The sequence below is a fragment of the Nonomuraea spiralis genome (genome assembly GCF_014648435.1).
Taxonomy (GTDB): Bacteria; Actinomycetota; Actinomycetes; order Streptosporangiales; family Streptosporangiaceae; genus Nonomuraea; species Nonomuraea spiralis.
Genome location: NZ_BMRC01000003.1, coordinates 1 through 54,842, shown reverse-complemented (window position 1 = coordinate 54,842; position 54,842 = coordinate 1). Strand labels below are relative to the sequence as shown.

General features: G+C 69.6%; 57 protein-coding genes and 1 rRNA gene (1 of these 58 running past the window's edge). 35 read left to right on the top strand and 23 right to left on the bottom strand.

Going from position 1 to position 54,842, the window contains the following annotated elements; genetic code table 11:
* Nucleotides 1-54, bottom strand: the 5' end (the start) of a protein-coding gene (locus tag IEZ27_RS07590; RefSeq protein ID WP_189646578.1) for a GntR family transcriptional regulator. It extends 198 nt beyond the left edge of the window; 54 of the gene's 252 nt are visible here — the first part of the coding sequence; it begins with the start codon at nt 52-54; the stop codon falls past the left edge of the window.
* Between the two features lie 120 nt (nt 55-174).
* Here IEZ27_RS07590 and IEZ27_RS07585 point away from each other — a divergent pair, with 120 nt between their 5' ends.
* From IEZ27_RS07585 to IEZ27_RS07560, 6 genes are all read left to right on the top strand, one after another.
* Nucleotides 175-390 (top strand): DUF397 domain-containing protein, encoded by a 216-nt coding sequence (locus tag IEZ27_RS07585; RefSeq protein ID WP_189646577.1) that lies wholly within the window; start codon nt 175-177, stop codon nt 388-390.
* A gap of 75 nt (nt 391-465) precedes the next feature.
* A complete protein-coding gene (locus IEZ27_RS07580) occupies nt 466-870 on the top strand; it encodes a hypothetical protein (protein WP_189646576.1) in 405 nt (134 codons plus the stop codon).
* A 45-nt stretch (nt 871-915) separates the two neighbouring features.
* Nucleotides 916-1,710 carry an inositol monophosphatase family protein gene (locus IEZ27_RS07575; RefSeq protein ID WP_189646575.1) on the top strand — a complete coding sequence of 265 codons (795 nt, stop codon included), beginning with the start codon at nt 916-918 and terminating at the stop codon, nt 1,708-1,710.
* A 494-nt stretch (nt 1,711-2,204) separates the two neighbouring features.
* Entirely contained in the window at nt 2,205-3,821 is a 1,617-nt protein-coding gene (locus tag IEZ27_RS07570) for a trypsin-like serine peptidase (protein ID WP_189646574.1), read from the top strand.
* 438 nt (nt 3,822-4,259) lie between these two features.
* Complete coding sequence (locus tag IEZ27_RS07565; protein ID WP_189646573.1) at nt 4,260-5,885, top strand: trypsin-like serine peptidase; 1,626 nt, start codon at nt 4,260-4,262, stop codon at nt 5,883-5,885.
* 181 nt (nt 5,886-6,066) lie between these two features.
* Nucleotides 6,067-7,611, top strand: a complete 1,545-nt coding sequence (locus IEZ27_RS07560) for a trypsin-like serine peptidase (RefSeq protein ID WP_189646572.1) — start codon at nt 6,067-6,069, stop codon at nt 7,609-7,611.
* A 149-nt stretch (nt 7,612-7,760) separates the two neighbouring features.
* Here IEZ27_RS07560 and IEZ27_RS07555 read toward each other — a convergent pair whose 3' ends face one another.
* Nucleotides 7,761-9,119, bottom strand: coding sequence for a hypothetical protein (locus IEZ27_RS07555; protein ID WP_189646571.1), 1,359 nt, complete (start codon nt 9,117-9,119; stop codon nt 7,761-7,763).
* 275 nt (nt 9,120-9,394) lie between these two features.
* On the bottom strand, nt 9,395-10,585 hold the full coding sequence (locus IEZ27_RS07550; RefSeq protein ID WP_189646570.1) for an NAD(P)-dependent malic enzyme: 1,191 nt from the start codon (nt 10,583-10,585) through the stop codon (nt 9,395-9,397).
* 289 nt (nt 10,586-10,874) lie between these two features.
* Here IEZ27_RS07550 and IEZ27_RS07545 point away from each other — a divergent pair, with 289 nt between their 5' ends.
* The 4 genes from IEZ27_RS07545 to IEZ27_RS07530 are packed head-to-tail and all read left to right on the top strand — an operon-like array spanning nt 10,875 to nt 13,788.
* Complete coding sequence (locus tag IEZ27_RS07545) at nt 10,875-11,732, top strand: ABC transporter substrate-binding protein (RefSeq protein ID WP_125648144.1); 858 nt, start codon at nt 10,875-10,877, stop codon at nt 11,730-11,732.
* Between the two features lie 3 nt (nt 11,733-11,735).
* Nucleotides 11,736-12,563, top strand: coding sequence for an amino acid ABC transporter permease (locus IEZ27_RS07540; protein ID WP_189646569.1), 828 nt, complete (start codon nt 11,736-11,738; stop codon nt 12,561-12,563).
* Nucleotides 12,560-13,303 (top strand): amino acid ABC transporter ATP-binding protein, encoded by a 744-nt coding sequence (locus IEZ27_RS07535; RefSeq protein WP_189646568.1) that lies wholly within the window; start codon nt 12,560-12,562, stop codon nt 13,301-13,303. Before IEZ27_RS07540 ends, IEZ27_RS07535 begins: the two co-directional genes overlap by 4 nt.
* Before the next feature lie 56 nt (nt 13,304-13,359).
* Entirely contained in the window at nt 13,360-13,788 is a 429-nt protein-coding gene (locus IEZ27_RS07530) for a CGNR zinc finger domain-containing protein (protein ID WP_125648136.1), read from the top strand.
* Between the two features lie 34 nt (nt 13,789-13,822).
* Here the strand turns inward: IEZ27_RS07530 and IEZ27_RS07525 are convergent, their stop codons facing one another.
* Nucleotides 13,823-14,116 (bottom strand): S24 family peptidase, encoded by a 294-nt coding sequence (locus IEZ27_RS07525; RefSeq protein WP_189646567.1) that lies wholly within the window; start codon nt 14,114-14,116, stop codon nt 13,823-13,825.
* A gap of 89 nt (nt 14,117-14,205) precedes the next feature.
* Between IEZ27_RS07525 and sodN the strand changes: the two genes are divergently transcribed.
* The 3 genes from sodN (at nt 14,206) to IEZ27_RS07510 (ending at nt 15,958) form a co-directional block, all read left to right on the top strand.
* The gene (sodN, locus tag IEZ27_RS07520; RefSeq protein WP_125648129.1) at nt 14,206-14,607 is read left to right on the top strand and encodes a superoxide dismutase, Ni; all 402 of its coding nucleotides are present in this window, start codon (nt 14,206-14,208) and stop codon (nt 14,605-14,607) included.
* Nucleotides 14,608-14,735: 128 nt separating this feature from the next.
* The gene (locus IEZ27_RS07515) at nt 14,736-15,161 is read left to right on the top strand and encodes an ATP-binding protein (protein ID WP_189646566.1); all 426 of its coding nucleotides are present in this window, start codon (nt 14,736-14,738) and stop codon (nt 15,159-15,161) included.
* A 17-nt stretch (nt 15,162-15,178) separates the two neighbouring features.
* Nucleotides 15,179-15,958, top strand: a complete 780-nt coding sequence (locus tag IEZ27_RS07510) for an RNA polymerase sigma factor SigF (RefSeq protein ID WP_189646565.1) — start codon at nt 15,179-15,181, stop codon at nt 15,956-15,958.
* Here the strand turns inward: IEZ27_RS07510 and IEZ27_RS07505 are convergent.
* Nucleotides 15,955-16,338 (bottom strand): hypothetical protein, encoded by a 384-nt coding sequence (locus IEZ27_RS07505; RefSeq protein ID WP_125648123.1) that lies wholly within the window; start codon nt 16,336-16,338, stop codon nt 15,955-15,957. The genes IEZ27_RS07510 and IEZ27_RS07505 overlap by 4 nt on opposite strands.
* A gap of 89 nt (nt 16,339-16,427) precedes the next feature.
* On the opposite strand from IEZ27_RS07505, the gene IEZ27_RS07500 reads away from it, so the two are divergent.
* Together IEZ27_RS07500 and IEZ27_RS07495 are read left to right on the top strand one after the other, a co-directional pair.
* Complete coding sequence (locus tag IEZ27_RS07500; RefSeq protein ID WP_189646564.1) at nt 16,428-17,393, top strand: diacylglycerol/lipid kinase family protein; 966 nt, start codon at nt 16,428-16,430, stop codon at nt 17,391-17,393.
* A gap of 274 nt (nt 17,394-17,667) precedes the next feature.
* Nucleotides 17,668-17,922 carry a WhiB family transcriptional regulator gene (locus IEZ27_RS07495; protein ID WP_125648118.1) on the top strand — a complete coding sequence of 85 codons (255 nt, stop codon included), beginning with the start codon at nt 17,668-17,670 and terminating at the stop codon, nt 17,920-17,922.
* Between the two features lie 155 nt (nt 17,923-18,077).
* Here IEZ27_RS07495 and IEZ27_RS07490 read toward each other — a convergent pair whose 3' ends face one another.
* A complete protein-coding gene (locus IEZ27_RS07490) occupies nt 18,078-19,547 on the bottom strand; it encodes a PAS domain-containing sensor histidine kinase (protein WP_189646563.1) in 1,470 nt (489 codons plus the stop codon).
* Between the two features lie 474 nt (nt 19,548-20,021).
* Here IEZ27_RS07490 and IEZ27_RS07485 point away from each other — a divergent pair, with 474 nt between their 5' ends.
* Together IEZ27_RS07485 and bioD are read left to right on the top strand one after the other, a co-directional pair.
* Nucleotides 20,022-20,741: a GntR family transcriptional regulator gene (locus tag IEZ27_RS07485; RefSeq protein WP_125648113.1), complete on the top strand. Its 720-nt coding sequence runs from the start codon at nt 20,022-20,024 to the stop codon at nt 20,739-20,741.
* Between the two features lie 35 nt (nt 20,742-20,776).
* Nucleotides 20,777-21,484, top strand: a complete 708-nt coding sequence (gene bioD, locus IEZ27_RS07480) for a dethiobiotin synthase (RefSeq protein ID WP_189646562.1) — start codon at nt 20,777-20,779, stop codon at nt 21,482-21,484.
* A gap of 2 nt (nt 21,485-21,486) precedes the next feature.
* Here the strand turns inward: bioD and IEZ27_RS07475 are convergent, their stop codons facing one another.
* Complete coding sequence (locus IEZ27_RS07475) at nt 21,487-22,062, bottom strand: hypothetical protein (RefSeq protein ID WP_189646561.1); 576 nt, start codon at nt 22,060-22,062, stop codon at nt 21,487-21,489.
* 140 nt (nt 22,063-22,202) lie between these two features.
* Here IEZ27_RS07475 and IEZ27_RS07470 point away from each other — a divergent pair, with 140 nt between their 5' ends.
* Genes IEZ27_RS07470 through IEZ27_RS07450 form a run of 5 tightly spaced genes read left to right on the top strand, consistent with a single transcriptional unit; the run spans nt 22,203 to nt 27,290 of the window.
* A complete protein-coding gene (locus tag IEZ27_RS07470) occupies nt 22,203-23,363 on the top strand; it encodes a sensor histidine kinase (protein ID WP_125648103.1) in 1,161 nt (386 codons plus the stop codon).
* Nucleotides 23,354-24,007 (top strand): response regulator, encoded by a 654-nt coding sequence (locus tag IEZ27_RS07465; protein ID WP_189646560.1) that lies wholly within the window; start codon nt 23,354-23,356, stop codon nt 24,005-24,007. The genes IEZ27_RS07470 and IEZ27_RS07465 overlap by 10 nt, the downstream gene beginning before the upstream one ends.
* Nucleotides 24,004-24,777: a DUF4097 family beta strand repeat-containing protein gene (locus tag IEZ27_RS07460; RefSeq protein ID WP_189646559.1), complete on the top strand. Its 774-nt coding sequence runs from the start codon at nt 24,004-24,006 to the stop codon at nt 24,775-24,777. The genes IEZ27_RS07465 and IEZ27_RS07460 overlap by 4 nt, the downstream gene beginning before the upstream one ends.
* A 50-nt stretch (nt 24,778-24,827) precedes the next feature.
* A complete protein-coding gene (locus tag IEZ27_RS07455) occupies nt 24,828-25,604 on the top strand; it encodes an SAM-dependent methyltransferase (protein WP_189646558.1) in 777 nt (258 codons plus the stop codon).
* 39 nt (nt 25,605-25,643) lie between these two features.
* Nucleotides 25,644-27,290: an acetolactate synthase gene (locus tag IEZ27_RS07450; RefSeq protein ID WP_189646557.1), complete on the top strand. Its 1,647-nt coding sequence runs from the start codon at nt 25,644-25,646 to the stop codon at nt 27,288-27,290.
* Nucleotides 27,291-27,299: 9 nt separating this feature from the next.
* Here IEZ27_RS07450 and IEZ27_RS07445 read toward each other — a convergent pair whose 3' ends face one another.
* Nucleotides 27,300-29,036, bottom strand: a complete 1,737-nt coding sequence (locus IEZ27_RS07445; RefSeq protein WP_189646556.1) for a serine/threonine-protein kinase — start codon at nt 29,034-29,036, stop codon at nt 27,300-27,302.
* Nucleotides 29,037-29,275: 239 nt separating this feature from the next.
* Between IEZ27_RS07445 and IEZ27_RS07440 the strand changes: the two genes are divergently transcribed.
* Nucleotides 29,276-29,659 carry a thioesterase family protein gene (locus IEZ27_RS07440; RefSeq protein WP_189646555.1) on the top strand — a complete coding sequence of 128 codons (384 nt, stop codon included), beginning with the start codon at nt 29,276-29,278 and terminating at the stop codon, nt 29,657-29,659.
* Here IEZ27_RS07440 and IEZ27_RS07435 read toward each other — a convergent pair.
* From IEZ27_RS07435 to IEZ27_RS07405, 7 genes are all read right to left on the bottom strand, one after another.
* On the bottom strand, nt 29,649-29,861 hold the full coding sequence (locus tag IEZ27_RS07435; protein WP_189646554.1) for a biotin/lipoyl-binding carrier protein: 213 nt from the start codon (nt 29,859-29,861) through the stop codon (nt 29,649-29,651). The two genes, IEZ27_RS07440 and IEZ27_RS07435, sit on opposite strands and share 11 nt — an antisense overlap.
* Nucleotides 29,862-29,902: 41 nt before the next feature.
* Nucleotides 29,903-31,282: an acetyl-CoA carboxylase biotin carboxylase subunit gene (locus IEZ27_RS07430; protein WP_229823592.1), complete on the bottom strand. Its 1,380-nt coding sequence runs from the start codon at nt 31,280-31,282 to the stop codon at nt 29,903-29,905.
* A 100-nt stretch (nt 31,283-31,382) separates the two neighbouring features.
* A complete protein-coding gene (locus IEZ27_RS07425; RefSeq protein WP_189646553.1) occupies nt 31,383-32,681 on the bottom strand; it encodes an HD-GYP domain-containing protein in 1,299 nt (432 codons plus the stop codon).
* Nucleotides 32,678-34,033 (bottom strand): HD-GYP domain-containing protein, encoded by a 1,356-nt coding sequence (locus IEZ27_RS07420; RefSeq protein WP_125648078.1) that lies wholly within the window; start codon nt 34,031-34,033, stop codon nt 32,678-32,680. The genes IEZ27_RS07425 and IEZ27_RS07420 overlap by 4 nt, the downstream gene beginning before the upstream one ends.
* Before the next feature lie 225 nt (nt 34,034-34,258).
* On the bottom strand, nt 34,259-35,197 hold the full coding sequence (locus IEZ27_RS07415) for an NAD-dependent epimerase/dehydratase family protein (RefSeq protein WP_189646552.1): 939 nt from the start codon (nt 35,195-35,197) through the stop codon (nt 34,259-34,261).
* A gap of 10 nt (nt 35,198-35,207) precedes the next feature.
* Nucleotides 35,208-35,474 carry a mycothiol system anti-sigma-R factor gene (gene rsrA, locus IEZ27_RS07410; RefSeq protein ID WP_125648073.1) on the bottom strand — a complete coding sequence of 89 codons (267 nt, stop codon included), beginning with the start codon at nt 35,472-35,474 and terminating at the stop codon, nt 35,208-35,210.
* Nucleotides 35,471-36,076, bottom strand: a complete 606-nt coding sequence (locus tag IEZ27_RS07405; RefSeq protein WP_125648071.1) for a sigma-70 family RNA polymerase sigma factor — start codon at nt 36,074-36,076, stop codon at nt 35,471-35,473. The genes rsrA and IEZ27_RS07405 overlap by 4 nt, the downstream gene beginning before the upstream one ends.
* A 233-nt stretch (nt 36,077-36,309) precedes the next feature.
* On the opposite strand from IEZ27_RS07405, the gene IEZ27_RS07400 reads away from it, so the two are divergent.
* On the top strand, nt 36,310-37,050 hold the full coding sequence (locus IEZ27_RS07400) for a class I SAM-dependent methyltransferase (RefSeq protein ID WP_189646551.1): 741 nt from the start codon (nt 36,310-36,312) through the stop codon (nt 37,048-37,050).
* Between the two features lie 67 nt (nt 37,051-37,117).
* Here IEZ27_RS07400 and IEZ27_RS07395 read toward each other — a convergent pair whose 3' ends face one another.
* Entirely contained in the window at nt 37,118-37,450 is a 333-nt protein-coding gene (locus tag IEZ27_RS07395; protein WP_189646550.1) for a TraR/DksA family transcriptional regulator, read from the bottom strand.
* 159 nt (nt 37,451-37,609) lie between these two features.
* Complete coding sequence (locus tag IEZ27_RS07390) at nt 37,610-38,353, bottom strand: SOS response-associated peptidase (RefSeq protein WP_189646549.1); 744 nt, start codon at nt 38,351-38,353, stop codon at nt 37,610-37,612.
* 77 nt (nt 38,354-38,430) lie between these two features.
* Here IEZ27_RS07390 and IEZ27_RS07385 point away from each other — a divergent pair, with 77 nt between their 5' ends.
* The 3 genes from IEZ27_RS07385 to rsgA all read left to right on the top strand — a co-directional run bounded on the left by IEZ27_RS07385 (nt 38,431) and on the right by rsgA (nt 42,014).
* Nucleotides 38,431-39,459, top strand: a complete 1,029-nt coding sequence (locus tag IEZ27_RS07385; protein ID WP_189646548.1) for an NAD(P)-dependent alcohol dehydrogenase — start codon at nt 38,431-38,433, stop codon at nt 39,457-39,459.
* An 85-nt stretch (nt 39,460-39,544) separates the two neighbouring features.
* Nucleotides 39,545-40,819, top strand: a complete 1,275-nt coding sequence (aroA, locus tag IEZ27_RS07380) for a 3-phosphoshikimate 1-carboxyvinyltransferase (protein ID WP_189646547.1) — start codon at nt 39,545-39,547, stop codon at nt 40,817-40,819.
* A 160-nt stretch (nt 40,820-40,979) separates the two neighbouring features.
* The gene (gene rsgA, locus IEZ27_RS07375) at nt 40,980-42,014 is read left to right on the top strand and encodes a ribosome small subunit-dependent GTPase A (protein ID WP_189646939.1); all 1,035 of its coding nucleotides are present in this window, start codon (nt 40,980-40,982) and stop codon (nt 42,012-42,014) included.
* A gap of 9 nt (nt 42,015-42,023) precedes the next feature.
* Here the strand turns inward: rsgA and IEZ27_RS07370 are convergent, their stop codons facing one another.
* Nucleotides 42,024-42,488 carry a DUF4442 domain-containing protein gene (locus tag IEZ27_RS07370; protein WP_379478552.1) on the bottom strand — a complete coding sequence of 155 codons (465 nt, stop codon included), beginning with the start codon at nt 42,486-42,488 and terminating at the stop codon, nt 42,024-42,026.
* A 45-nt stretch (nt 42,489-42,533) separates the two neighbouring features.
* On the opposite strand from IEZ27_RS07370, the gene hisN reads away from it, so the two are divergent.
* On the top strand, nt 42,534-43,367 hold the full coding sequence (hisN, locus tag IEZ27_RS07365; protein ID WP_379478551.1) for a histidinol-phosphatase: 834 nt from the start codon (nt 42,534-42,536) through the stop codon (nt 43,365-43,367).
* 7 nt (nt 43,368-43,374) lie between these two features.
* Here the strand turns inward: hisN and IEZ27_RS07360 are convergent, their stop codons facing one another.
* The 3 genes from IEZ27_RS07360 to IEZ27_RS07350 form a co-directional block, all read right to left on the bottom strand.
* Nucleotides 43,375-43,746 carry an Rv3235 family protein gene (locus IEZ27_RS07360; protein WP_189646544.1) on the bottom strand — a complete coding sequence of 124 codons (372 nt, stop codon included), beginning with the start codon at nt 43,744-43,746 and terminating at the stop codon, nt 43,375-43,377.
* 164 nt (nt 43,747-43,910) lie between these two features.
* Nucleotides 43,911-44,696: a fructosamine kinase family protein gene (locus IEZ27_RS07355; RefSeq protein ID WP_189646543.1), complete on the bottom strand. Its 786-nt coding sequence runs from the start codon at nt 44,694-44,696 to the stop codon at nt 43,911-43,913.
* On the bottom strand, nt 44,683-45,156 hold the full coding sequence (locus IEZ27_RS07350; RefSeq protein ID WP_189646542.1) for a low molecular weight protein-tyrosine-phosphatase: 474 nt from the start codon (nt 45,154-45,156) through the stop codon (nt 44,683-44,685). Before IEZ27_RS07350 ends, IEZ27_RS07355 begins: the two co-directional genes overlap by 14 nt.
* Nucleotides 45,157-45,293: 137 nt before the next feature.
* On the opposite strand from IEZ27_RS07350, the gene pstS reads away from it, so the two are divergent.
* From pstS to IEZ27_RS07325, 5 genes are read left to right on the top strand one after another with little or no spacing between them, the layout of a single operon-like run.
* Entirely contained in the window at nt 45,294-46,409 is a 1,116-nt protein-coding gene (pstS, locus tag IEZ27_RS07345) for a phosphate ABC transporter substrate-binding protein PstS (RefSeq protein ID WP_125648035.1), read from the top strand.
* 6 nt (nt 46,410-46,415) lie between these two features.
* On the top strand, nt 46,416-47,396 hold the full coding sequence (pstC, locus tag IEZ27_RS07340; RefSeq protein WP_125648032.1) for a phosphate ABC transporter permease subunit PstC: 981 nt from the start codon (nt 46,416-46,418) through the stop codon (nt 47,394-47,396).
* Complete coding sequence (gene pstA / locus IEZ27_RS07335; RefSeq protein WP_125648028.1) at nt 47,393-48,265, top strand: phosphate ABC transporter permease PstA; 873 nt, start codon at nt 47,393-47,395, stop codon at nt 48,263-48,265. The genes pstC and pstA overlap by 4 nt, the downstream gene beginning before the upstream one ends.
* A gap of 15 nt (nt 48,266-48,280) precedes the next feature.
* Nucleotides 48,281-49,057, top strand: coding sequence for a phosphate ABC transporter ATP-binding protein PstB (gene pstB / locus IEZ27_RS07330; protein WP_125648025.1), 777 nt, complete (start codon nt 48,281-48,283; stop codon nt 49,055-49,057).
* The gene (locus tag IEZ27_RS07325) at nt 49,057-49,782 is read left to right on the top strand and encodes a winged helix-turn-helix transcriptional regulator (protein ID WP_125648023.1); all 726 of its coding nucleotides are present in this window, start codon (nt 49,057-49,059) and stop codon (nt 49,780-49,782) included. The genes pstB and IEZ27_RS07325 overlap by 1 nt, the downstream gene beginning before the upstream one ends.
* Here IEZ27_RS07325 and IEZ27_RS07320 read toward each other — a convergent pair.
* Nucleotides 49,751-50,680, bottom strand: coding sequence for a serine hydrolase (locus tag IEZ27_RS07320; RefSeq protein WP_229823589.1), 930 nt, complete (start codon nt 50,678-50,680; stop codon nt 49,751-49,753). The genes IEZ27_RS07325 and IEZ27_RS07320 overlap by 32 nt on opposite strands.
* Nucleotides 50,681-51,017: 337 nt before the next feature.
* Between IEZ27_RS07320 and IEZ27_RS07315 the strand changes: the two genes are divergently transcribed.
* The gene (locus IEZ27_RS07315; RefSeq protein WP_189646541.1) at nt 51,018-52,367 is read left to right on the top strand and encodes a hypothetical protein; all 1,350 of its coding nucleotides are present in this window, start codon (nt 51,018-51,020) and stop codon (nt 52,365-52,367) included.
* A gap of 14 nt (nt 52,368-52,381) precedes the next feature.
* Nucleotides 52,382-54,220 (top strand): outer membrane protein assembly factor BamB family protein, encoded by a 1,839-nt coding sequence (locus tag IEZ27_RS07310; protein WP_189646540.1) that lies wholly within the window; start codon nt 52,382-52,384, stop codon nt 54,218-54,220.
* Between the two features lie 525 nt (nt 54,221-54,745).
* On the opposite strand, the gene rrf is transcribed toward IEZ27_RS07310, so the two are convergent.
* Nucleotides 54,746-54,842 (bottom strand): 5S ribosomal RNA (gene rrf, locus IEZ27_RS07305); the annotation flags it as partial.

Below are 54,842 nucleotides of genomic sequence, written 5' to 3'. Positions count from 1 at the left end.
CACCAGGTCCGGCCCGACGTGATCGATGCGGTCACTCCTGTCCTGCAAGGCCATACGTAAACGGTATTGGAACAAGGACCTACGAGGACGAGCGTCTACCTCTTCATAGGTATGGAGAGGTCCTATCATGTCTACTACTTGTACCTTGCCCGGCCCGGACGGAAGGAAACGCTCATGACTGACCTGTACGGCTGCAACCTCGACGAGGTGCCCTTCACGAAGTTGTGCGGCGGCGACCGGCCGGAAGAGCACTCGGACAGCTATGTCCTGATCGCCCGGATTCCCGGCATCGAGGACGCCTACGCGCTCCGTGACTCGAAGAACCCGGACGCCGGGACTCTCCGCTTCACCGGTACCGAGCTTCGCGCCGCCGGAATCGCCACCATCTAGGCAGGAGCCGAGACGGCCCGCCCCTGCCGGGTCCGACCGGGCAGGGGCCGCCCCGCCGACCATAGGGGAGCATCCATGCACTGGCACGCCTACCTGTGGACCGGCGCCGGCACCGACCGGGCGAACGAGGCGGAACGCCGTCCCAACTCCCCCGATTTCGCCACCTCGCCGCTGCCGCCCATGCGGACGGGCGACTGGCTGGCCAAACCGGCGGCCCGCGTCGCGGCCACGTTCGAGGAAGCCGGCCAGGCGACAACGTGGATGGCGGCCGAGTACACGAAGACCCGCGACCAGCTCCACCCGCCCGAGGAGCTCCCCCTTGAAGGCCGCCTGGACAGCGCCCTCGACCTGCTTCCCCGGGGCGTCGACGTCCAGTGGGGCGAATGGCTGCAGAGCGGCCGTTTCCTCACCATCGGCGTCATCTGCTGCCCGAACCGGCACGTCACCCATCCGTGCCCGATCCGCCGCCCCTCCGGCTGAACACCCCTTCCGGCGACGTACGGCCCGGTGTCTAGCATGAACACCATGCTGATCGACGCGGTCACCGACATCCTTCGCGAGGCCGCCGAGGTCGCGATCCTCCCCCGGTTCCGCGCCCTCGCCGCCGGCGACGTCTGCGAGAAGACACCGGGCGAAGTGGTCACCGTGGCCGACCGCGAGGCCGAGGAACTGATCAGCCGCCGCCTGCGCGACCTCCTCGACGCCCCCGTCGTCGGCGAGGAGGCGACCGCCGCCGACCCCACGCTCCTCTCGGCGCTGCGGGACGCCCCCACGGCATGGCTCGTCGATCCGCTGGACGGCACGGCCAACTTCGTCGCGGGCCGCCCCGAATACGCTGTGATGGCAGCTCTGGTCCAGTCGGGCCGGGCTGTCGCGTCCTGGGTCGTACGCCCGGCCGAGGACGACGTCCACGTCGCCGAGCTCGGCTCCGGCACCTGGCGGAACGGCGTCCGCGTGGACCGCGCCCCCGCCCCCGCCGACCCGTCCCGGCTCCGCGGCGCCGTACTCACCCGATTCCTGGACGACGACACCAAGGCCCACATCGCGACCGCCGCACCCCACTTCGCCGCCCTCACACCGGGCACGAAATGCGCGGGCGTGGACTATCCCCGCCTCCTGAACGGTGACCAGGACTTCCTTCTCTTCCACCGGACGCTCCCCTGGGACCACGCGCCGGGCGTCCTGCTCCTGACGGAAGCGGGCGGAACCGCCCATCACCTCGACGGCACCCCGTACAGCCCGTCCGTTCCCAAGCAGGGCCTGCTGGGCGCCGCCGACAGCGCCTGCTGGCGCACGGTGCGCTCCCTCCTGCTCCCCTGAAGCCCTCCTCGCCGACGCCCAGGGCCACCTGCGGCGTACTCCGTCATGCCCAAAAACAGACAAACAGCACAAACGGTAACCCCTCACGCCGCCTCCAGTCGCACCCGAACTCGCCCAGATTCTCGAATCCTGAGGGGTTCTGACGCGAACCTGAAGATCACCTGTGAACAGGGGACGGATTTAGACGGATGGGGGCCAATTCTGGTTCCTGTGATCTGAATCACATTCAACTGACCACGGAGGGTGACGAGTCACTAACGGAACTTTCCTCCCATCCGTCAAACCTCCTACCTACCCAGGAAAAACGCCTCCTTCCGATAACATCACGCTCAAGCCTCTGACAGATAACAGGATGGTAACGGCGAAACAGGGGCTTACCGACCCCCTCAGAACGGCTTCCACCTGCGGAGATCACCGCGCTATGTTCCTTGCAATCCCTTTACTGACGCATGGGACGCATGTTGCGACCCACGACAGACCAAGGAGCAGTTCCCTTGAAGCGCATCCTCATCCCCGCCGGTGGCGCCATCCTGGCTACCGGCCTCCTGGCCGCCGGCCTCGCCGGTACGGCCTCGGCCGACAGCGACATCTCCACCGACGCGATGGCGGCGAGCGCGGCCAACGCGAAGGCGATCTCCCAGTTCTGGGCCGAGAACAACGGTGCCGCCCTCAAGGCCGCCACCGAGTCCAACGTCTGGGACAAGACCGACGTCGCCAAGCTGCAGAGCAAGGGCGGCTACAGCGCCGACACCAAGCCGGGGACCACCGCCCCGATTGGTGAGGAGAAGAAGACCACCGCCAAGACGCAGAACGTCAACATGCCGAAGACCATCGGCAAGGTGTTCTTCGTCAACGGCAAGGGCGAGAAGAAGTGGTGCTCCGCCACCTCGCTCCAGTCGAAGTACCGCAACCTGGTCGCCACGGCCGGCCACTGCGTCTACGACGTCGGCGCCAACGCCGATGTCATGTCCAAGTGGGTCTTCGTCCCCGGTTACTACCAGGGCAAGTCCCCGTGGGGCATCTACGTGGGCAAGCAGGCCTTCACCCACTACGACTTCGACGTGTACGAGGACTACGACCGCGACTACGCGTTCGTGACCGTGTACAACGGCGTCCAGCTCACGGGCAGCGGACCTGCGGTCAAGCAGGTCAACAAGAGCGAGTACGAGGCCTACAAGGGCGAGAAGAAGGTAAAGGTCGAGGAGATCTCGAAGGACGAGTACGAGGCCGGCGTGGCCAAGTACGGTCCCGAGGGCCCTTACGCCTTCGACGTCGTCAAGGGCAGCGTGAGCAACGTCGGCCAGGACTACAAGCCCGCGGCCGGCGAGACCAAGATCCTCACGGGTCGCGAGGTCACCGAGTACGACTACAACAAGGCCCCCAAGGGCACGGACGCTCTCGTCAACGGCGAGCAGTGCCCGACGATCTGCCAGATCTCGCTCTCGGACCCGACGAAGGCCAAGGGTCAGAGTGGCGTGACGGTCGCGATCTCCGAGGCCGAGTACAAGGACCTGGCCGCCAAGAAGGCCAAGGGCGAGTACCTCGGCAAGATCGAGACCAAGAACGGCGGCTGGTACAAGACCCAGTACTGGGTCAAGCAGTGGGTCAAGACCGACGCCGACCAGATCAAGTACTACAAGGTCGTCGGCTACTTCGTCGTCGAGGGCCCCTCGGTCGCGGTGAAGGACGCCGGTCGCCTCGGTGACAACGTCGGTGGCCAGGGCTTCGCGTGGAACCAGCCCACCGGCAAGGACGTCCGCGTCTTCGGCTACCCGGCCTCGGCGCACCCTGACGGCCACAAGAACTACACCGGCATCACGCCGAAGTGGTGCTACGGCAAGACCACCAAGAAGCTGGTCGGTTCGGCCGCCAAGAAGATCGAGGAGCACGTGGCGCTCAAGTGCGCCATGACCGAGGGCGCCGACGGTGGTCCTTGGCTCCTCAAGTACAGCAACGCCAAGCGCCTGGGCTACCTGAACGGTGTCACCAGCACCTTCAACGACCAGGACGGCAACAACCGCGTGGACTACATCTCCTCGCCGTACTTCGACGGTGAGACGAACGTCGTCTACAAGGCCGCTGCCAACGTTTGGTCCGGCAAGATCGTCTGATGACGGCTCGGGACGACCGGTCCTGACCGTTCGTACGAACCGTTAGTCACTGAAGGGCTCGGCATCCGCCGGGCCCTTCAGCCTTTCCGGGCCGGAAAGTGAAGGCGTTTGGACGCACGCGGCGCCGAATCGGTGCCATCAACCCAATGTGATCTGCGTCACACCTCTCTGGCGAACCGGATCAAGCGCGCATGACACTCACCGTTGTACCACTGACATCTTCTTTATGTTGATCAGGGCAAACAGCGTCAAGCCCGGCTTCACCGAACTCCTGCGCACTGGGCGCCTAAACATCACAGAACGATAACGCCCGACATGCCGCATCTTTTCCTTTCAAAGCGGCTACCGGATTTCAAGATCGACACTGTATGTTCCTGGCTATCCCTTTACTGACGCATGGGACGCAAGAGGCGTTCCACGACAGCGCAAGGAGTTACCTTGAAGCGCATCCTCCTCCCCGCCGGTGGTGCCCTGCTGGCCACCGGTCTGCTGGCTGCCGGTCTCGCCGGTGCCGCCCAGGCCGACCCGGACGTCGACGCCGCCGCTCTCGCTGCCAGCGAGCAGAAGGCCGCTGAGGTCCTCAACTTCTGGATGAAGTCCGACAACGCTGCCCTGAAGCAGGCCACGGCCTACTACTGGGACAACAAGGACGTCAAGAAGATCGTGCAGAAGGGCGGGTACGTCGCTGACGGCAAGCCCGGCTCCACCCCGCCGATCGGCGCCGAGAAGACCACCACGGTCAAGTCGCAGAACGTGAACCTGCCGAAGTCCATCGGCAAGGTGTTCTTCGAGGGCCGCGACGGCAAGCTGTACTGGTGCTCCGGCACCTCGATCCAGTCGAACTACCGCAACCTGGTTGCGACGGCTGGTCACTGCGTGTACGACATCGCCGCCAACGACGAGGTCGTCTCCCGCTGGGTGTTCGTCCCGGGTTACTACCAGGGCAAGGCTCCGTGGGGCGTCTACGTCGGCAAGCAGGCCTTCACGCACTACGACTTCTCGAACTACGAGGACTTCGACCGCGACTACGCGTTCGTCACCGTCTACAACGGTGTGAACCTCAAGGGCAACGGCCCGTCGACCAAGCAGGTTGACAAGGCCGAGTTCGAGGCCTACAAGGGCGAGAAGGACGTCAAGCTCGAGAAGATCACGAAGGACGAGTACGACGCCGGTGTGGCGAAGTACGGTCCCGAGGGTCCCTTCACCTCCAAGACCGTCAAGGGCGCGGCCAAGAAGGTTGCCAAGGACTACACCCCCGCCGCCGGCGAGGTCAAGGCCCTTGGTGGCATCGAGGTGACCGAGTTCGACTACAACAAGGCTGCGAACGGCTCCAACGCGCAGCTGAACGGCGAGAAGTGCCTCGTCATCAGCAACTGCAAGGACCTGCAGGGCGACGGCAAGCCGGTCAACCTCTCCAAGGTTGCCATCTCCGAGTCCGAGTACAAGGACCTCGTGGCCAAGAAGGCCAAGGGCGAGTTCCTCGGCAAGGTGACCACCGAGAACGGTGGCTGGTACAAGCAGCAGTACTACGTCAAGCAGTGGTTCGCGACCCCGGCTGACTCGCTCGAGTACTTCAAGATCGTTGGCTACTTCATCATCGACGGCCCGTCGGTGACGGTGACCGACGCCGGTCGCCTCGGTGACAACGTCGGCGGCCAGGGCTTCGCCTGGAACCAGGCCACCGGCAAGTACGTCCGTACCTTCGGCTACCCCTACGCCAAGCACCCCGACGGTTCGAAGCCCTACTCCGGCGTTACGCCGAAGTGGTGCTACGGCAAGACCGGTGCGAAGGCCACCAAGGTTCCGAGCCTGAAGATCGAAGAGCACATCTCGCTGAAGTGCGCCGTCACCGGCGGCTACAACGGCGCCCCGTGGCTCCTCAAGTACAGCAACGCCAAGCGCATGGGCTACGTCAACGGCGTGACCAGCGTTCTGTACGACACGGACAACAACGACCGCTGGGACTACATGTCCTCGCCGTACTTCGACGGTGAGACCAACTCGGTCTACGCCGCCGCGGCGAACGTGTGGTCGGGCAGCATCATCCCGAAGGCCGACAGCTGATCTTCGGAATGATCCTGGGCTGAGGGTCCAAACCTCCGCTCGACTTAGCTTTACCCGAAGGGCTCGGCATCTGCCGGGCCCTTCGGCCATTTCTGGCGAAAACTGAGACGAACCCTTACCAGAGTGACAAGAGGGTCGATAGGGTTTTGACACCCTTCTTGACAACTTCGTGGAGCCTCCCTTGAAGCGCCTGCTCATCCCCCTCGCCGCCGCCGGCTTGAGCGCCGCCCTGCTTGCCCACCCCTCCAGCGCCGTCCCCAGCTGGGTCAGCGACAACCTCATGCCGAAGCCCGCCGACGCGTACAGCGCCGCCAAGTTCTGGCTGGGCGCGAACGGCGCGGCCCTGCGCAAGGCGACGCAGTACCACTGGGACGCCAAGAATGTCTCCAAGCTGGTCGCCACGCAGAGCAAGGACGGCGCCCCCGACGGCAAGCCCGGCCTGACCGCCCCCACGGGCACGCCGAAGCCCTCCGCCAGCAAGAACGTCAACCTGCCCAAGACGATCGGCAAGGTCTTCTTCGTCGACAGCGCGGGCCGCTACCGCTGGTGCTCGGCCACCTCCATCCAGGCCCGCTACCGCAACCTCGTCGCCACCGCCGGCCACTGCGTCTACGAGACCGGCAAGGACGTCTACTCCAAGTGGGTCTTCGTGCCCGGCTACTACCAGGGCAAGGCTCCCTGGGGTGTCTACGCCGGCGCCTACGCCTTCACGGCCTACGACCTCGACACCTACGACGACTACGACGGCGACTTCGCGTTCGTGGCGGTGCACAACGGCTTCTCGTTGGCCGGCCGCAAGGAAGTCGACAAGGGAGCCTTCTCCGACTGGGCCGGAGACAAGTGGGTCGACCACGAAGAGATCAAGAAGGAGGAGTTCGAGCCGCTGTTCGCCAAGTACGGGCCTGAGGGGCCGTACTGGTCGAAGGAGTTCGATCTCACTCCGGAGAAGGTCAATCACGACTACGCGGGCGCCAAGACCCTGACCAAGGTCGAAGTGACCAAGACGGCGTACGAGGCCGCGCCCAAGAGCACGGAGACCAACAAGAACGGCGAGCAGTACGAGCAGGTCGGCCCCACCGCCATCAGCCAGGAGGCCTACAAGAAGCTGGTGGCCGACAAGGCCGAGGGCAAGGTGCTCGCCTGGATCGAAGCGGTCAAGGACAAGAACGGCAACGAGATCGCCTGGTACGAGACCCACTACTACCTCAAGCAGTGGGTCAAGGAGAGCAAGACGATCCGCTACTTCCGCGACCACTACTTCATCGGCATGGCCAAGGACACCGGCCGGCTCGGGGACGTGGTCGGCGGCCAGGGGTTCGCGTGGAACCAGCCGCGTGGCCAGAAGGTCACCGTCTTCGGCTACCCCGGTGACCCGCACCCCGACGGCGACAAGCCCTACACCGGCGTGACCCCCAAGTGGTGCATCGGCAAGACCGGCACCAAGACCTACCAGGTCAACACCTTCCGGGTGGAAGAGCACCAGGTGCTCAAGTGCTCCATGACCGGCGGCGCCGACGGCGGCCCCTGGCTCATGAAGTACGACAACGGCAAGCGCACCGGTTACGTCAACGGCGTGACGAGCATGTTCCACGACCAGGACGGCAACGACCGGATCGACTTCATCAGCTCGGCCTACTTCGACGGCGAGGTCGCCGACGTCTACAACAAGGCCAACTACGCCGAGACCAAGAGCATCGTCGGCCCGAACGGCGAACTGCTCAACTAGTACAGCTCAAGCAGCGGAGACGACGAGGCCCCGGCCCGCCCGAAGCGGCCCGGGGCCCGCCACCCGGCCTCAGGACGGCACGACGCCCCTGAGGTCGTTCACCTTCCGGTGCCGGAGCCCTGCGTCACGCGGCTCAACTCAGGGAGCCGTCACACCGACGTGAGTTCCCGCGTACGCTCCCGCAGTGCCATGACGGCCCGCTCGTTCTTGTAGGGCTCCAGCCGCCGCCGCAGGTCCGCCGCGTACGACCGGGACCGCGCCGACTGCAGCTCCCCCGCCAGCGCCAGCGCGTTGCCCGCCGCCTGGCACGCCTCCTCCAGCTCGCCGCACTCCAGCAGCCCGGCCGCCAGCAGGGACAGGTTGAACATGCGCCCCCGTACGTACCGGGTGTCCATGTCGAGGGAGCGGCGCGCCAGCCGTACGGTGCGCTCGCCCTCGCCCAGGTCGCGGAAGCAGTGGGCGAACTTGGCCGACAGGTAGGCCTCGTCGAAGTAGCTGAGCCAGCGAGGCTCCTCGGTGGGCCTGCGGGCGTCGAAGGCGAGCTCGGCCTGGTGCAGGGAGCCGCCGCAGGACTTCGGGTCGCCGAGCCCCGCGTGGGCGTGGGCCTCCAGGACGTGCGCGGAGGCGAGCAGCGTCGCGACGCCGGCCCGCCGGGCCGCGAGCTGGGCGGCCCTGGCCAGGTCGAGGGCGTGGGCGGGCTGGCCCATGTAGATGGCCTGGTGGGCCATGCCGGCCAGGATCTCGCCGCCCAGGGTGTGGTCGTCGGCGCCCCTGGCCAGGCGGAGCGCCTGGATGAGGTAACGCTGGGCGAGGCCGTGCTGCTCCATGTCGTAGGCCATCCAGCCGGCCAGGCGGGTCAGCTCGGCGGCCGCGGCGGCGAGCTGCCTGCCGGTGGACTCGCCGTAGCCGCCGTCCTTGAGCAGGGGGGAGACGGCCGTGTCGAGGTACTTCACGACCGACGAACGCACCCGGCCGCTGCCGAAGCGGTTGTCGAGCTCGCCGAAGGACCGCGTCACCTCGTGGATGGCGGCGATGTCGGCCCTGCCCACCCGGCGCGCGCCGGTGCCGCTGGGACGCCCCTCCGGGGGCGCCGTCAGCCAGCGAATGGCTCCTACGGAGCCGGCTCCGATCGCGAAGGTGGAGTCGATCAGAAACCTCCGTCTCTCCACGTCGGCCCGCCACAACGCCGTCACGGTCGCGACCCCCTCCTGCCACGTGTGCGTGAACTCCTGACCGAGATCGAGGGGCGTGATGTTGGTCGGCATGCCCAGGTCCTCCGAGCTCACCGGGCGGCCGAGCCGCAGCGCGAAGATCTCCGTGAGCAGGCACGGGACGGGATCCCGTGGCTTCTGGCCCCCGATCCACCGCAGCACAGAGCTGTGGTCGTACTTGAGACCCGGCGTGCCACGCGCGGCTCCCAGATCGTTGAGGCGCCTGGCCAGTCCCTTGTGGGAGAAGCCCGCCTCTGCGATGAGCTGCTGCAGCAGTCGATTAGGCTCGCGTTCCATCGCTCTCCTCGTCACAGGAGTCGGCGCCCACAACCTTACAGAGAGCTCTTGTTATAGCACGTTGTGTAAAGGCTTTTTGGCGGTTCCCAAAGGTCACGCGAACTCCATCGCAATCCCTTCGCAGGCCCTGCTCGGGATCAGGACCTGGATCCGTTTCTCCTGGACGGGGAACTCAACTACCCACGACGTGGCGGGAAAACGGAAATGTTCGCCGACCTGCGACGTAGCGCGAAAACAGCTGAGCGGGGGCCGGTCGGCCCCCGCTCATGAAATGGTCAGGCGCGGGCCACGCCGTCGGCACGGGCCTGGGCGGCCACGGCGGCGGTCACCGCGGGGGCCACCCGCCGGTCGAACGGGCTCGGGATCACGTACGTGGCCGAGAGGTCGTCGCCGACGACGGCGGCCAGCGCCTCGGCGGCGGCCACCTTCATGTTCTCGGTGATGGTCGTGGCCCGCACGTCGAGCGCGCCGCGGAAGACGCCGGGGAAGGCCAGGACGTTGTTGATCTGGTTGGGGAAGTCGGAGCGCCCGGTGGCGACCACCCTGGCGTGCCTGGCGGCCACCTCGGGATGGACCTCGGGTGTGGGGTTGGACAGGGCGAAGACGATGGAGTCGGCGGCCATGGAGGCGATGGCCGCCTCGGAGACGGTCGATCCGGACAGGCCGAGGAAGACGTCGGCGCCGGCCAGGGCGTCCTCGGTGGAGCCGGTGTGGCCGGCCCGGTTGGTCTCGCGGGCCAGAGCCTCCTTGACCGGGTTGAGCCCTTCGCGGCCCTCGTAGATCATGCCCTTGGAGTCGGCGACCGCGATGTCACCGATGCCCGCGCCCAGCAGGATGCGGGTGACGGCGACGCCGGAGGCGCCCGCGCCGGCCACGACGGCGCGCAGGTCGCCGAGCGTGCGGCCGGTCAGGCGGGCCGCGTTCTGCAGGGCGGCCAGCGCGACGATGGCGGTGCCGTGCTGGTCGTCGTGGAAGACGGGGATGTCGAGCAGTTCGCGCAGCCGGTCCTCGACCTCGAAGCAGCGCGGGGCGCTGATGTCCTCCAGGTTGACGCCGCCGAACGACGGCGCGAGGCGCACCACGGTCTCGACGAGCGCGTCGACGTCGGTGCAGTCGAGGCAGATCGGTACGGCGTCGACGTTGCCGAACTCCTTGAACAGCAGCGCCTTGCCCTCCATGACGGGCATGGCGGCCGACGGCCCGATGTCGCCCAGGCCGAGCACGGCGGTGCCGTCGGTGACGACGGCGACCACGTTGGAGACCCAGGTGTAGTCGTTGACCAGCGACGGATTGTCGGCGATGGCGGTGCAGACCCGGGCGACGCCGGGCGTGTAGGCGAGCGACAGGTCGTCGGCGTCGCGGACGGGAATGGTCGACCGGACCTCCAGCTTGCCCCCGCGGTGCAGGGCGAAGGCCGGGTCGAGGTCGAGCGGTTCGGCGGATGCAGAAGCGGGCGTGGCAGCCACGGCGACCCCTGTAAGTCAATCGGAGCGGAAGAAACCTTCGGCGTACGAGCGCGAGTGGGCTGGCTTCGGTAGTCGCCAAGCTCCCCTCGTCGGTCGTCTCTGAGGGGTTACGGGGGTCACCCGTCTCCCCATAGTGCCACATGGTGAGATGGGCAGATGGCCGATGGTGTCGGAGCCGACGCCGTTCCGTTGACGCATTGTTAAACGCGGGATGACGGACCGCAGCTAAACCCCCTTTAAACTGCACAAAACGCAAGTTACGTGGCATAACTCTTCGAGGAGGCCGTACATGGCCCTCAGCCCCAAGGGCCGCCGTGGCTACGCTGTCGGCGCGCTCGCCCTGACCGCCGCTCTCGCCCTCAGCGCCTGTGGCAGCGAGTCCGGAGGCTCCTCCTCCGGCACCACCGGCGCGAGCGCGTCCGCGGCCGGCGGCGTGAAGCTCGTCCAGCCCGGCAAGCTCACGGTCTGCACGAACATCCCGTACGAGCCGTTCCAGTTCAAGGACGACAGCGGCAAGATCGTCGGGTTCGACGTGGACATCGTCGACCTCGCCGCGAAGAAGCTGGGCGTGACCCAGAACATCGTGGACATCGACTTCGCGGTGATCAAGAGTGGTGCCGCCATGGCCGCGGGCAAGTGCGACGTGGCCGCCGCCGGCATGACGATCACCGACGAGCGCAAGCAGAACATCGACTTCTCCGAGCCCTACTTCGACGCCACCCAGGCGCTGCTCGCCAAGAAGGGCACGGGCGCGAAGTCGCTCGAGGACATCAAGGCCAAGAACCTCAAGCTGGGCGCCCAGGCCAGCACGACCGGCCTCGACTACGTCAAGAAGCAGGGCTTCAACCCCACCGAGTACGCCGACTCGGCCAAGGAGCTCCTGGCCCTCCAGGCCGGGCAGGCCGACGCGATCGTCCAGGACCTCCCCGTGGTCCTGACCTGGCTGAAGAAGCCGGAGATCGCCGAGAAGTTCGAGCTGATCGCCAGCCTGGACACCGGCGAGCAGTACGGCATCGGCCTGAAGAAGGGCGCCGACCCCACCCTCCTCAAGACGATCAACGAGGAGATCACCAAGGCCAAGCAGGACGGCAACTACGAGAAGATCTACGTGAAGTGGTTCGGCAAGAAGCCCGGCGAGCTGGGCTGATCCATGGCCGAACAGCCGAAGACCGCTGAGCCTGGCCGAGCCGGGCTCAGCCCTCGGAAGAAGCAGCGGATCACGCGCGCCGTCCAGTACGTCGTGCTGGCGGCCGCGCTGGTCGCCGTGGCCCTGTACGCGGACTGGGCGAGCCTCGCGCAGAACTTCGCCAAGGTCGACGTGGCCGAGCAGGCGCTGCCCGACCTGTTCACGGTCGCGTTGCGGAACACGATCATCTACACGGTGGGCGGCTTCCTCGTCTCGTTCGTGTTCGGGTTGCTGCTCGCGCTCATGCGGTTGTCGCAGGTGCGGCCGTACCGGTGGATCGCGGTCATCTACATCGAGATCTTCCGTGGCCTGCCCGCGCTGCTGATCTTCCTGATGATCACCTTCCTGCCGCTGGCGTTGCCCGGGTTCCAGGTGCCGTTCGGCACGTACGGACAGGGCATCCTGGGCCTCGGCCTGGTCGGCGCCGCCTACCAGGCGGAGGTCTTCCGGGCCGGTCTCCAGGCGGTCCCGAGGGGCCAGACGGAGGCGGCCAGGTCGCTCGGCATGTCGGCGACCAGGGCGCAGGTGACGGTGGTCATCCCGCAGGCCATCCGCATGGTGATCCCGCCGACGACCAACCAGTTCGTGTCCCTGCTCAAGGACTCCTCGCTGGTGCTGTTCCTGGGCGTCTCCGGCGAGTACGTCGAGCTGGCCAAGTTCGGCAACGACCTGGCCTCCCAGTACGCCAACGCCACGCCCATCATGGTCGCCGGCGTGACGTACCTGATCGTCACGATCCCGCTGGGGTACCTCGCGTCCCGGCTTGAGGGGCGTAAGCGGAGGAGCCAATGACGCACGCCATCGAGCTACGAGACCTGCACAAGTACTTCGGCGGGAACCAGGTGCTCAAGGGCATCGACATGACGGTCGAGCCGGGCCAGGTGGTCTGCGTCATCGGGCCGTCCGGCTCGGGCAAGTCCACGCTGCTGCGCTGCGTGAACCTGCTGGAGCAGCCCACGAGGGGCCAGGTGTGCGTGCAGGGTGTGGAGGTGACCGATCCCGACGCCGACATCGACGCCGTACGACGCCGCATCGGGATGGTCTTCCAGCAGTTCAACCTGTTCCCGCACATGACCGCGCTGCAGAACGTCATGATCGCCCAGCAGCGCGTGCTGAAGCGCGGCAAGCGGGAGGCCGAGGTCGTGGCCCGGGAGAACCTGGAGAAGGTGGGCGTCGGCGCCAAGTGCGACTCCTACCCCGCCCAGCTCTCCGGCGGGCAGCAGCAGCGGGTGGCCATCGCCAGGGCCCTGGCGATGAACCCCGACCTGATGTTGTTCGACGAGCCCACCTCGGCGCTCGACCCCGAACTGGTCGGGGACGTGCTCACGGTCATGCGCAAGCTGGCCGAGGAGGGCATGACCATGCTCGTCGTCACGCACGAGATGGGATTCGCCCGCCAGGTGGCCGACCGGGTGGTGTTCATGGACGGCGGCGTCATCGTCGAGGACGGCGACCCCGCCCAGGTGATCGGCGACCCGCAGCACGAGCGCACCCGCACGTTCCTGCACCGGGTGCTGCACCCGGAGGAGTGACCCGCCCGGGCCCCCGGGGAGTCCCGGGGGCCCGGCAACTCGTGTAATACTCCCGCATGGACCTGACCTCTTACGCCGAGTGGGCGGTCCGCCTGATCAACGACCCCGCCCCGCCCCCGGAGCTGACCGGCCTGCGCGCCGAGCTGGCCTCCGTGTTCGACGTCGCGGGAGACGCGCGGGCGGTGGCCGAACGCCTCAACGCCCTGCTCGTACGCTATCCCGTGCACCCGCGGCTGTCCGACCACGACGGCCAGGGCTGGCACCTCCACCTGGCCGAGGACTCCGCGGCGAGCGCGGTGATGGGCCTGGCCGCCGTCGTCGCCGAGCTGGGCGCCGACCGGCTGGGCCGCTGCCACGAGCCGCGCTGCGCCCGCGCCTTCCTCGACACCTCCTCCAACCGCTCCCGCCGCTACTGCTCCCCCCGCTGCGCCACGCGCGCCAACGTGGCCGCCTACCGGCGCCGCAGGAGCGCCCAAGAGAGCTGAACGGTCACGTACGGGCGCCGAAGGGGCCGGAGGGTCATCCGCGGCGCATCAGCGGCCAGTAGCGCAGCACGACACGCCCGACGATCTCCTCGACCGGCCCGAAGTCCCAGCTGTCACGCCGGCCGCTCGCCTGCTGGTTGTCGCTCTCCAGCCACCAGCCGTCCGCGCCGTGCCATTGGGCGCGCTTCACGATGAGCCGATCGGGATCACCGGGCAGCCTGGCCACGACGAGGTCACCCGGGTGGACGGCCGCTCCCCTGCGTACGAGAAGCCAGTCTCCGGGGACCAGCGCGGGACGCATCGAATCGCCCTCGACACGCACTCTCATGGGCAGAGACCCCCTACTCCACGGGCCTTGGGACCCGAGTAAGGTCGGTTGTGGACCAAGCTGATTCAGCATCAAGGAAGGACTTTCTGATGCTCGCACGACTGCTACGACCCAAGCATGTCGCTTCCGCCCACTGCGACCTGCCCTGTGGGGTCTACGACCCCGCCCAGGCCCGGATCGAGGCCGAGTCGGTCAAGGCGATCATGGAGAAGTACGAGGCCAGCGACGACCCGGTCTTCCGTACCCGCGCGCTCATCATCAAGGAGCAGCGCGCCGAGCTGGTCAAGCACCACCTGTGGGTGCTCTGGACCGACTACTTCAAGCCCCCGCACCTGGAGCAGTACCCTCAGCTGCACCAGCTCTTCTGGGAGGCCACGAAGCTCGCGGGCGCCGCGGCCGCCAAGGGCACGGTCGACGGCGGCAAGGCCGACGAGCTCCTGGGCAAGATCGACGAGATCTCCAAGATCTTCTGGGAGACCAAGGCCGCCTAAAACGGCATATAAGGCTCTGTGTGGTTCCAGACCGCACAGAGCCTTTTCCGTTGATGGCGAGTCTGAATCCGCCAAGGACCTCTCAGGGGCGGTAAGTTGCAGTTGGCGTCGGAAACGCGAGGAGGAACGTGACCGAGGAAACCGAGACGCGTACGGAGGGCGTGGCCGGCATCCGTGACGTGGTGAGCATCAGGCTCCCGGCCGCGAGTGCCTACCTGTCTGTGCTGCGTACGGCTACCGCCGGACTGGCCGCCCGGCTTGACTTCACCCTGGACGAGATCGAAGATCTGCGCATCGCGGTCGACGAGGCGTGCGCCATGTTGCTGAGCGAGGCGGTCCCGGGCACCGACCTGACCGCCGAGTTCGAGCTGACCGGCGACGAGATGAAGGTCAGCGTCGAGGTGGCCACGGTCGGCAGCTCGGCCCCCAAGCGCGACGACTTCGCCTGGATGGTGCTGACCGCCCTGGCCGACGACGTCGACGCCGTGACCGACTCCCCCGACCGCATGGCGATCGTCCTGCGTAAGCGCCGAGGCGCAGCGAGGCCGGCGTGACGGAAAGGACTGGAGCCATGGCCACCAGCGAACACGCCGTGCCCGACAGGGTTCGCGCCCGCATGCTCTTCGCCGAGCTGGCCGAGCTGGGTCCCGAGGAACCGCGCCGCCAGCGCATCAGGGACGAGCTGGTCGAGCTTCACCTTCCACTGGTCGAGTACCTGGCCCGTCGTTTCCGCAACAGGGGCGAGTGGCTCGACGACCTCACCCAGGTCGCCACGATCGGCCTGATCAAGTCGATCGACCGGTTCGATCTCAAGCGCGGGGTGGAGTTCTCCACCTACGCCACGCCGACCATCGTCGGCGAGATCAAGCGGCACTTCCGCGACAAGGGCTGGGCGGTCCGCGTGCCGCGCCGCCTGCAGGAGTTGAAGCTCTCGCTGACCAAGGCCATCAGCGACCTGTCGCAGCGCGAGGGCCGCGCGCCCACCGTCGCCGAGCTGGCCGCCTACCTCAAGATGACCGAGGAGGAGGTGCTGGAGGGCCTTGAGTCGGCCAACGCCTACTCCACGGTCTCCCTCGACGCGCCCGACTCCGGCGACGACGACGCCCCCGCGGTGTCCGACTCGCTGGGCATCGTGGACGAGTCGCTGGAGGGCGTCGAATACCGCGAGTCGCTCAAGCCGCTGCTCGAACGGCTGCCGCCGCGCGAGAAGCGCATCCTGCTGCTGCGGTTCTTCGGCAACATGACGCAGTCGCAGATCGCGACCGAGCTCGGCATCTCGCAGATGCACGTGTCCCGGTTGCTGGCCCGTACCCTCGCCCAGTTGCGTGAGGGGCTGACCGCGGAGGACTAACCGTCCCCGTAGAGAGCATGGGTGGTGGGGGGCGCGAGCAGCGCCACCAGCCCGGTCAGGGCGACCACGATCAGCGGTACGCCGATCTGTGGCTGGTCCGACTGGATGAGCGTGACCCCGACGGGCAGCAGGAAGATCTGCGCCAGCACGCCGGGCGACCTCCCCCACCGCTCCGCCCGCAGCAGCCCGCCCCAGGCGACCCAGAGCAGCCCGGCCCCGACCAGCAACCCGAACGCCGACTCGGCGAGGGCCGTCGTGACGTTGTCAGGCGTGCTCACCACTGTCTCCACCGCGACGTAGACCCCGAGGCCGAGGGCGATGAGCCCTTCCACGGCCACGACGACGGCGGCGACGAGCAAACTCCACGGACGCTTCGACACAGCCAAACCCTACTCGCCCCACGGCCCGGTCCCGCCGGGGATGTTCCCCCACCCCGAGCAGGGCGGCGATCAGCGGCTACGCTGGCGATATGCGCGCAATGTTGCTGGTCAATCCCAAGGCCACCACCACCAACGCCCGCACGAGGGACGTGTTGATCCGCGCGCTCGGCGCGGCCGTGGAGCTGTCGGTGGAGGAGACCGGCTACCGGGGGCACGCGGCGGCGCTGGCGGCCACGGCCCACGCCAAGGGCTTCGACGTGGTGGCGGTGCTCGGCGGCGACGGCACCATCAACGAGACCGTCAACGGCCTGCTCAACCCGGTGGACAGCCACGACGGCCCGGTGGGCGACGATCCCAGCGCCGGCCGCCCCGGCCTCATCGTGATCCCCGGCGGCAGCGCGAACGTGTTCGCCCGCGGCCTGGGCCTGCCGAACGACCCGGTCGAGGCCACCGGCGCCGTCCTGGAGGCGCTCAGGGAGGGCCGGCGCAGGACCGTGGGGCTGGGTCAGGCCCTTTGGGAGGGGCACAGCAGGTATTTCACGTTCTGCGCGGGCATGGGGTACGACGCCGAGGTCGTACGGGCCGTGGAGGGCCTGCGGGGGACCGGGCGGAAGGCTACCCCGACCCGGTATGTGAACACGGCTCTGCGGCACTATCTGGCCACGGACAAGCGGCATCCCGCCATGACGCTGACCGGCCCGGGCATCCCGGCGGTCGAGGGCGTGTTCATGGCGATCATCTCCAACACCTCGCCGTGGACGTACGTGGGCGTCAAGCCGGTGACGCCGACGCCGTGGGCGAGCTTCGAGACCGGCCTCGACCTGCTCGGGCTGAAGCGGATGGGCCCCCTCCCGATCGCCGCGCTGATCCGGCGTATCCTCACGGAGAGTGACGCCCTCCCGTCCGGCAAACACCTGGTCCAGTTGCACGACGAGGCCGAGTTCACCCTCACGGCCGACCGTCCCGTGGCCTTCCAGCTGGACGGGGACTACCTGGGCGAACGCGAAACCGTAACGTTCCGGTCTACCCCGAACGCGTTACAAGTTCTGGTCTAGCCGGTTACATTCGGTCATTGTGTGACGCATCCGACATCCATAACCGCCAAAACTTCGCCTCAACCCTCTTGCGTGCACTCTGCGTGGCTGGAAGGCTCAAGACTGACGTCGGAACGTAGGACCTTTAACAACCCCGAGGCCCTCCGGCGGTCAGGCGGACAACCCCGGCCCAATACCTGGTCCCGGGTAATGTTCGCGCGAGTTAGTGAAACTCTTCACAAAGTAGTAGCCGCACGGAGCCGACCAAAGGTTCCATCTACTAAGGAGTGGACGCATGGACTGGCGCCACCGAGCTGCCTGCCGTGACGTGGACCCCGAGCTGTTCTTCCCGATCGGCAACACCGGCCCCGCCCTGTCGCAGATCGACGAGGCCAAGCAGGTCTGCCGGTCCTGCCCGGCCATGGACGCCTGCCTGAAGTGGGCGCTGGAGTCCGGACAGGACGCCGGCGTCTGGGGCGGCCTGAGCGAGGACGAGCGCCGCGCCCTCAAGCGCCGCACCGCCCGCGCGCGTGCCCGCGCCTCCGCCTGACCCGACCTTCTCCACCAGCCTTTCTCCACCAGAGCCGCCCAGCTTGGCGTGATCGACGTTTCCGCCAAGACCCCGCCGCGTCGAGCACGCGGCGGACAGGTTCGCAACCGGCCGGGCGCGCCGCCCCCAGGCGGATCGCCCGGCCGAACCACGTATCAGGCGGCCGGCAGCGGGATCGACAACCCGACGTGCGTGCCGCCGCCCTCACGCGGCTCGATCGTGAGCTTGCCCGACAACTCCCCCTCCACCAGCGTGCGGACGATCTGCAGCCCCAGACTGGTGGACTTGTCCAGGTCGAAGTCCTCAGGAAGGCCGCGCCCGTCGTCCCAGACGGTGACGTTCAGCCGGTCGAGGGCGGGCTCGACCAGCACCTCCAGCCGCCTCGGGCGTCCGTGTTGCAACGCGTTCTGCAGCAGCTCGGTCAGCGCCATGGCCAGCGGCGTGGCGATGAGCGAGGGCAGCACGCCGAACGCGCCGACCCGGCGGGGCATGACCGCCGCCTCGGCCGCCGACACCTCGCCGGCCATCGCGATCACCCGGTCGGCGATCTCGTCGAAGTCGACGAACTCCTCCGGCGCGTGCGACAACGTCTCGTGCACGATGGCGATCGAGCCGACGCGACGTACGGCCTCCTCCAGCGCCTCGCGGCCTTCGGGCACCTGAAGGCGCCGGGCCTGGAGGCGCAGGAGCGCGGCGACGGTCTGCAGGTTGTTCTTCACGCGGTGATGGATCTCGCGGATGGTCGCGTCCTTGGTCATCAGCTCGCGCTCGCGCCGCCGCAGCTCTGTGACGTCCCTGATCAGTACGAGCGCGCCGATGCGGCCGCCGCCCACGATCAGCGGGATCGCCCTGAGCTGCACGATCGTGCCGCCCGACTCGACCTCGGTCTCCTTGGCCGCCCGTCCGCTGGCCACGATCATCAGGTCTTCGTTGATCGGCTCGTCGGAGTAGCACAACGTCGCCGTCACCCGGCCCAGCTCGGCGCCGACCAGGTCTGCGTGCAGGCCCAGCCTGCGGTAGGCCGACAGGGCGTTGGGCGAGGCGTACGTGACGCGCCCGGCCCGGTCGAGCCTGAGCAGGCCGTCGCCGACGCGGGGCGAGCGGACCAGGATCGGCTCCTCCCCCGAGAACGGGAAACGCCCCTCGGCGACCATCTGCGCCAGGTCGGACGCGCTCTGGAGGTAGGTCAGCTCCAGCCTGGACGGGGTGCGGGCCGAGGACAGGTTCGTGGAGCGCTGGATCACGCCGAGGAAGCGGCCCTCGCCGTTGTCGACCGCGCGGCGCACCGGGATCGTCTCCTCGCGGACCGGGACGCCGGTGGACCAGTCGGGGTCGCCCTCGCGGCAGATGCGGCGTTCGTTCCAGGCGGTGTCGATGAGGTGGCGTTCGCCTCTGGCGGCCACGCTGCCGACGATGTCGTCGTGGTAGACGGTGGGGCCGGTGGTGGGGCGCATCTGGGCGATGGCGATCCAGCCGTTCTCACCGAGCAGCGGCGCCCACAGGATGAGGTCGGCGAAGGACAGGTCGGCCAGCAGCTGCCAGTCGGAGACCAGCGAGTGGAGCCAGTCGAGGTCCGCCTCGTCGAGTGCGGTGTGGCGGGCGACGAGGTCGCTGAGAGTCGGCACGAGTGCATCATGCGTGCTTTTCCCGCCAACAGCCAAACCGACCCCCTGATCGAATGCGCAGCTCCTGGCCGGGGAAGGACTCCGCACGGCGGGACACGGGTGCGGCACGGGTGCGGCACCGTGCACCCGGCGCGACTTTCGGGGAATCTCATACTGTGAGAACCGTCACACGGCGGGATCGCTCGATCCCCATGACGGGGCTTCACGGGCATTGCCGGAGGTGATCGACACGGGCGGGTGGCTCCTCGACGACGCGGGCCGCGTACCGGCCTCGGTTGCGATCGCGCACGCTGCTGTGGATATCCTTCACAATCAGTCTGAGCTGCCCGGATTCGCGCGTACTTGGCGGTTTGCGCGCTCCGTGCGGATATGCCGTCCTCCCAGGTGGTTGACCGCTCGGGCCGATATGAGTTCCGATGATCTCGCGGTGATCAGACACGCCCTCACCGCCGTGCCAGAAGTGAAGGTGAGAGCGTGACCGACGACGGCCCCCGCGTTCCCAAGTACTACGACGTGAAGCGCAGTCTTCTGGAGCTCACCAAGAGCCTGCCCGCGGGCACCGCCCTGCCCCCCGAGCGCACGCTCGCCGTGCGGTTCGAGACCTCGCGCACCACCGTCCGGCAGGCGCTGACCGAGCTGGTCGTGGAGGGCAGGCTGCTGCGCATCCAGGGCAAGGGCACGTTCGTGGCCCAGCCGAAGGTGGCGCAGGTGCTCCAGCTCACGTCCTACATCGGCGACCTGCGCACAGCGGGCCTGGAGCCGGACACCAAGATCCTGGAGATCGGCTACATCACGGCCGACGAGGCGCTGGCGCGGCGGCTGGCCATCAACCCCGGCGGCCGGGTGCTGCGCATCCACCGGCTCCGCCTGGCCAACGGCGAGCCGGTCTCGATCGACACCACCCACCTGTCGGCCCGGCGTTTCCCCCGCCTGCGCCGCGAGCTGGAGGTGCACGCCTCCCTGTACGAGACGCTGCACAACGCCTACAACGTACGGCTCACGGACGCCGAGGAGATCATCGAGACCGTGCTCGCCACCCCGTACGACGCCAAGGCCCTCGGCGTCGACGTGGGCCTGCCGATGCTCCTGCTGACCCGCCACGCCTTCGACGCCGACGGCCACCCGGTGGAGTGGGCGCAGTCCCTCTACCGCGGCGACCGGTACAAGTTCGTCACGCGCCTGCGGCGTCCCTGACCGGCCTGGCGGGCGGCGGCTTCTAGGCTGTGACGATGAGCGTTCTCGTCGTGGCCGGCACCGACTCCGGCGTGGGCAAGACCGTCGTGTCCGCCGCGCTGGCCGTACTGGCGAAAGAGCGCGGGTCGTCCGTCGCGGTGGTGAAGCCGGCGCAGACCGGCGGCGGCCACGACCTCGACGAGGTGATCCGGCTCTCCGGGGTGGGCACCACGTTCGAGCTGACGCGCTTCGAGGAGCCGCTGTCGCCCGCCGCCGCCGCGCGGCTGGCCGGGGTGCCGCCGTTGTCGGTGCCGGCGGCCGCCCGGTTCGTCGAGGAGCTGGCCGAGAGCAACCGGCTGGTCGTCGTCGAGGGCACGGGCGGGCTGCTGGTGCGCTTCGACGAGGACGGCGCGACGATCGCCGACCTGGCCCGGCTGGTGGGCGCGCAGGTGCTCGTGGTGGCGGGGGCCGGGCTCGGGGCGCTCAACCACACCGCGCTGACTTTGGAGGCGCTGGCGCACCGGGGGCTCGACCTGGCGGGGGTGGTGATCGGGCGGTGGCCGCGGGAGGCCGGGATCACCGAGCGGAGCGACGTCGGCGATCTGGAGATGCTGGCCGCGCGGCCGCTGGCGGGAGTGCTGCCCGAGGGAGCCGGACGACTCGGCCGCGAGGCGTTCGCTCAGGTGGCGCGCGAGGGGCTGAGCGCCGTACTGGGCGGTTCGTTCGATCCGGCCGCCTTCAAGCGGCGGCTCGGGGTGCCGTAGCTTCAGCAGGCGGCTTCGGGGAGGCGGCAGACCTTGACGGTCATCGCGCGGGCCTTGCCCAGCAGCCCCTTGAAGCCCTTGAGCGGCAGGCTCCTGGTCGGCCAGGCCGACTCGCCCACGATGTAGAGCGCCGCGCCGCGCCTGACCGCCACCGCGTGCTCGCCGCTCTCGAAGAAGCGCCCGCCGGCGCGCAGGCCGTCGTCGCCCACGTCCAGGGGCTTGGTGAAGTAGCGGTAGCGGTTGTGGCCCTTGCCCACGTCGGCGCAGCGCCTCAGGTCCGCGCGCAGCAGGCTCATGGCGGCCTCGGCGTGCCGGACGTCCCGGTAGACGACGAGCTGCTCGTACTTCATCTCGTCCTCGTTGGAGTAGAGCACGGCGCGCGTCTCCAGGCGCCCGCCGTCGCGCTGACGGCGGGACAGGCACGGGTTGAGCTGGAGCGGCAGCGTCTTGGAGTTCTCGACCGTGTACGTCTCCCACCGCTCGGCGGGCGGGTGCTTCTCCAGGAACAACATGCCGTGCGGTAACCCGCCGGCGATCGTGGACGCGGCCGCCAGCGCGGCGACCCCTGCTGCGAACATGCGAACCTCCCGTTGGCGATCCCGTTCTGGAGGTGAGATGTCCGCTGTGCGGGAAAGGTTCGAGGGTGGGGCTAGCCCTACCGTCCACCGACACACCAGGCCCATTTCGTGGTGGTCCATCCGGTCAATACCTTTGACCCATGAAAGTCCCCCGTCCCTGGTCGGCGCGCACCTGGCTCGACACGTCCCATGTGATGATCGGGCTGCCGGTCGCCGTGGTGCTCGGCGGGCTGACGCTGATGCTGGCCGTGGCCCCGCCGGTGCTGCGGCGCGGCGTGCCGGTGTTCACCCGGGTGCAGCGGTCCAGGTTCGCGGCCTTCCTCGGCGTACGCATCCCGCCGGTGCCGGCGCCGGTCGACTGGCGCGGCGCGTCCACGTGGCGGCAGATCGCCTACCACCTGCTGTCGCCGTTCGTGGGCGCGGTGGCGGCCGTCCTGGTCGCGCTGGCGTGGGGCGGGGCCGTGGTGGGGCTGTTGTCGTTCATCCCGCCGCGGGTGCAGGGGCCGCCGCTGGTGTTCCTCGTCGATCTGCGTAATCCGGTGATCGTGGGGATCTCCATGGCCGTCGGGCTGGTGTTACTGCTGCTCGCCCCGGTCCTGGCCAGGGGCATGGCGACGCTCGACCTGTCGGTGGCCCGTACGCTGCTCGGCCCCAGCCGTACGGAGCTGGGGCAGCGCATCGAGACGCTGACCGAGAGCCGGGCCGGCGTGATCGACGCGGCCGACGCCGAGCGCCGCAGGATCGAGCGCGACCTGCACGACGGCGCCCAGCAGCGCCTGGTCTCCCTCGCCATGAACCTCGGCCTGGCCAGGGCCACCCTCACCGACCTGCCCGAGCCGGCCCGCGAGGCGATCGCACAGGCCCACGAGGAGGCCAAGCAGGCGCTCAAGGAACTGCGCGACTTCGTCCGCGGCCTGCATCCGGCCGTGCTCAACGACCAGGGGCTCGACGCGGCGCTCTCCGGCGTCGCGGCCCGCGCCCCCCTGCCCGTACGCCTGCGCGTCGACATCGACCGGCGCGCATCCCCGACCATCGAGGCGGTGGCCTTCTTCATCGTGTCCGAAGCACTGACCAACATCGCCAAACACGCCGCGGCCACCAGGGCCGAGGTGACCGTCCGGCGCGAGGGCGACCGCCTGCACGTGCTCGTCCACGACGACGGCTGCGGCGGCGCCCGGCTGGACGGCGGCACCGGGCTGCGCGGCCTGGCCCAGCGCATCGACTCCGTGGACGGCACACTGCGCCTGTCCAGCCCGTTCGGCGGGCCGACCGCGATCGAGGTGGATCTTCCGTGCGAGTAGTGCTGGCCGAGGACTCGGTCCTGCTGCGCGAGGGCCTGATCAGGCTGCTCGACGCGTCCGGCTTGCGGGTGGTGGCGGCCGTGGACGAGGCCGAGAGCCTGCTGCGGGCCGTCGAGGAGCACCGGCCGGAGCTGGTGATCACCGACGTGCGGATGCCGCCCACGCACACCGACGAGGGGCTGCGCGCCGCTCTCGTGCTGCGTCGCCAGCACCCCGGCCTGGCCGTGCTGGTGCTCTCCCAGTACGTCGAGGAACGCTACGCCGCCCGCCTGCTGGCCTCGGCGACCGGCGGCGTCGGCTACCTGCTGAAGGACCGGGTGGCCGACGTGACGGAGTTCATCGACGCCCTGCGCCGGGTCGCGGGCGGCGGCACCGCGCTCGACCCCGAGGTGGTGGCCCAGCTCCTGCTGCGCGGCAACAGCGACCCCCTGGAACGGCTGACGCCCCGCGAGCACGAGGTGCTCAAGCTCATGGCCGAGGGCCGCTCGAACGCCGGCATCGGCCAGTCGCTCGTGCTCAGCGAGGGGGCCGTGGGCAAGCACATCGGCAACATCTTCACCAAGCTCGACCTGCCCCCCGCGGAGGGGGATCACCGCCGGGTGCTCGCCGTCCTGCAGTTCCTCAAGATCAGGAGCATGCCGTGAGAGCCGTCTGGCTGACGGCGGGGGCCCTGGCGACCGTGGCCGCGCTGCTGCTGTCCACCATCCTGGTCTGGAACGGGTTCGCGCGGGCCACCGCGCCGCAGGAGAGGCGTCTCAGGTCGATCCCGTTCGCGCTGGACAAGCTGAAGGTCACGACGGGCAGCGGCGAGGTGAACCTGGAGATCGTGCCGGGCCCGGCGGGAGAGCTCACGCTCGACCGGTCCGTGGGCTGGACCTCGATCGACCGGCCGGTGATCACCGAGGACTGGAACGGCGACACCCTGCGGCTCGACATCCGGTGCCGGGGCTCGCGCCAGCCGGACGGTCCCGTGTGCCGGGCCGACTACACCCTCCTGGTGCCGTTCGAGACCGAGGTCGAGGCCCGTACGACCGTCGGCGACCTCATGGTCGGCCAGGTGATCGGCGCCGTACGGCTGACGACCGTGTCGGGGGACGTGCTCGCCGACGGGGTCACCGGCGAGGTCTGGGCCAGGTCGGGTTCGGGGTCCATCCGCGGCAACTCGCTGCTCGGCGGCCGGGCCGACGTGGAGACCGGCTCGGGCGACGTACGGCTCGACTTCGCCAATCCGCCTCTTTCGGTCAGGGCCGTCGCGCGGGCCACGGGCGACATCGAGCTGCGGATGCCGGCGGAGACCTACGACGTGACGGCCGAGGGCCGGCGTACCGAGGTGGAGGTCGACGCGGCGAAGGGCGCGCCCCGGAAGATCGAGGCGCGGGCGCCACTGGGCACGGTTCGCGTCTGCTGCGGATAGCGAAGATCGTCTAAGTTTGTAACCCGGCGACATGACCTGAAGGAGGCTCCATGGCCGGGATTGACACGACCGTCCCCCACTCCGCCCGCATCTGGAACTACTGGCTCGGCGGCAAGGACAACTACGAGGTCGACAGGATCGCGGGCGACGAGTTCCTGAAGATCTTCCCGGGCATGCGCGAGGGCGCCCGCGAGTCCAGGGCGTTCCTCGGGCGCACGATCACGTACCTGACGGCCGAGGCCGGGATCCGGCAGTTCCTCGACATCGGCACCGGCCTGCCCACGGCCGACAACACCCACGAGATCGCCCAGCGGCTCGCGCCGGAGTCCAGGGTCGTCTACGCGGACAACGACCCGCTCGTGCTGGCCCACGCCCGCGCCCTGCTGGTCGGCACGCCCGAGGGCGCGACCGACTACATCGACGCCGACGTACGGGAGCCCGGCGCGATCCTCGCCGCGGCCGGGAAGACGCTCGACTTCGGCCGGCCGATCGCGCTCAACCTGAGCGGCATCATGGGCCACGTGACCGACGACGACACCGCCCTCGCGATCGTGGGCGAGCTCATGGACGCCCTGCCCGCCGGCAGCTACTTGGCCCTCAACGACGGCACGAACGTGCACAGCCAGGCCAACAGGGACGCCCACGACCAGTACAACCAGAGCGGCGCGCTGCCCTACGTCCAGCGCAGCCCCGAGCAGATCGCCCGCTTCTTCGACGGCCTGGAGCTCGTCGAGCCCGGTCTGGTGTCGGTGTCGCGCTGGCGTCCGGCCACCGTGGGCCTGCCCGAGGAGGTCGAGGGCTACGGCGCGGTCGCACGCAAGCCTTAAGGTCTGTTTACTCTTGTGACTGGTTGGTAAGTTCCCGGCATGGAGTCTGCGAAGCACGCCGGTGACGTCGCCGTCGCCGTGTCCAAGGCCTATGGCGTCGAGACCATGTTCACGCTCTCGGGAGGACACGTCTTCCCGCTGTACGACGGCGCGGTGCACGAGGGCATGCGCATCCTCGACGTACGCCACGAGCAGAGCGCCGTCTTCGCCGCCGAGGCGACGGCCAGGCTGACCAGGAATCCCGGTCTGGCCGTGCTGACCGCGGGCCCGGGCATCACCAACGGCGTCAGCGGCATCGCGACCGCGCACTTCAACGGCTCGCCCGTGGTCGTCATGGGCGGCCGGGCGCCCCAGTCGCGCTGGGGCAGCGGCGCACTGCAGGAGATGGACCACCCGCCGCTGCTCGGCCCGATCACCAAGCTGTCGTTCACCGCCTCCGGCGCCGACTCCGTCGGCCAGGACGTCGAGTCGGCCTTCCGCACCGCCGTCGCGCCCCACCGCGGCCCGGTCTTCGTCGACTTCTACATGGACCACCTGTTCGCCCCCTCGCCCGCCCACGAGGTGCACACTCAGTCGCCCTCGCCGCTGGAGCCCGACCCCGGCGACCTGGCCGCCATCGCCCGGCTGCTGGCCGAGGCCGAGCGCCCGGTGCTGGTCTACGGCTCCGACGTGTGGATGGACCGGGCCGAGGAGGCCGCGCGCGACTTCGCCGAGACCTGGCGGCTGCCGGTCATCCCCAACGGCCAGGGCCGCGGCATCCTGCCCGCCGGGCACGAACTGCTCGTCACCCGCGCCCGCGGCGCCGCGTTCGCCCAGGCCGACCTGGTCATCGTGATCGGCACCCCGCTCGACTTCCGCCTCGGCTACGGCTGGTTCGGCGGCAAGGACGGCGCGCCGCTGGCCCGCGTCGTGCACATCGCCGACGCGCCCTCGCAGCTCGCCACCCACATGCAGCCCGCCGCCAAGGCCGCGGGCGACCTGTCGGTGGTGTTGTGGAGCCTCGACGCGGCCTGTGGCGACGCGGGCGTCAAACCCAGCTCATACGCCTCCTGGTTGTCGAAGTTGTCCGACACCGCCGCTGCGGCGATCGCGGGCGACGCCGAACTCCTGGCCGCCGACTCCGACCCGATCCACCCCATGCGCATCTACGGCGAGCTGGGCAAGGTCCTGGCCGAGGACGCCGTGGTGATCGGCGACGGCGGCGACTTCGTCTCCTACGCCGGCAAGTACGTCGAGCCCAGGCAGCCGGGCAACTGGCTCGACCCCGGCCCGTACGGATGCCTCGGCACCGGGCTCGGTTACTCCATCGCCGCCCGCCTGGCCCGCCCGTCCTCGCAGGTCGTGCTCCTGCTCGGCGACGGCGCCGCCGGCTTCTCCCTGATGGACGTCGACACCCTCGTACGCCACCGCCTGCCGGTCGTCATGATCTGCGGCAACAACGGCATCTGGGGCCTGGAGAAGCACCCCATGCAACTCCTGTACGGCTACGACGTGGCCGCCGAGCTGCAACCCCAGTGCCGCTACGACCAGGTCGTGACCGCGCTGGGCGGCGGCGGCGAGCTGGTCACCAAGCCGTCGGAGATCGGGCCCGCGCTGCGCAGGGCGTTCGACTCCGGCGTCCCGTACATGGTCAACATCGCCACCGACCCGCAGGTCGCCTACCCCCGCAACACGACCGGGATCTGACCCCCACGACTACTTCGACGTGGCCGAGGGGGTCGAAGACGGGGTCGGCGTCGTGCAGACCCCGTCGATCACGTAGAGCGTGACCACCTTCGTCTCCGGGACCACCGTTCCACCGGCCGGCACCGTCTTGGTGATCCGGCGGCAGGCGGGGTCGTCGGTGGTCACCGAGGTGTCGCGGACGCGCACCATCAGCCCCGCAGCCTCGACCATCTCCTGCCCCTTGAGGAAGGGCAGCCCGGCGACCTTGGGCACCGTGATGTTCTTGACCGTCGGCGTCGGCGTGCTCGTCGGCGTCTTGGTCGAGCCCTTCGTGGTGGTCGGGGTGGCGGTGGGCGTGGACGTCGGCTCCGGCTCCTCCGTCGGCTCCTCGGTCGGGACGTGCGTGGGCGGCCTGGTGGTGATCTGCACGGGCGACTTCGTGGCCGGCGTCGGCGTGGGCTTGGGAGGCTTTTTGCCGCCGGTCTTCGTCGGATCGGGCTCGTCGTCGACGTTGCCCTTGTGCGTGGCCGTAACCGTCGGCGTCGGTTCGCCCGGCACCATGCCCGTCAGCGCGACCGCGCCCGCGCCGACCCCCAGCACCACCGCGACGGCCAAGCCCACGACCAGCCCGGTCCTGCGCGGCGCCTTGGCGGCGCGGCGGCCGCCCGGGCGGCGCTCGCCCACGGCCGCGGTAGTCTCCTCCGCCGACGCCGGCAGGTGCGCCCCCGTCTGGAACGCCCCCTGCCCGCCCGCCGGCTGCCCGCCCTGGTAGCCGGGAGCTTGCCCGGTCTGGTACGCGCCGGTCTGCGGCTGCTGGTACGCGCCGGTCGGGCCGCTCTGTCCCTGCTGGTAGGACCCGGCCTGGTACGCACCCGTCTGGAAGGACTCGGCGGGCGGCGGCATCGTGGCGCCGGTGGCCGGCGGCGCGATCTCGGCCACCGGCGTGATCGCCTGGCCCGACCCGGCCGCGCGGGCCGCCTCACTCATCGCCTTCGCCGTCGGGAACCGCCGGACGGGATCCTTCGACAGCGCCACCTCGACCAGCGTCCGGATCGGCGGCGGGATGTCGGCGGGCAGCGGCGGCGGAGCCTCGCGGATGTGCTTGAGCGCGATGGTGACCGCGCTGTCACCGTCGAACGGCCGCTGTCCCACCAGGCATTCGTAGGCGACCACGCCGAGCGCGTAGATGTCCACGGCCGGCGTGACGGGAGCGCCCTCGGCCTGCTCGGGCGCACAGTACGCGGCCGTGCCCAGCACCATGCCGGCGTCGGTGAGCCGGTTGGCCAGATCGGAACGCGCGATGCCGAAGTCGGTGAGCACCAGCGTGCCGTCGCGCTGTACCAGCAGGTTGCCCGGCTTCACGTCACGGTGCACGATCCCCTGGTCGTGCACCGCCTGAAGCGCCGAGGCGGCCTGCGCGATGAGCTCCATGGCCGCCTGAGGCGGGATCCGGCCCAGCCGGGCCAGCAGCCGGTCGAGCGGCTCGCCGTCCACGAACTTCATGACGAGGTAGACGGTGTCCCCGCTCACCCCGTAGTCGTAGACATCGACCACGCCGGGATGGTTGATCGTGGCCATCGCCCGCGCTTCCCCCTGGAAGCGGGCGACGAATCCACGGTCATCCATGCGGCCTGGGAGCAGCACCTTGACGGCGACGGTGCGGGCGAGCACGATGTCCTCGCCTCTCCACACCTCGCCCATGCCGCCGGCGCCGATGCGGGTATCCAGTCGATACCGCCCGGCCAGCGTCGTCCCTTGGGCCACCATGACTCCCCCGCTACCCCCCTACATCGGTAACCTCGCCCACCCCGCGGTTCTCCAACAAAGCGAACTTTTGTCGCGGTGAGGTAACACAGTGGTCACGGAAACTCCGAGAGTGTACCGGTCTCAGCAGTCCCACATGCCACTCATATGCCGCAAGCCGTACAAACCCTATCCTGGGGCCTTATAGGCGCGGTTGTCCGCGTTTCCTGGAGATCAGAATTGCCCTGGGTACGCTGGTCCTCATGACGCTCGCACCAGGACTCCGCTCCCAACTCCTCACCATGGTCGAAAGGTCCGACACGGCGGAGAAGATCGGCAGCGGCGACGTGCCCGTGCTGGCGACTCCCCGGCTGCTCGCCCTGGCCGAACGGGCCACGGTCGAGGCCATACGCCCCCACCTGGCCGAGGGCGAGACCTCGGTCGGCACCCGGGTCGAGCTCGAACACCTGGCCGCCAGCCCCCTCGGCGCCCACGTCGAGCTCGCCGCCGAACTCACCGAGGTCGACGGACGACGCCTGGTCTTCGCCTTCGAGGCCCGCGACACATGCGGCACGGTCGTCGGCAGGGGCACGGTCGAGCGGGTGGTCGTCGACCGCGCCAAGTTCGTGGAGCGCGCTACTCGATGACGGCGATCAGGTCGCCTTCCTGGATCACGTCGCCCTCGGCCACCTTGATCTGGGTCACCACGCCCTCGTCCTCTGCGAGCACCGGGATCTCCATCTTCATGGACTCCAGGATGACCAGCGTGTCGCCCTCGGAGACCGGGTCGCCCTCGCGGACGACCACCTTCCACACGTTCGACACCATCTCGGCGCGTACCTCAGCCACCGGGACTCCCCTCTTCCGACCGACCGACAATGTCACGCGGCTCAGGCCCGCATCCGGCCGACCAGACCCGTGTCGTAGTCTCCCGCGACAAACTCGGCGTTCTCCAGCAACTCGGCACAGAATGCCAGATTGCTCCTCGGCCCCTCGACAGTGAACTCCGCGACCGCCTTCCGTCCCAGCTCCAGCGCCTCGGTACGGTCGGCCCCCACCACGCACAGCTTGGCCATCAGCGGGTCGTAGTACATGGTGACCGTGTTGCCCGCCTCGTAGCCGGAGTCGACGCGGATGCCGTCTCCGGCGGGCTCCTCCCAGGTGCTGATCCGGCCGGGCCCCGGCAGGAAGCGCTTGGGGTCCTCGGCGTAGACCCGGAACTCGATCGCGTGCCCGGCGGGCTCGGCGGCGACCTCGGGGCTCTCCCCCGCGGCGACGCGAAGCTGCAGCTCCACCAGGTCGAGGCCGGTGACCAGCTCAGTGACCGGGTGCTCGACCTGGAGCCTGGTGTTCATCTCCAGGAACACGAAGTCCTGGGCGTCGGCGTCGACCAGGCACTCGACCGTGCCCGCCCCCACGTAACCGACGGCCTCGCCGGCCCGTACGGCCGCGGCCAGCATGCGTTCGCGCAGCTCGGCACTGATCCCGGGGGACGGCGACTCCTCGACGACCTTCTGGTGGCGGCGCTGCACCGAGCAGTCGCGTTCGCCCAGGGCCAGCACCCGGCCGTCGGGCAGGCCGAGGATCTGCACCTCGACGTGGCGGGCGCGTTCGACGTAGCGCTCCAGCAGGACCGCGGGCCCGGCCAGCGCGTCACCGGCGCCGCCCGCCGCGGCCGCCGCGGCGAACCTGGCCGCCGCCCTGGCCGCCTGCTCGAACGCCCTGGCCAGCTCGGCGTCGTCGCGGGCCACGCTCATGCCGACCCCGCCGCCCCCGCCGGCGGTCTTGACCATGACCGGATAGCCGATCAGCTCGGCCGCGTCGAGCGCGGAGATCAGGTCGGTGACCGCCTCCCTGGTGCCCGCCGCGACCGGCACGCCGGCCGCCTCCATGAGGTTCCTGGCGTCGATCTTGTCGCCCATCCGGTCGATGGACTCCGGCGACGGCCCGATCCACACCAGCCCGGCCTCGATCACCGCCCGCGCGAACGCGGCGTTCTCCGACAGGAAGCCATAACCCGGGTGGACGGCCCCCGCCCCCGTGGCGCGAGCGGCTTCCAGCACCTTGGCGGGGTCGAGATAGCTCTGGGCGGGGTCGGCCGGGCCGATCAGCACGGCCTCGTCGGCCTCGCGTACGAACGGCAACCCGGCGTCGGCCTCGGAGTGGACGGCGACGGCACGCAGCCCCATCCGCTTGACCGTACGGATGACGCGCCGCGCGATCTCCCCCCGGTTGGCGATCAGAACGGGTCCGAGCGTCTCAGCAATCACGCGGACAACCCTATGGCCGCCGCCGGGCTGTCCCCTTCCCTCGGGCGCACCGATCAGGAGAGCACGTTCTGTAGGAACCCCACAAAGGCCGGCGTACCGGTCAGATCCGGCCCCTGCCCACCACTCGGGCGAGGGCGTCGAGCGCGTCGGCGTCGTACGAGCTGCCCGCCGTGAGCCTGATCCGCTCCAGCGCCGCCCCGGACCGGTCACGATCGGTGGACGGCCCCACCAGGTCGTCGTAGGCGTTGGCGACCTTGATGATGCGGCTGGACAGCGGCGGGTCGTCGGCGATCTCCTCACACTGACGGCGGACCACCTCGGCCACCCGGTCGAGCACGCCCGTCTGCCTGATCACCTCGGCCCCCAGCTCGGCGATGCGCCGCGCCTGCTCCGGATCGGTCAGCACGGTCGCGCCCCCGGGGATGGGGTCGCGCAGCGAGAGCTGGCCGATGTCGTGCATGAGCGCGGCGTACTCCAGCTCCAGCAGCTCGGGCTCGGCCATGCCCAGCTCCCGGCCGACGGCCACGGACAACCGCGACACCCGGCGTGAGTGGCCGGGCTCGACGTAGCCGCCCACCTCGGTCACCCGCGACAGGGCGCGTACGGTCTGCAGGTAGGTGGCGCGGATGCCGGCGTACTTGCGGAAGGCCACCTGCGTGACCAGCAGCGGCGCGGCGAAGACCAGCAGCGCCACCAGGTCCATGCTGTGCGTGGCGAGCGCGAGCAGCACGCCGGAGGCGGCCACGGCGGCCCCCAGCGGGAACGCCATGTTGATCTCGTCGCGCACGGCCACCCGGAACGCGGTGCGCAGCCGCTCGGCCCGCAGCAGCGCGGCGATCAGCACGTCGATCAGCAGCGTCACCGTGATCAGCGAGACCATCACCACGAGCGCCGGCCACCAGGTGTGGGGCCCGGGAGGCGGCTTGGTGAGCTGGTAGAGCGGGTCGGCCAGCGGGCGGAAGGCGAAGGCCAGCAGCGCGCCGGTGAGCAGGCGGCGGGCCATCGCGTCGAGCCGCGGCGGGCGGCCGACGGCCAGGTGGGGCAGCGCCCCGGCGATCATCCCGGCCGCGATCACGGCCACGACCTGCAACGCGGAGTGGCGCAACTGGTTCTGGCTGAGGTCGAGCAGCAGGGTGTAGCCGAGCGCCGCGGCGGCGCCGATGGGCGCGACCTCCCTGTTGCCCGGCATGGTCAGCCGGGCCAGCTCGCCGACCGCGATCAGCGCGCCGAACCCGATGGCGATCTCGGGACGGTCGAGCCCGACGGCCGCCGTGTGCGCCACGCCCGCGACGGCGACCAGCCCGGCCGCGCAGATCAGCAACAACTGGCCCGAGTCGAGCCTGCGCAGGACGGTGGTCGCCGCCCTGTCGGTGCGCCGGACGCGCTCTGCGGTCGTCATGGCCCGCTCACGACCTGGATGGGCATCGTCGGGTCGTCGTGGTCCTTGATCGCGGCCTCGGCGGCGTCGGGCGGCGGCGTCTCGACGCGGCGCGGCGGCTGCCACGGATTACGTTCCAGCGCCCTGATGAACGCGGCCACCATGACCGGGTCGAAGTGTGTGCCCGAGCACTTGCGCAGCTCCTCCACGGCCACCTCGACCGGCCGCGCCCCGCGGTAGGAGCGGTCGGAGGTCATCGAGTCGAACGCGTCGGCCACCGCGATCACCTTGGCGAACTCGGGGATCTCGTCGCCGGCCAGGCCCATCGGGTAGCCGGTGCCGTCGTGGCGCTCGTGGTGGTGCATGATCCCGGCGTAGGCCTCGTCGAGGAAGCCGATGCCGCGGACGATCTCCAGCCCGCGCATCGGGTGGAGCTGGATCGCGGCCAGCTCCGCCTCGGTGAGCGGCCCGTCCTTCTGCAACACCTTCGTGGGCACGCCGAGCTTGCCGACGTCGTGCAGCATGCCGGCGTAGCGGATCGCGCGTACACGTTCGAGGCCCATGCCGATCTCCTGGGCGATCATGCTGGAGGCGAGCGAGACGCGGGTGCAGTGGCCGCGGGTGTAGTAGTCCTTGGTCTCGACCGCCTGGCAGAGCGCCGCGATGGTGGCGTCGTACGAGCGCTGCTGGGCGTGGTACTGGCCGAACGCCCACCGGGCCACGAACAGCGGCATCAGCACCAGCACCGCCGAGATCGACTGCACGGTCGCCCACAGCCCGGCCACCAGCAACCCGAACGTGCCGTAGCCGAGGTAGGACAGCAGGAACTGGACCATGCCGCGCAGCGGCACCTCCGTGGCCCGCACGCTGGTGGCCAGGCTGATCATGGTCAGCGTGAGCACGATGTTGAGCGGCACGAAGACGGCGGTGGCGGCGGCGTAGGGCCCGATGAGGCTGTCGAACTCGTTGACCCGCGGCACCCCGATCGTGCCGTTGAGCCCTTCGTAGACCCAGCCGGAGGCGTAGCCGCAGACGGCGAACTGGGCGCCGTTGAACAGCCGCTTGATCAGCGGCAGCCCCGGCCGCACGCTCACCGCGGCGGTGAGCCCCACGAGCGCCGCGCCCTCCGGCCCGATCAGCACGACCGCGGCCAGCGACGCCGAGAAGCTCACCGAGACCGCGAACTGCTCGACGTTGAGCAACGTCGGCATCGACTCGCACACCAGGAAGAGCAGCGCGAGCACCAGCAGGATGTCGAGATTCTCCGGCGCCACGAGAGGGCCGGAGACCATCGCGCTGTGCCCGATGAGAGCGGCCGCCGCCGCGATCACGGCGACCAGGTAGACCCTCGCGGGCCAGGGCAGGTCACGCATTGCGGCCCCCTACGGCGGTCAGGTCCAGGAAACCCCGGGGGGCAGCGCGCCGATGCCGGTCAGGGCCACCACCGAGGTGATCAGGATGATGGCTGCGAGCGACCGGGCGATCCTGTCCTTCAACATCCCACATGCCTCCACGTCGTCTGCTGACGTTCACGCTACAGAAGAGGACGTCACCGTACGGGCGGAGTGGGAAATCGCAAGCAAAGTGTAATCAAGCAACTACCTGGCGCGACCCCGAGCCCAGGCCACGGTGTTCTTGACGCCCGTCGGCAGGTCGGTACGCGGCTCCCAGCGCAGCCCCTCGTACGCGGGCACCGGGTCCACGGCCATCGCGGGCAGGTCGCCGACGCGCGGCTGCGCGAACCCCGGCTTGTCCTGGGCCCCGGCCGCGTCGGCGATCAGCGAGTGCAGGCGCCTGTCGGCGGTCTGGATGCCGGTGCCGAGGTTGAAGCGGCGGCCGTTGCCGTCCTGGCCGCAGGCCCTGACGAAGCCGTCGACCACGTCGTCGACGTAGACGTAGTCGCGGGTCTGGGTGCCGTCGCCGTAGAGGACCGTGGGGGTGCCGTTGAGCAGGGCGTCGGTGAAGATCGACACCACGCCGGCCTCGCCGTCGGGCGACTGGCGGGGGCCGTAGACGTTGGAGAGCACCAGCGTGGTGTACTCCAGGCCGTAGAGGGCGCGGAAGGTGGACAGGTAGATCTCGGCGCTCAGCTTGGAGGCCGCGTACGGCGAGCGCGGGTCGGTCGGCGCGTCATCCGGCACGGGAATCGTGGACGGACGGCCGTAGACCGCCACGGACGAGGCGAACACCACCTTGCGCGTGGTGCCCTCCTTCGCCGCCGTGAGCACCGACGCGGTGCCCTCGACGTTGACCCGGGCGTCGTGGACGGGATCGGCGACGCTCCTGCGTACGCTGATCTGGGCGGCCAGGTGGCAGATCACCTCGGGCCGCAGCTCGGCCGCCAGCCCGATGATCGCCGGATCGCGCACGTCGAGCACGTGCAGGCTGAAACGGTCGCTCTCGGCCGCACTGGCCAGATTGTCCCTGCTCCCGGAGGACAGGTCGTCGACGGCGACGACCTCGTGTCCGTCCGCGAGCAGGCGGTCGACGAGGTTCGACCCGATGAAACCGGCACCACCGGTGACTAGCACGCGCATGGCGTGAATCCTAGTCCGCCAGGTCCGCCCTCACCTGAGCGATCCTCTCCAGCACCTTCGACCGCAGGTCGGCGGGGACGGGGTCGCAACCGCAATGCTTGGCCACGAGCGCCTTGACCGCCTTGTCCAGGTCGTATTCCTTCAGGCAAGGGCTGCACTCGTCGAGGTGTACGCGGATGTCGGAGACATCGCCCTCGGTCAGCTCGCCGTCGAGGTAGGCGTAGACCTTGTCCAGCACCTCGCGACAGTCGGTGTCGTGCGGGTTGCCACAGCTCATTTCGATCCCTCCGATGGGACCAGGCCGCGCTCGCGGGCGTAGTCCTCAAGGAGGCCCCGGAGCTGCCTGCGTCCCCGATGCAGCCTGGACATCACGGTGCCGATGGGGGTGCCCATGATGTCGGCGATCTCCTTGTAGGGGAAGCCTTCGACGTCGGCGAGGTAGACGGCGATCCTGAACTCTTCCGGCAGCGCCGCGAGCGCCTGCTTGATGTCGCCGTCGGGGAGGTGTTCGAGCGCCTCCACCTCGGCCGACTTCAGCCCGCTGGAGGTGTGGGACTCGGCGCGCGCGAGCTGCCAGTCCTCGATCTCCTCGGTGCCGGACTGCTTGGGCTCACGCTGCTTCTTGCGGTAGCTGTTGATGAACGTGTTCGTCAGGATCCGGTAGAGCCACGCCTTGAGGTTCGTGCCCTCCTGGAACTGATGGAACGACGCGAACGCCTTGGCGAAGGTCTCCTGAAGCAGGTCCTCCGCGTCAGCGGGGTTCCGGGTCATCCGGAGCGCGGCGGAGTAAAGCTGTTCGAGATACGGCATCACGTCGCGCTCGAACCGCTCGCTGCGCTGCTCCAGAGTCTCCGCGCCTGTCGCGGGCACCGGACCCACCCCCCTAAGATCACCGGTGGCCGGCTGTGGCGGTACACCGTACTCAGGGGAGAATACCCGCTGGCCGATGACCACCTGGTCATCGGGGCGCGGTCTTTCCAATATGAGCATGCTCGTCGCAACACACCCGCGCCCTTGTCTGTTCCCGCAAGATAGAAGGTACAGAGGACCCGGTGCGGGGAACGTCATACGTACCGGCTGGTAGCCCTTTTTCCGGAACTCAGGAGTCGCGTGTGCTGCCCATTCCGGCCGAGGAACTGAACGGCTCAGGGACGCTCGGGCCGTACTGGACCTTCTATCGCGCCGTCGCCGCCGAACAACTGAACCGCTGGCTCCCCGGCGAACCCTCCGTGATCCTCGATCTGTCCGGCGGCCGCGGGCGCTGGTCCGGCCAGGCGGCGAGGGCGGGACACCGGGTGATCGAGGTGCTCGACTTCCGCCGGACCGTGGACGCGCAGTCCCGCTTGCGGGACGCCGACCGGGTTCGGCACGTACGCGCCGATGATCTGGCCTTTCTTCCCGATGAGAGCGTCGACGCGGTGCTCGCCGAGGAACGCGCGATGTCGATCGAGCTCATGGCCGAGTCGGCGATGAGCGACGTGGCCCGGGTGCTGCGTCCGGGCGGGCGGGCGCTGGTGTGCGTCGACTCGCTGGTGCTCGGCATGGCGATCCTGGCCGAGCAGGAGCAGTGGCAACACCTGCGGCAGACCGGCGAGGTCATGCTGGTGCCGTGGCCCGACGGCAGCATCACGCGCTGCTTCAGCAGCGGTCAGCTGCGTGAGCTGCTGATGGGCGCCGGGCTGGAGGTGGAGTGGATGCGGCCGCGCACGGTGTTGTCGCCGTCCACGGTCGACCACGTGCTCGGGTCCGACGGGCGGGCCCTGACGTGGCTCGTGCGCACCGAGCTCGACGCCCATCCGGACGACGACGACACGGTCGGGATCCACCTGGTGGCGAGCGCCCGCAAGAGCTGAGCGACACACCGGCCGAGCCGCCGCCGTCCCCCGGCACGCCGTGGACGGCGGCGGCGGCTCCGCGCGGTCAGCGGCGGCGTTCGCGTCTTCCCTGGCATTGCACGCAGCGGGCGGCCTCCGGGCGGGCCTCCAGCCTGCCGTCCGGCACCGGCTTCTCGCAGTCGACACACCTGCCGTACGCGCCTTCGTCCAGGCGTACCATCGCCTCGGTCACCGCGCGGCGCTGCGCGGTCGCCACGGTGATCATGGCCTGCGCGCGGTCGGCGTCGGTGAGGTCGGAGCCCGCGTCGGCCGCCGAGTGCTCACGGATCGCGACGGGGTCGCCTTGGAGGACCTCGATCGAACGGTCCAGCTCCGCGAGCATGTCCTGGAGCCGCTTACGAGCGGTCGTGACGTCCACGAATCCGCACCTCCGGGTGCAAAAGGGGGAGCAGCCCGCGGCTGGGACTCCCCGGTTGTCCCGCCCGGCGCAATTAGGGGCATGTTGTGGCGGTGACACCGAGTGAACGGTCGCATCGCTTTCCTCACCGGATGCCCACTTACCGCGCTTCTTACACCTTTAGAAAAGGCCCGCTTCTTCCTCATCGGGCAGCGGTTTGATGAGATCCGGGCCATTGTTCCGGACATTATTGACATCAGTAGAAACTGCATATGCCGTGAGTCTCCCGGCCTCCGCGGGCACCAGGAGTCCGGAGGCCGCCTCGGTGTCGGTGAGGCCGGGGTCGAGCCAGTCGGCCCAGCGGTCGCGCTCGATCATCATGGGCATCCTGTCGTGGATGCGCCCGAGCTGGTCCTCCGCGTCCGTGGTGATGACCGTGCAGGTCACCAGCCATTTGAGCGGGTCGTCGTCGTCGCGGGTGCGGTCCTTCCAGAACTCGTACAGGCCGGCCATGGCCAGCACCCCGCCGTCCTCCGGGTGGATGAAGTACGGCTGCTTCTTCTTCTCGCCCTCGACGGCCATCCACTCGAAGTAGCCGTCGGCCGGGATCAGGCACCTGCGCTTGGCGAACGCCTGCCGGAACGACGGCTTCTCGGCCAGCGTCTCGGCCCTGGCGTTGATCAGCCGGGAGCCGATCGACGGGTCCTTGGCCCAGACGGGCACGAGCCCCCACCTGACGATCCTGAGCTGCCGTACCGGGTGCTCGTCCTCCTTGGACGGCCGGCTCATGACCGCGTAGACGTTCTTGGTGGGGGCGACGTTGAAGTCCGCGCCCAGTTCCTTGTCGGGCTCGCCGTCGAGCTCGACCTGGAACTCCTCCAGCAGCTCGTGCTTCTTGCGCGCCGAGGCGTATCTACCGCACATGTCCCCACATTGCCACACGCCCGGGTTCGGCTCGCGTGTTTGCTTCCGCCCCCGCGCGACGGGGTAGGCGTGCACGCATGAAGGCTTACCAGCTCCTCGCGCCAGGCAGGGCCGACCTGACCGACGTGGACGTGCCCTCGCCCGGCCCCGGCGAGGTGCTGCTGCGGGTGGCCGGGTGCGGCGTGTGCCACTCGGACCTGCACCTGCTGCACGCCTCCGGGCTGCCGTACCCGATGACGCTCGGGCACGAGCCCGCGGGCACGGTGGCGGAGCTGGGGGCCGGCGTACACGGGTGGGAGGTCGGCCAGGGCGCGCTCGCGTACATCGTGTGGGGCTGCGGCATGTGCCGCCGGTGCGCCGAGGGGGCCGAGAACGCCTGCGAACGGTTCCCGCGCGGGCTCGTCCCCGGGCCGGGGCTGGGGTATCCGGGGGCGATGGCGGAGTACATGGTCGCGCCCGCGCGTTCGCTGGTGCCGCTCGGCGGGCTCGACCCGGTGGAGGCGGCGCCGCTGGCGGACGCGGGGCTCACGCCGTACCACGCGATCGACCGGTGCCGCGCGCTGCTCACACCGGCCGCGACCGCGGTGGTGATCGGGGTGGGCGGCCTCGGGCACCTGGCGGTGCAGATCCTGCGGGCGGTCACGGGCAGCAGGATCGTGGCCGTCGACGTCGATCCCGCCAGGCTGGCCGCCGCCGAGGGCTTCGGCGCCGACGAGACCGTCCTGTCCGACGAGGAGGCGGCCGGGCGCGTGCTGGAGCTGACCAAGGGCGTGGGGGCCGACGTGGTGCTCGACTTCGTGGGCTCGGGGCCGACGTTGTCGCTGGCGGCCGGGGTGTTGTCCTCCTACGGGTGCCTGACGGTCGTGGGGCTGGCGGGCGGGACTCTGGCGTTCCCCGCCGCGAGCCCGCCCCAGGGGCTGCCGTGGGGCGCTGCGGTGACCAAGCCTTACGCGGGGACTCGGCGCGACCTGCACGAGGTGCTGGCCCTGGCCCGGCAGGGGCGGATCAGGGCGCGTGTGCAGCGCTGGCCGCTGGCCGCGGCCACGTCGGTGCTGGCGGAGCTGGAGGCCGGCACGATCGAGGGCCGCGCGGTCCTGACCCCCTGACCGCCCGCCGCCCCTCCTCGGGAGCGGCGCGACGCGTTGTCCACAGGCTGTGAACGCTCCGTACCCGGGCCAGTAGGCTTTGACCATGCCCGCTCCGCACTGGCCCGCGCCGACGGCCGCCGCTCCCGTCATCGCCTCCGTCCGCCTGCCCGGCTCCAAGTCCGTCACCAACCGCGCGCTGCTGCTGGCCGCGCTGGCCGACGGTCCCGGCGTCGTACGCCAGGCGCTGCGCAGCCGCGACGCCGACCTCATGGTGTCGGCGCTGCGCGCGCTCGGCGCCACGCTGACGGCCGTGCGCGAGACCACGGACTCGGTCGACTGGGAGGTGACGCCCGGCCCGGTCCGCGGCGGCGCGCGCGTCGACGCCGGGCTGGCGGGCACGGTCATGCGGTTCGTCCCGCCGATGGCGGCGCTGGCCGACGGGCCGGTCTTCTTCGACGGCGACCCCTATGCCCGCAAGCGTCCGATGGGCCCGATCCTCGACGCCCTGCGCGCGCTCGGGGCGCGCATCGACAACGACGCGCTGCCGTTCACCATCAGCGGGCCGCTGACCGGCGGCGAGGTCACGATCGACGCCTCCGGCTCCTCGCAGTTCGTCTCGGGGCTGATGCTGACGGCGGCGCGGTTCGAGAAGGGCGTCACGATCCGCCACGTGGGCCCGCCGGTGCCCTCCCAGCCGCACATCGAGATGACCGTCCACATGCTGCGGGAGGCCGGGGTCCGGGTCGACGACGCCGAGCGCGACGTGTGGCGGGTCGAGCCGGGCCCGATCGCGGCCAGGGACATGACGGTGGAGCCCGACCTGTCCAACGCGGCGCCGTTCCTGGCCGCCGCGCTGGTCACGGGCGGCACTGTCACGGTCCCCGGCTGGCCGGAGGAGACCACGCAGCCGGGCGACGCGCTGCGCGGCCTGCTCACCGCCTTGGGCGCCACGGTGACCCGCGACGGCGACGACCTGGTCGTCACCGGCACGGGCGAGGTCAAGGGCCTCGACGCCGACCTCCACGAGGTGGGCGAGCTGACCCCCACGATCGCCGCGCTGGCCGCCCTGGCGACCACGCCCAGCCGCCTGCGCGGTGTCGGCCACCTGCGCGGCCACGAGACCGACCGCCTGGCCGCGCTGGCCACCGAGATCAACTCCCTCGGCGGCGACGTCGAGGAGACGGCCGACGGCCTGATCATCCGCCCGCGCCCGCTGCGCGGCGGCGTGTTCCACAGTTACGACGACCACCGCATGGCGACGGCGGGGGCCGTGATCGGCCTCGCGGTGCCGGGCGTGGAGGTGGAGAACATCGCGACGACCGCCAAGACGCTGCCCGAGTTCGTCCAGATGTGGGCGGCGATGCTGGGCTCCCGATGAGCGGCGGCGATCAGGCGTTTCGCGGCAGGCGGCTCGGGCACGTCGCAGGAGGGTCGCCCGTGGTGACACGCCGCCCTCGCCGCGCGACCACCTCGGGGCATGCCCCGCGACCAGGACTTCCGACATCCATGAGAGAGGGCGAGCGTATGGGAGCGGACCGCTGAGCAAGCGGCAGTACGACGAGGACGACGTACGGGTCAGGCCGGGCAAGGGCTCGCGCCCGCGCACCCGCATCCGTCCCGCGCACGAGGACGCCGTCGAAGGCTTCGTGGTGGCCGTCGACCGGGGCCGCTACACGACCCTGGTCGAGCCCGAACGCGGCCACAAGCGCAAGCAGCAACAACAACGCCGGCTCGTGGTCGCCATGAAGGCCCGCGAGCTGGGCCGCAAGGGCATCGTGGTCGGCGACCGGGTGGCCCTGGTCGGCGACGTGTCGGGCCGCCCCGACACCCTGGCCAGGGTGGTCCGGGTGGAGCCGCGCACCTCGATGTTGCGCCGCTCGGCCGACGACACCGACGACACCGACGGCATCGAGCGTCCGGTCGTGGCCAACGCCGACCAGCTCGTGATCGTCACCGCGCTGGCCGACCCGCCGCCGCGGCCCCGGATGATCGACCGGATCCTGGTGGCGGCGTTCGACGCCGAGATCGACACCCTGCTCTGCCTCACCAAGTCCGACCTCGCCCCGCCCGACGAGCTGGTGGCCCTGTACGAACCGCTGGGCGTGTCCCACATCGTCGTCCACAAGGGCGGCTCGCTCGACGAGCTGCGCGACCACCTGGCCGGCCGCATCAGCGTGCTCGTGGGCCATTCGGGCGTGGGCAAGTCCACCCTGGTCAACGCTCTGGTCCCCGACGCCAACCGGGCGGTCTCGCACGTCAACGCCGTCACCGGCCGCGGGCGGCACACCTCCACCTCGGCCGTCGCCCTTGAGCTGCCCGAGGGCGGCTGGATCATCGACACGCCGGGGGTGCGCAGCTTCGGCCTGGCCCACGTGTCGGTCGAGACCGTGCTGGCCGCCTTCCCCGACCTGGTCGAGGGCACGGTCACCTGCCCCAAGGGCTGCACCCACCTGGGCGAGGGCTGCGCGCTCGACGCCTGGGCGGCCGCGGGCCACGCCGACGCGGCCCGCCTTGAGTCCCTGCGCCGCCTGCTGGCCAGCCGCGAGGGCGCCCCCGACGAGCCGCCCGCCTGATCCCCTGGCTCAGGGGCGGTTGGGGCGCAGGGTCCAGGTGACGGTCAGGGTGGAGACCTGCGTGCCGGCCGCGTCCAGGACGTCGACCACCACGTCGAAGACCGGCCGCTCCCCCGCGTCCAGCTTGCCGACGACCTCCTCCCTGGAGGCGGCCACCCGCGCCTCGGCCCGCACCTCCCCCAGGGCCACCTTCCGGAACTCGATCGTCGCCGTGGTCGGCAGCGGCACACAGCGGCTGAGCTGATCCCCGAACCTCGACAACACCGCCGCCCCCGACGCGGACTCGGCCAGCGTGAACAGCGTGCCCGCGTGCGGCCCGCCCACGTGGTTGTGCAGCTCGGGCCGGTCCGGCAACCGGCATTCCGCCCGGCCGTCCTCGACCGAGTCGAACACGATCCCCAACGTACGGGCGAAGGGAACGGTTTCGAGAAGCAAGGCACCTACATCAAAGGACATAGGAGACATGTTACTCATCAGTAGGTGAAAGGGGAGTTACCAGAAAACAGGTGTTGGTGACTGATGTTCGGCGGGCCTGACGCGGTAGCGTGGGCGATCGTGCAGGGTTACAACGACGATCTACGCCTCGCTCACGTCATGGCCGACGCCGCCGACGACCTGACCATGCGGCGGTTCAAGGCGGTCGACCTCAAGGTCGAGACCAAGCCCGACCTCACGCCCGTCAGCGACGCCGACCGCACCGTCGAGGAGGCCATCCGCGGCACGCTGCGCCGGGCCCGGCCGCGCGACGCCGTGGTGGGCGAGGAGTTCGGCAAGACGGGCTGGGGAGCCCGCTCGTGGATCATCGATCCCATCGACGGCACCAAGAACTACGTGCGCGGCGTCCCCGTGTGGGCCACGCTGATCGCCCTCATGGAGTACGGCAAGGTCGTCGTCGGCCTGGTGTCGGCCCCCGCCCTCGGCCGGCGCTGGTGGGCGGCGGCCGACGGCGGCGCGTGGACGGGCCGGAACCTGACGAAGGCAACCCGGATGAACGTCTCCTCGGTCACCAGGCTGGAGGACGCCTCCTTCTCCTACTCCAGCTTCGGCGGCTGGGACAAGCTCGGCAAGCTGGACAACTTCCTCGACCTCGGCCGTGCCTGCTGGCGCACCCGCGCGTACGGGGACTTCTGGTCGCACATGATGGTCGCCGAGGGGTCGGTCGACGTGTCCGCCGAGCCGGAGTTGTCACCGTGGGACATGGCGGCCCTCACCGTGATCGTCGAGGAGGCCGGCGGCGTCTGGACCGACCTCGCGGGCGTACGCGGTCTGGAGGGCGGCAGCCTGGTCTGCACGAACGGCGCCCTGCACGACGACGTCCTGAACCGCCTCAACGGCACCACGATCATCTCCTAGAGCCGGTTCACGCCGTCTCGAAATCGGTGCACAACCACTGAAGGCCGTGCCGCTCCAGGCGTACGGCCAGAACGTGACTGCGCTCGCCGCAATGCACCAGCACGCACATTTCCACGGCCCCATCCCGCGGTTCCTTGACGTGCGGGCTCCCGACGAACGGCGGGCGTTCGGCGACAATCATCCGCCCGGCCCTGACGAGATCCCGATAGGCTCGGGCGGTGAGCCGGTCGGCCACCGACTCCGGCGGCCGGCGGCCGGTCAGCACCTCGGCCAGCGCCTGCCCGAGCTGGCGTAGTCTGCGCTCGTCGGGCCTGGCTCCGGCCGGTCCCCAGACCAGCGGGGTCAGGGCCAGCGCGCCGTGCGTGGGCTCGTCCGGCATGCGCCCTCCAATTTCTCGGGGGAAGAAAGAAACGCCTTAATGAGTTTTCGGGCCGGGCCGCCGGATACGAAATCCGCCAACTTTACCCGACCCTTGTCCAATTTCGTCCCCATGGGCGGAGAAAGGCGTCCCGGAGCTGGATCCCCTTTTTTCATATCGGTTGTTCAGAGCGACAACACCCGTGTGACCGCATTCATCAGCGCGTCCCGGTAGGAACCGCCGTACAGGACCACGTGCACCAGCAGCGGATGCAATTGGTGCAGCGGAACCCGCTCCCGCCACCCCGGCGCGAGCGGACACTCCTCCTCGTACGCCCGCATCACCCGATCCAGGTACGGCAGCCCGAACAGGGCCAGCATGGCCAGATCCGTCTCCCGATGACCGCCATGGGCCGCCGGATCGACGAGCACCCCCGTGCCCCCGGACCACAACACGTTCCCGCTCCACAGATCCCCATGGATGCGGGCGGGCGGCTCGGGCGGCCCGGACACCTCGGGAAGACGTTCGACGGCCCGCTCCACCAGCGCCACGTCCCGGGCGGGCAGCCGCGCCCGGCGCAGGAACGGCAACAGCCGCCGGGTCGCGTAGAAGTCCGGCCAGTCGCCGGCGGGCGAGTTGTCCATGGGCAGGTCGGCGATGAACCCCGGCCAGGGCGCGCCGAACCCGGCCGCCCCCGCGCGGTGCAGGCGGGCCAGGTCCGCGCCGAACCGGTCGGCCGCCCCGGCGGTGGGCGGCTCCTCCGGCACCCACGACAACACCAGCCGGTCCGGGCCGACCTCCACCACCTCGGGCACGCTGATCGCCTCGCCCAGCCACCTCAGCCCCGCGGCCTCGGAGGCGAACACGTCGGAGGCCGCACCGGTCTTGGCGAACACCTGCCGCCCGTCCTCCAGCACGCCACGCTGCAGCCGCCAGCCGTGGGAGGAGCCGAGGTCCTCAGCCGATCTCATCGGCGATGTGCTTGGCCACGCCCTCCGAGGCCGTCTCCAGCATGGTCAGCACCTCCTCGAAGCCCTCACGACCGCCGTAATAGGGGTCGGGCACCTCGGCGCCGTCCGGCGCGCCGGGGTCGAACGAGCGGAACAGCCGCACCTCCACTCCGGTGGGCGCCAGGCGGCGCAGGTTGGCCACGTTGTCGCGGTCCATGGCCAGCACCAGGTCGTAGCGGTCGAACCAGTCCTCGGTGAACTGCCTGGCGCGGTGGGCGGCGCCGTCGTAGCCGTGCTCGGCCAGGGTGCCGAGCGCCCGCTCGTCCATCGGGTCGCCGGCGTGCCAGCCGCCGGTGCCCGCGCTCTCGACGACGACCCGGCCGCCGAGCCCGCGCTCCTCCAGGGTCCGGCGGAGCACCACTTCCGCCATCGGCGACCGGCAGATGTTGCCCATGCACACGAGACACACGCGATAGCTCATGTATCCCATCTTCGCTGGTCAAATTGATGGAGATGACCAGGCGCGTTCACCGAACGTTCACCCTTGTTGGGGGGTCTGAGTCACTTTGCCTGCATAACTTCATGGACGACTAAGGACCAAGTGAGGGGAACCCAACCGTGAAGTATGCAGGCCGGCTCGCCGCCGTCGCCGTCGTCGGCGCGCTCTCGCTCGCTGCGTGCGGCACAGACGACAACAGCTCCGGGGGCACGAACAGCACCACCTCTGCCAGCGCTCCCGCCGCGGGCAACGACAACGGCCTGAGCGGCACGCTCAACGCCGCCGGTTCGTCGGCCCAGGCCAACGCGATCGACCAGTGGAAGAAGGACTTCCAGGCCAAGAACTCGGGCGTCAGCCTGAACTACCAGCCGAGCGGTTCGGGTGCCGGTGTGCAGTCGTTCATCGCGGGCACGGTCGACTTCGCGGGTTCGGACTCCGCACTCAAGGACGACAAGGGCGAGCCCGCCCAGGCCGACGCCCGGTGCAAGACCGGCAAGGCCATCAACATCCCGATGGTGACCGGCCCGGTCGCGGTCGTCTACAACGTCCCCGGCGTGGACGGTCTGCAGCTGTCGCCCAAGACCATCGGCGGCATCTTCGACAGCAAGATCACCAAGTGGGACGACGCGGCCATCAAGGCCGACAACCCCGACGCCAAGCTCCCGTCCACCCCGATCTCGGCCTTCCACCGCTCGGACGAGTCGGGCACCAGCGACAACTTCACCAAGTTCCTCAAGGCGACCGCCGGCTGGCCGTACGAGCCCGCCAAGGCGTGGCCCGCCGAGGCCAAGGGTCAGGGCGCCAAGGGCTCCGACCAGGTCGCGGCCAGCGTCAAGAGCACCGAGGGCTCCATCGGCTACGTCGAGCTCTCCTACGCCGAGAACTCCCAGCTCAGCAAGGCCAAGGTCGCCAACGGCGCGGGCGAGTTCGTCGAGCTGACCGCCGACAGCGCGGCCAAGACGGTCGAGACCGCCGAGATCACCGGCACCGGCAACGACCTCAAGCTGAGCATCGACTACGCCACCAAGACGGCGGGCGCGTACCCGATCGTGCTGGTGACGTACGAGATCACCTGCGAGAAGGGCCTCGCGCCCGAGCAGGCCAAGCTCGTCAAGGAGTTCCTCACCTACACCTCCAGCGACGAGGGCCAGGCCGCGCTGAAGGACCTCGGCTACGCCCCGCTCGCGGGCGAGCTGCTCACCAAGGTCCGCACCGCCGTCGGCGCGATCTCCTAGCAGCAGATGACGACCAACGTTCGTACCCGTGGGGGCGGGCCGGCCACGGGCCGGTCCGCCTCGCGGCGCAGCCATGGTGAAGGCCCCTTCAAGTTCGTCTCCACCGGTGCCGGCGTCCTGCTGCTGGCGATCATGGCGGCCATCGCCGTGTTCCTCATCAGCGAGGCCGTGCCGGCCCTGCAGGCGAACAAGGGCAACTTCTTCACCGACCTGATCTGGGAGCCCAACGGCAGCCAGGTGTTCGGCATCGGCGCGCTGGCGTTCGGCACCGTCCTCAGCTCGACGATCGCGCTGGTCATCGCGACCCCCATCGCGGTCGGCGTGGCGCTGTTCATCTCCCACTACGCGCCCCGCCGCCTGGCCGGGCCGCTCGGCTACCTGGTCGACCTGCTGGCCGCCGTGCCCAGCGTCGTCTACGGCCTGTGGGGCGTGACGTTCCTGGTGCCGCTGCTGCGCACGCCGTCGCAGTGGCTCAACGAGAACCTCGGCTGGTTCCCGCTGTTCTCCGGCGAGGGGGCCATCGGCGGCAAGACCATGCTGGCCGGCGGCATCGTCCTGGCGATCATGATCCTGCCGATCATCGCGGCCATCTCACGCGAGGTCTTCCTCCAGGCCCCGAAGATGAACGAGGAGGCGGCCCTGGCGCTCGGCGCCACCCGCTGGGAGATGATCAGGATGGCCGTGTTGCCGTTCGGCCGTCCCGGCGTCATCAGCGCCGCCATGCTCGGCCTCGGCCGCGCGATGGGCGAGACCATCGCGGTCGCGCTGATCTTCCCCGCCACCTTCGACCTCAGCTTCGAGATCCTCACCCCGCACGCCAACAGCATCGCGGCCAACATCGCCAACGGCTTCGGCGAGGCCACGCAGGTCGGCCGGGGCGCGCTGATCGCCTCCGGTCTGGTGCTGTTCGTGATCACGCTGCTGGTCAACATGGGCGCTCGTATGGTGATCAACCGGCGCAAGGAGTTCAGGGCGGTAGGGGCATGACCATCCAGCACATCTCGACCGGCCGCCGGATCAAGGACAGGTTCGTCCAGGGGCTGGTCTATCTGGCGTTCGCGCTGGCCGTCGTACCGCTCATCTCGGTGTTGTGGCTGGTGATCTCGAACGGCCTGGCCCGCTTCGACCTGGAGTTCCTCACCCACTCGATGCGGAACATCGGCGCCCGCGACGTCGGCGGCGGCGCGTACCACGCCATCATCGGCACCTTGGAACAGGTCCTGCTGGCCTCGCTCATCTCGGTCCCGATCGGCCTGTTCACCGCCATCTACCTGGTCGAGTACGGCAACGGCGGCCGCCTGAGCCGGGCCATCAGCTTCTTCGTGGACGTCATGACCGGCGTCCCTTCCGTCGTTTCCGGCCTGTTCATCCTCGCCTTCTGGGTGCTCTTCCTGGGCAACCCGTTCTCCGGCTTCGCCGGCGCGCTCGCGCTGTCGATCCTGATGATGCCGACCGTGGTCAGATCGGCCGAGGAGATGCTCCGGCTGGTGCCCAACGACCTGCGCGAAGCCTCGTACGCGCTGGGCGTGGCCAAGTGGCGCACGATCCTCAAGGTCGTGCTGCCGACCGCGTTCACCGGCATCGTCACCGGCGTCATGCTGGCCGTCGCGCGAGTGGCCGGCGAGACCGCGCCGCTGCTGCTGACGGTGTTCTTCACCGACTCCATCAACAACGATCCGTTCAGCGGGCCGCAGATGGGCCTTCCCCTCTTCGTCTTCGACCAGGCGGCCCGTCCCAACGACACCGCCATCGACCGCGCCTGGGCCGGAGCCCTCACGCTGATCCTGATCGTCATGCTGCTCAACCTGGTGGCGCGCCTGATCGCCTGGTGGCGCAGGCCCGCCAGGGGCCGATAGGGGGTAACCGCCACAATGTCCAAGCAGATCCAGATCTCGGGCCTCGACGCGTACTACGGATCGCACAAGGCGATCGAGGACGTGTCGATGACCATCGAGCCGCGCTCGATCACCGCGTTCATCGGCCCGTCCGGGTGCGGCAAGTCGACGTTCCTGCGCACGCTCAACCGTATGCACGAGGTGATCCCCGGCGCCCGCGTCGAGGGCAAGGTCCTGCTCGACGGCGAGGACCTGTACGCCCCCACCGTCGAACCCGTCTCGGTCCGCCGGATGGTCGGCATGGTCTTCCAGCGCCCCAACCCGTTCCCCACGATGTCGATCTACGAGAACGTGGCCGCCGGGCTCCGCCTCAACGGCCGGATCGGCAGGTCCACGCTCGACGGCATCGTGGAGGACTCGCTGAAGGGCGCCAACCTCTGGAACGAGGTCAAGGACCGGCTGAACAAGCCCGGCGCCGGCCTGTCCGGCGGTCAGCAGCAGCGCCTCTGCATCGCCCGCGCCATCGCGGTCAAGCCGCAGGTCCTGCTCATGGACGAGCCGTGCTCGGCACTCGACCCGATCTCGACGCTGGCCATCGAGGACCTGATGGCCCAGCTCAAGGAAGAGTTCACGATCGTGATCGTCACCCACAACATGCAGCAGGCCGCCCGGGTCAGCGACCGGACCGCGTTCTTCAACCTGGCCGCGCAGGGCAAGCCCGGCAAGGTCATCGAGATGGACGACACCTCCCGCATGTTCACCAACCCGTCAGAGAAGGCGACCGAGGACTACATCACGGGACGCTTCGGCTGATGACCCCACAGCAGGCGGCATCCACGATGAACGGGGACACGAGGACCAAGCCCGTACTGCTCATCGCCGACCCCGACGACGCCGTGGTCGATGACCTGGCCACGGCGCTGGAACGTGAGGGCGTGGCCGTCACCGGCGCGCCGGACGGCGCCCAAGGGCTGCTGCAGGCGGGGGCGCTGCAGCCGGACGTGGTGCTCGTGTCGGCCACGCTCCCCGTCATCGACGCGGTCGACTTCGTCCGTGCGGTACGGCTCGCGCGAGCCGTACCGGTCCTGCTCGGCGTCGGCGAGGGGAACGCCGAGCAGGCCGTACGCGCACTCGCCGCGGGGGCGGCGGCCTGCGTGGCCCGGCCGTACCGGGTGCCGGAACTGCTGCCCTTCATCCAGGCGGCCTCCCCCGAGACCCGCAAGGTGCTGGCCGTCGGCGGCGTCGAACTGGACGTCCAGGCGTACCAGGTGCGCGTCGAAGGCCGCGCGGTACATCTGCCGCTGCGCGAGTTCGAGCTGCTGCAGTACCTCATGCGCAACGCCGACCGTACGGTCACCCGCGAGCAGATCATGCGGCACGTGTGGAACGCCGCCGCGACCACCTCGACGAACACCATCGCGGTGCACGTCAAACGGCTGCGGGCGCGGCTGGGCGACAACGACGACCAGCTCATCCAGACCGTACGCGGCGTCGGCTACCGGCTGGTCACCCCGAGCACCTCCGGAAGCTCCGCATGACACGCTCGGCGACGCCCTCGACGGTCGCGATGCCGTACCGCACGTCGATGCTGCCCTCGGTGAGGACGGCCACGGCGTAGTCGTGGCCGTGGCCCCGGATCAGCCCCACGCTGACCGTGGCCCAGCGCTTGGTGGACACGCGCCGTAGCCAGCCGTTCTTCAGGTGCACGCGCTCGCCCTCGCAGGCCGCGGCGGAGACGCCCCAGTCCTGGTCGCCGGCGACCGCGCCCATCAGCCTGAGCGCCTGCGCGCGCTCCTTCGCCGCCAACGGGCTCTTCCCGGACACCAGTCCCCTCATCAGGCGAACCTGGTCCTCCACGGACGTTCTGGTGATGCCCCAGCAATAGAGGTCGACGCAGTCCCCCGGGACGCCCTGAGTGTGCCTGAGCCCGAACCTCCGGCCGGCCTCGGTGAAGCCCGCCGCGCCTCCGATCCGCGACCAGAGGCGGTCGGCCGCGTGGTTGTCGCTGTGGCGGATCATGAGATCGGCGTCGTGCCTGACAGGCCCGGGAAGCCTGCGCCACGGGGTCCTGAGCAGCAGTCCCATGAGGATCTGGACCTTGGCCGTACTGGCCGTGATCAGCCGTTCGCCCGGATGGTAGCGGTAGACCCGCCCGGTGGTCAGGTCCTCGACCATGGCCGAGACCGGCCCCGGCCGGCCCGCCAGGAAGCGGTCGAGCCGCTCGCTGATCTGCTTCGCCGGTACGGGCCGCCGCTTCGTCACCCGCCCGGTCTCGACCGGCGCGGCCGGGTGTGTGTACCGCAGCACCCGCACGGGAGTCGCCGCCTGCGGGCGTGCCCGCGGCTCTGCTGAGGTCTTTTCCGGGACGAACGGTGGCATCAGGAGGGCGAGCGCGATGACCAGCCGTGGAAGCGTGCGTACGCCGCCCGCGATCATGCGGTGCATTATCACGAAAAAAGGTGACAACCCGCTAGAAGTTGCTGGAAATCATTTTCGCCAGCTTCTCCTACGGCACGGGCACCCGCCCGATGGTAAGCGAAGTGACCGCTGATACGATTCCCCTCTTTCGGGGTTTCCCAGCACTATCGGGGCGAAAGTGACAACGGGGCCGAGTTATCCGCAGCAGCATCCGCAGTTCCACCCGCAGTTCCACCCGCAAGGGCAGCAACCATGGCAAGCCATGCCGCCGCCCCCACCACCTCAATCAGCTCCACCACCTCCTCTTCCTCCTCCTCCGCTCCCTCCCAGGCGCCGGACCGGCTTCTGGCTGACCATGGGCGTCGTCTCGCTCGTGGTGGCGATCGCCGTGGGCGCGGGAGTGGGTCTCGTCCTGCGGGGCCGTATCGGCGTCCAGGACCCGCTGCGCCGCCAGGAGGCGTCGGGCAAGAGCGACCCGAACGCCGTGGTCGTCACCGACGAGGAGATCAACAAGCTGGTCGACTCCCACGGCAAGGCACTGAGCAGCGGGAACGTCGACGCGTTCACCTCCATCTTCGACAAGGGCAACACGACGCTCATCCGCGACCAGCGCAAGGTCTTCGCGAACCTGCGCAAGGTGCCGCTCAGCGAGGTGTCGTACCGGGTGCTGCACCGCGAGGGCCGCGCCGAGGACAGCTTCGGACGAGCCGTGAAGTTCACGCAGGATGTCGCGTTCGTTCACCGGTTCGCCGGCATCGACCTGCGGCCGGTCTCCGAGTGGTACCGCTGGACGCTGGAGAAGGCGTCCGCGAGCGCGCCGCTGGTCGTCACCAAGGTGGACGGCGCGCCGCCACCCATGCTGAGCGGCAGCTCCAAGTCCATGTACTACCCGGGCCCGTGGGACATCTGGCCGGACATCACCGTGGCCCGCGCGGGCGCCAGCGTCGTCCTGGCCCACCCCCAGGACGCCGCGCTGGCCAGGCGTATCGCCCCGGTGGTCGCCGGGGCGGCCAAGAAGAACCTGGACTTCTGGAAGCGCAACGGCGACCCGGCGGCGCCCGTACCGGCCGGGTTCGTGGTCGCGCTGGTGAAGGGACAGAGCCAGCTCGGCAACCTGTTCCGCAAGGAGAAGGCGCACGAAGCGGGCGTGTCCATCCCGATGCCCGCCTGGGCCTCGCTGGGCGACGACGTGAAGATCGGCGGCACCCGCGTGGTCATGGACACCACCACCTCCTTCTTCCGCTCCTCGGCGGGCATCCAGGAGATCAGCACGCACGAGCTGGCCCACTCCCTCCTCGCCGGCCTCGACAGCGCCGAGTTCTCCCTGTTCGGCAAGCCGAACTGGGTCATCGAGGGCTTCGCCGAGTACGCCGCCAACCGCGGCGTCCCGATCAACCGGAACGTCCGCTACCAGGAAGGCCGCGCCTACCTGGCCGGCCGCCTCGCCGCGCCCTTCAGCGGCCGCCTCCCCGACAACACGTTCTGGGACTTCAAGGGCATGACGAGCGTGAACTACCTGATGGGACACCTGGCCATGCGCTACATAGCCCAGCGGTACGGCGACAAGAAGCTGACCAGCGCGGTGGTCGCGACCTACCGGGGCAAGGGCGACGACAGCGAGGCTGCGCTGTTCAAGGAACTGGGCGTGACCAAGGCGGACTTCGAACGGCAGTGGGCGTCGTACGTCCGCCGGCAGCTGGCCTGAACGGGGAACCAACAATGACCGACCACTCCCAAACCCCACCCAACCCGTACGGCCAACCCGCCTACCCACCCGCGCCAGGCCCGGCCACCTACCCACCCCCCTCAGCCGCGCCCTACCCACCGCCAGGCCCCGCGGCCTATCCCCCCTCAGGCCCGGCGACCTACCCCTCATCCCCGGGCCCAGCGACCTACCCACCTTCAGGCCCTGCCGCCTACCCACCTTCGGGCCCCAGCGCCTACCCGCCTTCGGGCCCCGCCGCCTACCCGCCCGGCCAGGACCCCGCCGCCTACCCTCCGGGGAACACGGCCCCCAACCCCTACCCGCCGCCTCCCACGGCCGCAGGCGCCACCCCCTACCTCTCCCCCTCAGCCGCAGCAGGCCCGGCCACCTATCCCCCGCAACCGGCACCGCCACCCACATACCCCCCGAACACCCCCACCTTCGGCAACCCACCGCCGCCATACGGACAACCACCGCACCACCCCGACACCCCGTACGGCGGTTCCCCCGCGCCCGCACAACCGCACCAGAGCCGCCCGAAGTGGAAGACCGCCCTGCTCGCAACCGGCGCGGCCGTCGTACTCCTCTCCGTCAGCACGGGAACCGCCTGGTTCGTCGCCACAACCGGAACGACCACCGGCGCCGACGGCACCGGTTCCGGCGACGACACGGGCGCCGGAGCGGACGAATGGGCCGTCCCTCTCGCGAACGCCGGCAGCTCGGACTTCACCACCGGCCTGGCCTTCGGCAGCTGGCTGACCGACAAGGTCGTCATCCGCGCCCAGAAGGACGGCGTCCTGGCCTACGACCTCGGATCCGGAAAACGTGCCTGGGGCGTCCCTGCGCCGGGAGCCCAGCTCTGCGGCGCCACCCCGGAGTTGTCGCAGGGCAAGGCCGCCGTCGCGTACGGCAGCAACACCCTGTGCGACCACTTGGCCGGCGTCGACACGGCCACCGGCAAACTCATCTGGAAAATCAAGATCCCCGCCGAGAAGTCCCGCCTCTCGAACTCCCTCACCGTCCCCCGCATCATGAGCTCCGACGGCGTGGCCATCGTCGAGCTGAGCGACACGGTGACCGCCTACCGCCTCTCCGACGGCCGCAAAGTGTGGAGCGCGACCGCCTCCCGGGACGACGGCTGCCACCTGAAGGACATCAGCGCCTCCCCCACCCGCGTCGCGGCCATCCTCGACTGCACGTTCAGGGGCGGCACCCGCCTCCAGTTCATCGACCCGAAGACCGGCAAGGTCACCAAGCAGGCCCCCGTCGGCGACCTGGGCCTCATGAGCAGCCTCCTGTCCGCCGACCCCGCGATAGTCCAGAACGAGTCCGGCGGCCAGAACAGCTTCACCGTCTACTCGGACACCGCCACCAAGGTCACCGAATTCAAGACCCCCGAGATAGACATGCTCGCCATGAACACCGTGGCCTTCGTGACCGGCATGTTCGAACAACACCGGTACGTCATCCACGGCGACCGCCTCTACCTCGCCTCGTTCCCGCAGAACGTGCCGCAGCAAATGCGTTCCAGCAACAAGGCCCTGGCCTACGACCTGAAGACCGGCAAACAACTGTGGGAATCGTCCGACACCCACGACACGATCCTCACCTACGTACGCGCCGACGACCAGGGCCTGCTTGCCGTGGAAACCGGCGACCGCCGTGACCTGGCCCCCCGCCTCATCCGCCTGGACGCCACCACCGGCAAGGCAACCGAACTGGCCACCCTCCCCCAGAAGTACGGCACCGAGGCCGAAAAGGCCCGCGTCTTCGAACGCAACGGCGCAGTAATCATCATCCCCTGGACCTCAGTAGCCACCAAGAACGCCATCAGCTACGTCAACACCCGCTAACCCCCAAACCAAAAAGGCTCCGCGCACAATGCGCGGAGCCTTTCCCATGTCTCCCCTTCGGCCGGTGAAACAGATGTCCACAGCCTTGGAACCCTGGCGGGGCGGATATTCGGGGTTGGAGCCGCGAGGGCGCATTCTCGGCTGAACTGGGCGGGCTTCGGACCGGGGATGCATGCGCTCTTGCCTCACCGGAAAGTTCGCTGTCGGTGGCGTGTCGTGTTCTTCAGGCCCTGACGGTGCCGCATATTGCAGGGCACGATGTCAGCTGCAAGCTTGTGGGAAGCTTCCACCAACCCACAGGCGGCAACCCGCCCGAGCCACGAGCTCCCTGCCCAGGCGCCATCGCCCCAGCACACCCCGAGCCACCCACCGTCGAGCCACCCACCGTCGAGCCGCCGTCAGGGCCGCACCTCAGGCCGGCGCGCATCCGCAACCCCGCTCAACAGCGCGACCTGCACGACCTGCAACATGCCCCAGAAACGCAGAAAGGGCTCCGACCGAAGTCGGAGCCCTTCCCAAAAGATTGTCCGGCGGTGACCTACTCTCCCACACCCTCCCGAGTGCAGTACCATCGGCGCAGAGAAGCTTAACTTCCGGGTTCGGAATGTAACCGGGTGTTTCC

What these genes read in the sequence shown, in the direction of transcription:
- rsrA (WP_125648073.1), bottom strand. Translation starts at nt 35,474, where the DNA reads ATGAGCTGTGGCAACCCGCACGACACCGACTGTCGCGAGGTGCTGGAC.
- IEZ27_RS07325 (WP_125648023.1), top strand. Translation starts at nt 49,057, where the DNA reads ATGACCCCACAGCAGGCGGCATCCACGATGAACGGGGACACGAGGACC.
- sodN (WP_125648129.1), top strand. Translation starts at nt 14,206, where the DNA reads ATGCTCGCACGACTGCTACGACCCAAGCATGTCGCTTCCGCCCACTGC.
- IEZ27_RS07495 (WP_125648118.1), top strand. Translation starts at nt 17,668, where the DNA reads ATGGACTGGCGCCACCGAGCTGCCTGCCGTGACGTGGACCCCGAGCTG.
- IEZ27_RS07585 (WP_189646577.1), top strand. Translation starts at nt 175, where the DNA reads ATGACTGACCTGTACGGCTGCAACCTCGACGAGGTGCCCTTCACGAAG.
- hisN (WP_379478551.1), top strand. Translation starts at nt 42,534, where the DNA reads ATGTTCGGCGGGCCTGACGCGGTAGCGTGGGCGATCGTGCAGGGTTAC.
- IEZ27_RS07370 (WP_379478552.1), bottom strand. Translation starts at nt 42,488, where the DNA reads ATGAGTAACATGTCTCCTATGTCCTTTGATGTAGGTGCCTTGCTTCTC.
- IEZ27_RS07310 (WP_189646540.1), top strand. Translation starts at nt 52,382, where the DNA reads ATGACCGACCACTCCCAAACCCCACCCAACCCGTACGGCCAACCCGCC.
- IEZ27_RS07425 (WP_189646553.1), bottom strand. Translation starts at nt 32,681, where the DNA reads ATGACGACCGCAGAGCGCGTCCGGCGCACCGACAGGGCGGCGACCACC.
- pstA (WP_125648028.1), top strand. Translation starts at nt 47,393, where the DNA reads ATGACCATCCAGCACATCTCGACCGGCCGCCGGATCAAGGACAGGTTC.
- aroA (WP_189646547.1), top strand. Translation starts at nt 39,545, where the DNA reads ATGCCCGCTCCGCACTGGCCCGCGCCGACGGCCGCCGCTCCCGTCATC.
- pstB (WP_125648025.1), top strand. Translation starts at nt 48,281, where the DNA reads ATGTCCAAGCAGATCCAGATCTCGGGCCTCGACGCGTACTACGGATCG.
- IEZ27_RS07555 (WP_189646571.1), bottom strand. Translation starts at nt 9,119, where the DNA reads ATGGAACGCGAGCCTAATCGACTGCTGCAGCAGCTCATCGCAGAGGCG.
- IEZ27_RS07535 (WP_189646568.1), top strand. Translation starts at nt 12,560, where the DNA reads ATGACGCACGCCATCGAGCTACGAGACCTGCACAAGTACTTCGGCGGG.
- IEZ27_RS07455 (WP_189646558.1), top strand. Translation starts at nt 24,828, where the DNA reads ATGGCCGGGATTGACACGACCGTCCCCCACTCCGCCCGCATCTGGAAC.
- IEZ27_RS07420 (WP_125648078.1), bottom strand. Translation starts at nt 34,033, where the DNA reads ATGCGTGACCTGCCCTGGCCCGCGAGGGTCTACCTGGTCGCCGTGATC.
- IEZ27_RS07525 (WP_189646567.1), bottom strand. Translation starts at nt 14,116, where the DNA reads ATGAGAGTGCGTGTCGAGGGCGATTCGATGCGTCCCGCGCTGGTCCCC.
- IEZ27_RS07540 (WP_189646569.1), top strand. Translation starts at nt 11,736, where the DNA reads ATGGCCGAACAGCCGAAGACCGCTGAGCCTGGCCGAGCCGGGCTCAGC.
- IEZ27_RS07315 (WP_189646541.1), top strand. Translation starts at nt 51,018, where the DNA reads ATGGGCGTCGTCTCGCTCGTGGTGGCGATCGCCGTGGGCGCGGGAGTG.
- IEZ27_RS07445 (WP_189646556.1), bottom strand. Translation starts at nt 29,036, where the DNA reads ATGGTGGCCCAAGGGACGACGCTGGCCGGGCGGTATCGACTGGATACC.
- IEZ27_RS07360 (WP_189646544.1), bottom strand. Translation starts at nt 43,746, where the DNA reads ATGCCGGACGAGCCCACGCACGGCGCGCTGGCCCTGACCCCGCTGGTC.
- IEZ27_RS07500 (WP_189646564.1), top strand. Translation starts at nt 16,428, where the DNA reads ATGCGCGCAATGTTGCTGGTCAATCCCAAGGCCACCACCACCAACGCC.
- IEZ27_RS07530 (WP_125648136.1), top strand. Translation starts at nt 13,360, where the DNA reads ATGGACCTGACCTCTTACGCCGAGTGGGCGGTCCGCCTGATCAACGAC.
- IEZ27_RS07450 (WP_189646557.1), top strand. Translation starts at nt 25,644, where the DNA reads ATGGAGTCTGCGAAGCACGCCGGTGACGTCGCCGTCGCCGTGTCCAAG.
- IEZ27_RS07470 (WP_125648103.1), top strand. Translation starts at nt 22,203, where the DNA reads ATGAAAGTCCCCCGTCCCTGGTCGGCGCGCACCTGGCTCGACACGTCC.
- IEZ27_RS07350 (WP_189646542.1), bottom strand. Translation starts at nt 45,156, where the DNA reads ATGAGCTATCGCGTGTGTCTCGTGTGCATGGGCAACATCTGCCGGTCG.
- IEZ27_RS07440 (WP_189646555.1), top strand. Translation starts at nt 29,276, where the DNA reads ATGACGCTCGCACCAGGACTCCGCTCCCAACTCCTCACCATGGTCGAA.
- IEZ27_RS07320 (WP_229823589.1), bottom strand. Translation starts at nt 50,680, where the DNA reads ATGATCGCGGGCGGCGTACGCACGCTTCCACGGCTGGTCATCGCGCTC.
- bioD (WP_189646562.1), top strand. Translation starts at nt 20,777, where the DNA reads ATGAGCGTTCTCGTCGTGGCCGGCACCGACTCCGGCGTGGGCAAGACC.
- IEZ27_RS07545 (WP_125648144.1), top strand. Translation starts at nt 10,875, where the DNA reads ATGGCCCTCAGCCCCAAGGGCCGCCGTGGCTACGCTGTCGGCGCGCTC.
- IEZ27_RS07575 (WP_189646575.1), top strand. Translation starts at nt 916, where the DNA reads ATGCTGATCGACGCGGTCACCGACATCCTTCGCGAGGCCGCCGAGGTC.
- IEZ27_RS07385 (WP_189646548.1), top strand. Translation starts at nt 38,431, where the DNA reads ATGAAGGCTTACCAGCTCCTCGCGCCAGGCAGGGCCGACCTGACCGAC.
- IEZ27_RS07415 (WP_189646552.1), bottom strand. Translation starts at nt 35,197, where the DNA reads ATGCGCGTGCTAGTCACCGGTGGTGCCGGTTTCATCGGGTCGAACCTC.
- IEZ27_RS07510 (WP_189646565.1), top strand. Translation starts at nt 15,179, where the DNA reads ATGGCCACCAGCGAACACGCCGTGCCCGACAGGGTTCGCGCCCGCATG.
- IEZ27_RS07580 (WP_189646576.1), top strand. Translation starts at nt 466, where the DNA reads ATGCACTGGCACGCCTACCTGTGGACCGGCGCCGGCACCGACCGGGCG.
- IEZ27_RS07390 (WP_189646549.1), bottom strand. Translation starts at nt 38,353, where the DNA reads ATGTGCGGTAGATACGCCTCGGCGCGCAAGAAGCACGAGCTGCTGGAG.
- IEZ27_RS07475 (WP_189646561.1), bottom strand. Translation starts at nt 22,062, where the DNA reads ATGTTCGCAGCAGGGGTCGCCGCGCTGGCGGCCGCGTCCACGATCGCC.
- pstC (WP_125648032.1), top strand. Translation starts at nt 46,416, where the DNA reads ATGACGACCAACGTTCGTACCCGTGGGGGCGGGCCGGCCACGGGCCGG.
- IEZ27_RS07355 (WP_189646543.1), bottom strand. Translation starts at nt 44,696, where the DNA reads ATGAGATCGGCTGAGGACCTCGGCTCCTCCCACGGCTGGCGGCTGCAG.